Origin of the sequence: Kitasatospora sp. NPDC088346 (genome assembly GCF_044740765.1) — a bacterium.
GTDB lineage: Bacteria > Actinomycetota > Actinomycetes > Streptomycetales > Streptomycetaceae > Kitasatospora.
The window spans coordinates 1-41,647 of sequence record NZ_JBIURH010000057.1; the positions used below are offsets into that span (position 1 = coordinate 1).

At 75.2% G+C, this 41,647-nt stretch carries 31 protein-coding genes and 1 pseudogene; 12 read left to right on the forward strand and 20 right to left on the reverse strand.

Annotated elements, in window-relative coordinates; all coding sequences use genetic code 11:
* Positions 1-263, forward strand: a pseudogene (locus tag ACIOFR_RS36805) (acetyl-coenzyme A synthetase); the annotation flags it as partial.
* A 144-nt stretch (positions 264-407) separates the two neighbouring features.
* Here ACIOFR_RS36805 and ACIOFR_RS36810 read toward each other — a convergent pair.
* Entirely contained in the window at positions 408-3,248 is a 2,841-nt protein-coding gene (locus ACIOFR_RS36810; RefSeq protein WP_401004340.1) for an AAA family ATPase, read from the reverse strand.
* 264 nt (positions 3,249-3,512) lie between these two features.
* Here ACIOFR_RS36810 and ACIOFR_RS36815 point away from each other — a divergent pair, with 264 nt between their 5' ends.
* Entirely contained in the window at positions 3,513-6,398 is a 2,886-nt protein-coding gene (locus ACIOFR_RS36815) for a BTAD domain-containing putative transcriptional regulator (RefSeq protein ID WP_401004342.1), read from the forward strand.
* Positions 6,399-6,430: 32 nt separating this feature from the next.
* On the opposite strand, the gene ACIOFR_RS36820 is transcribed toward ACIOFR_RS36815, so the two are convergent.
* A complete protein-coding gene (locus ACIOFR_RS36820; RefSeq protein ID WP_401004344.1) occupies positions 6,431-8,080 on the reverse strand; it encodes a PucR family transcriptional regulator in 1,650 nt (549 codons plus the stop codon).
* A 35-nt stretch (positions 8,081-8,115) separates the two neighbouring features.
* Between ACIOFR_RS36820 and ACIOFR_RS36825 the strand changes: the two genes are divergently transcribed.
* A complete protein-coding gene (locus ACIOFR_RS36825; protein ID WP_401004346.1) occupies positions 8,116-9,300 on the forward strand; it encodes an 8-amino-7-oxononanoate synthase in 1,185 nt (394 codons plus the stop codon).
* 36 nt (positions 9,301-9,336) lie between these two features.
* On the opposite strand, the gene ACIOFR_RS36830 is transcribed toward ACIOFR_RS36825, so the two are convergent.
* Positions 9,337-9,717 (reverse strand): HGxxPAAW family protein, encoded by a 381-nt coding sequence (locus ACIOFR_RS36830; RefSeq protein ID WP_401004397.1) that lies wholly within the window; start codon positions 9,715-9,717, stop codon positions 9,337-9,339.
* 93 nt (positions 9,718-9,810) lie between these two features.
* Between ACIOFR_RS36830 and ACIOFR_RS36835 the strand changes: the two genes are divergently transcribed.
* The 7 genes from ACIOFR_RS36835 (at position 9,811) to ACIOFR_RS36865 (ending at position 17,031) form a co-directional block, all read left to right on the forward strand.
* Positions 9,811-10,290 (forward strand): MarR family transcriptional regulator, encoded by a 480-nt coding sequence (locus tag ACIOFR_RS36835; protein ID WP_401004348.1) that lies wholly within the window; start codon positions 9,811-9,813, stop codon positions 10,288-10,290.
* Between the two features lie 507 nt (positions 10,291-10,797).
* Entirely contained in the window at positions 10,798-13,089 is a 2,292-nt protein-coding gene (locus ACIOFR_RS36840) for a peptidase domain-containing ABC transporter (protein WP_401004350.1), read from the forward strand.
* Complete coding sequence (locus ACIOFR_RS36845; RefSeq protein ID WP_401004352.1) at positions 13,077-13,244, forward strand: hypothetical protein; 168 nt, start codon at positions 13,077-13,079, stop codon at positions 13,242-13,244. Before ACIOFR_RS36840 ends, ACIOFR_RS36845 begins: the two co-directional genes overlap by 13 nt.
* A complete protein-coding gene (locus ACIOFR_RS36850; protein ID WP_401004354.1) occupies positions 13,241-13,501 on the forward strand; it encodes an acyl carrier protein in 261 nt (86 codons plus the stop codon). The genes ACIOFR_RS36845 and ACIOFR_RS36850 overlap by 4 nt, the downstream gene beginning before the upstream one ends.
* Positions 13,498-14,868 carry a class I adenylate-forming enzyme family protein gene (locus ACIOFR_RS36855; protein WP_401004356.1) on the forward strand — a complete coding sequence of 457 codons (1,371 nt, stop codon included), beginning with the start codon at positions 13,498-13,500 and terminating at the stop codon, positions 14,866-14,868. The genes ACIOFR_RS36850 and ACIOFR_RS36855 overlap by 4 nt, the downstream gene beginning before the upstream one ends.
* Positions 14,865-16,607, forward strand: a complete 1,743-nt coding sequence (locus tag ACIOFR_RS36860; protein WP_401004358.1) for an AMP-binding protein — start codon at positions 14,865-14,867, stop codon at positions 16,605-16,607. The genes ACIOFR_RS36855 and ACIOFR_RS36860 overlap by 4 nt, the downstream gene beginning before the upstream one ends.
* A complete protein-coding gene (locus ACIOFR_RS36865) occupies positions 16,594-17,031 on the forward strand; it encodes a hypothetical protein (protein ID WP_401004360.1) in 438 nt (145 codons plus the stop codon). Before ACIOFR_RS36860 ends, ACIOFR_RS36865 begins: the two co-directional genes overlap by 14 nt.
* Positions 17,032-17,033: 2 nt before the next feature.
* Here the strand turns inward: ACIOFR_RS36865 and ACIOFR_RS36870 are convergent, their stop codons facing one another.
* On the reverse strand, positions 17,034-18,098 hold the full coding sequence (locus tag ACIOFR_RS36870; RefSeq protein WP_401004362.1) for a LuxR C-terminal-related transcriptional regulator: 1,065 nt from the start codon (positions 18,096-18,098) through the stop codon (positions 17,034-17,036).
* 145 nt (positions 18,099-18,243) lie between these two features.
* Between ACIOFR_RS36870 and ACIOFR_RS36875 the strand changes: the two genes are divergently transcribed.
* Positions 18,244-18,417 (forward strand): hypothetical protein, encoded by a 174-nt coding sequence (locus tag ACIOFR_RS36875; RefSeq protein ID WP_401004364.1) that lies wholly within the window; start codon positions 18,244-18,246, stop codon positions 18,415-18,417.
* Between the two features lie 202 nt (positions 18,418-18,619).
* On the opposite strand, the gene ACIOFR_RS36880 is transcribed toward ACIOFR_RS36875, so the two are convergent.
* The 16 genes from ACIOFR_RS36880 to ACIOFR_RS36955 all read right to left on the reverse strand — a co-directional run bounded on the left by ACIOFR_RS36880 (position 18,620) and on the right by ACIOFR_RS36955 (position 34,588).
* The gene (locus ACIOFR_RS36880; protein ID WP_401004366.1) at positions 18,620-19,111 is read right to left on the reverse strand and encodes a hypothetical protein; all 492 of its coding nucleotides are present in this window, start codon (positions 19,109-19,111) and stop codon (positions 18,620-18,622) included.
* A 28-nt stretch (positions 19,112-19,139) separates the two neighbouring features.
* Positions 19,140-19,826: an LmbU family transcriptional regulator gene (locus ACIOFR_RS36885; protein WP_401004368.1), complete on the reverse strand. Its 687-nt coding sequence runs from the start codon at positions 19,824-19,826 to the stop codon at positions 19,140-19,142.
* Positions 19,827-20,066: 240 nt separating this feature from the next.
* Complete coding sequence (locus ACIOFR_RS36890; protein ID WP_401004370.1) at positions 20,067-20,804, reverse strand: SPASM domain-containing protein; 738 nt, start codon at positions 20,802-20,804, stop codon at positions 20,067-20,069.
* Positions 20,805-20,821: 17 nt separating this feature from the next.
* Positions 20,822-22,372 carry a methionine--tRNA ligase gene (locus ACIOFR_RS36895; RefSeq protein WP_401004372.1) on the reverse strand — a complete coding sequence of 517 codons (1,551 nt, stop codon included), beginning with the start codon at positions 22,370-22,372 and terminating at the stop codon, positions 20,822-20,824.
* 29 nt (positions 22,373-22,401) lie between these two features.
* The gene (locus ACIOFR_RS36900) at positions 22,402-23,385 is read right to left on the reverse strand and encodes an aminoglycoside phosphotransferase family protein (protein WP_401004374.1); all 984 of its coding nucleotides are present in this window, start codon (positions 23,383-23,385) and stop codon (positions 22,402-22,404) included.
* A complete protein-coding gene (locus ACIOFR_RS36905) occupies positions 23,382-24,584 on the reverse strand; it encodes a cytochrome P450 (protein ID WP_401004376.1) in 1,203 nt (400 codons plus the stop codon). The genes ACIOFR_RS36900 and ACIOFR_RS36905 overlap by 4 nt, the downstream gene beginning before the upstream one ends.
* Before the next feature lie 104 nt (positions 24,585-24,688).
* Positions 24,689-25,477, reverse strand: a complete 789-nt coding sequence (locus ACIOFR_RS36910; RefSeq protein ID WP_401004377.1) for a class I SAM-dependent DNA methyltransferase — start codon at positions 25,475-25,477, stop codon at positions 24,689-24,691.
* 7 nt (positions 25,478-25,484) lie between these two features.
* On the reverse strand, positions 25,485-26,324 hold the full coding sequence (locus tag ACIOFR_RS36915) for a class I SAM-dependent methyltransferase (protein ID WP_401004379.1): 840 nt from the start codon (positions 26,322-26,324) through the stop codon (positions 25,485-25,487).
* Positions 26,321-27,340 carry a phytanoyl-CoA dioxygenase family protein gene (locus ACIOFR_RS36920; protein ID WP_401004381.1) on the reverse strand — a complete coding sequence of 340 codons (1,020 nt, stop codon included), beginning with the start codon at positions 27,338-27,340 and terminating at the stop codon, positions 26,321-26,323. Before ACIOFR_RS36920 ends, ACIOFR_RS36915 begins: the two co-directional genes overlap by 4 nt.
* 9 nt (positions 27,341-27,349) lie before the next feature.
* Positions 27,350-28,411 carry an asparagine synthetase A gene (locus ACIOFR_RS36925; RefSeq protein ID WP_401004383.1) on the reverse strand — a complete coding sequence of 354 codons (1,062 nt, stop codon included), beginning with the start codon at positions 28,409-28,411 and terminating at the stop codon, positions 27,350-27,352.
* Positions 28,412-28,426: 15 nt separating this feature from the next.
* Positions 28,427-29,215: a ChbG/HpnK family deacetylase gene (locus tag ACIOFR_RS36930; RefSeq protein ID WP_401004384.1), complete on the reverse strand. Its 789-nt coding sequence runs from the start codon at positions 29,213-29,215 to the stop codon at positions 28,427-28,429.
* Positions 29,212-29,793 carry a class I SAM-dependent methyltransferase gene (locus ACIOFR_RS36935; protein ID WP_401004386.1) on the reverse strand — a complete coding sequence of 194 codons (582 nt, stop codon included), beginning with the start codon at positions 29,791-29,793 and terminating at the stop codon, positions 29,212-29,214. The genes ACIOFR_RS36930 and ACIOFR_RS36935 overlap by 4 nt, the downstream gene beginning before the upstream one ends.
* A complete protein-coding gene (locus tag ACIOFR_RS36940) occupies positions 29,790-31,844 on the reverse strand; it encodes an aminotransferase class III-fold pyridoxal phosphate-dependent enzyme (protein WP_401004388.1) in 2,055 nt (684 codons plus the stop codon). Before ACIOFR_RS36940 ends, ACIOFR_RS36935 begins: the two co-directional genes overlap by 4 nt.
* A gap of 68 nt (positions 31,845-31,912) precedes the next feature.
* Positions 31,913-33,178, reverse strand: coding sequence for a hypothetical protein (locus tag ACIOFR_RS36945; protein WP_401004390.1), 1,266 nt, complete (start codon positions 33,176-33,178; stop codon positions 31,913-31,915).
* Positions 33,175-33,609, reverse strand: a complete 435-nt coding sequence (locus tag ACIOFR_RS36950) for a hypothetical protein (RefSeq protein WP_401004392.1) — start codon at positions 33,607-33,609, stop codon at positions 33,175-33,177. Before ACIOFR_RS36950 ends, ACIOFR_RS36945 begins: the two co-directional genes overlap by 4 nt.
* Positions 33,593-34,588, reverse strand: coding sequence for an LD-carboxypeptidase (locus tag ACIOFR_RS36955; RefSeq protein ID WP_401004393.1), 996 nt, complete (start codon positions 34,586-34,588; stop codon positions 33,593-33,595). The genes ACIOFR_RS36950 and ACIOFR_RS36955 overlap by 17 nt, the downstream gene beginning before the upstream one ends.
* Positions 34,589-35,220: 632 nt before the next feature.
* Between ACIOFR_RS36955 and ACIOFR_RS36960 the strand changes: the two genes are divergently transcribed.
* Positions 35,221-41,647: type I polyketide synthase (locus ACIOFR_RS36960; RefSeq protein ID WP_401004395.1), on the forward strand; the 6,427-nt coding region annotated here is incomplete at its 3' end.

Consider the following 41,647-nt stretch of genomic DNA (forward strand, 5'->3'; position numbering starts at 1 on the left):
TCCTCCGCCACACCGCCACCGCCGACGACGACCTCATCACCGACCTGCGCAACCACGTCGGCCGCACCCTCGGCCCCATCGCCAAACCCAAGCAGGTCCTGGTGGTGGACGAGCTGCCGAAGACGCGTTCCGGCAAGATCATGCGACGCCTGCTGCGGGACGTCGCGGAGAACCGCGAGGTGGGCGACACCACCACGCTCACCGACTCCTCGGTGATGGGCCTCATCCAGGCCGGTCTGGCCGCCTCACCGGCGCAGGACTGACCCCGGCGCCCAGGTCCGGACAAGACCTGGCCGGTCCCCGCAGCCCCGCTGCGGGGACCGGCTTCGCGTTCACCCGTCCGGGCGGCAGACCGGAGGGGGCGGGCCCGTGCGGCCCGCCCCCCTCCCCTCCGTACCGATCCCCTGTCAGCAGTCCCCGGCCGTCCCGCTCAGCGCCTCGGCGAGCTCGGGGCGGCCGGCGATGCCGAGTTTGCCGTAGGTGTTGGTGAGATGGACTTCGACCGTGCGCAGCCCGACGAACAGGTGCTGGGCGATCTCCCGGTTGGTCAGGCCCTGGGCGGCCAGTGCGGAGACCCGCCGCTCGGTGGGCGTCAGCGCGTCCACCCCGCGGAAGGTGCGGGTGCGCGGACGGTCCCCGATGGCCCGCAGTTCGGCCAGGGCGCGGTCGGCCAGGGCGCGGGCGCCGAGGCCGTGGGCCGCGTCCACGGCCTGCTGCAGGTGTTCGCGGGCCTCGTCGAACCGGCCGGCCCGGCGGGCCTGGGTGCCGAGGTCGGAGAGCGCCTGGGCGAAGGAGAACCGCGCGGTCGTCCCGCCGAGGACGTCGACGGCCTGGCGGAGCATGGCGAGCCCCTCCGGGCCGCCGGTGACCGCGCCGGCGGCGCGCAGCGCCACCCCGACGGACTCGGGCACGCCCCAGGCGCGGGCGCGGTCCAGCTCCTCGGCGGCCAGTGCCCGGGCCGCCGGGCCCTCCCCGAGCGCCGCGTGCATCAGGGCCGCCTCGGGGCGCCAGGACAGGAAGCCGGTGCCCGGCATCGAGCGGGCGCACATCCGGGCGCCGCAGGCGAGGAAGTCGGCGAGCGCCTCCTGTGGCCGGCCCTCGGCCGCCCGCAGCCGGCCGCGGACCAGCAGCACGTAGTCGTTGACCCAGTGGCCGTCCAGGTCGCCGGTCAGTCCGGCGCGCTCCAGCTGGGTGGCGGCGGCCTCGACCTCGCCCTGCTTGACCAGGGAGTCGATCAGGATGGCGTTCGGGGCGACGCTGTAGCTGTTGTGCGGGCCGACCCCGATCTCCTCCAGGGACGCCAGCGCGTCCAGGGCGTCCCGCTGGGACTCGACGATCCGGCCGAGCCGGCTGTTCAGCCCGGCCCGGGCGGCGCTCGCCCGGGCGCAGACCAGGGCCGAGCCGCGCTCGCGGGCCTCGGCCACAGCGGCTTCGGCGTAGGGGAGGGCGAGGCCGGCGTGCCCGACGGCGCCGAGCGCCAGGACGGCGCCCAGGTAGACGCCGGACTGGTCGTCGGCCGGGTGCAGGCCGGCGCTGAGCGCCTTCTGCGCGAAGGCGATCACCTGGGCCGGGTCCTCGCCGGTCATGGCGGCGCGCAGGCTCAGCAGGGCGGCCATCGGGCGTTCCGCCACGCCGCCCTCGGCGTCCGCGAGATCCAGTTCCAGCAGGCGGGGCAGGACGGCGGCGGCCGAGCCGGCCTGGCTGAGGCTGGCGAAGGCGAACTCGGCCTCCAGCCGGAGCGCGTTGTCGGCGTCGTCCGGGCGGACGGCGTCGCTGGTGCTGCTCAGCACCGCGAGCCCGTCGGGGTAGCGGTCCAGGGCGAACAGGGCGCCCGCGAGGGTGCGCGCGGCGGCGGTCCGCTCCTCGGGGCAGCGGGAGAGTTCGAGGCCGCGCTGCAGGTGCTGGACGGCGGCGGGCACGCTCGACGCGAGCTCCGCCTCCCCGCGGGTGATCAGCAGGCTGGCCCGGTCGCCCTCGTCGAGCGGCTCGCGCAGGGCCCGGCGGGTGTACTCGGCGGCGCGCTCCGGACGGCCCTCCCGGACGGCCTCGGCGGCGGCCCGGCGCAGCACGTCCGGGGTGCCGGGCTCGCCGACCGGGCACAGCAGCAGGTGCCCGGCGACCTGGCCCACCGGGGCCTGTCGGGCCAGCAGCAGCCGGGCGGAGCGCAGGTGCAGCTCCTGCCGGGTGCTGGGCAGCACCCCGTCCGCGACGGCGGTGGCCAGGGTGGGGCAGACGAACCGGACGCCGTCGCCGCAGCGGACCATCAGTCCGGCGCGGACCAGGGCGTCGGCCGCGTCGGCGGCCTGGCCCTCGGTCAGCTCTGCGGCGCCGGCGATCAGCTCGACGGCGGGCGAGCCGCCGAGCACGGCCACGGCCTGGGCGACGCCTGCCGCGTACCGGCCGGAGTTGGCGAGCAGCGCGTACACCGCCCGGCCGACGTCCGGCGGCACGTGCCGCAGCAGCTCGGCCGCCGTGCCGGGGCCGGGGGACAGCCCGGCCGCGTGCAGCGACCGCAGCAGGGCGTAGAGCAGGAAGGGGTTGCCGCCGGTGACCCGGTGGCACTCCGCCGTGAAGGCCGGGTCGGCGCTCTCGCCGAAGAGTTCGAGGACGACGGCCGCGATGTCGGTCGGGCTCAGCCCGCTCAGCGTCAGCTGGTGGCGGAACAGCGGCAGGGCGGCGCCGAGCGGCTCGTTGTCGGCGGCGGCGCGGCCCGGGCCGAGGGTGGCGATCACCACCACCGGCAGGCTGCCGGCCCGCCGCAGCAGGTAGCGCAGCCAGCGCAGCGAGGCGGCGTCGGCCCACTGGAGGTCGTCGACGACGACGACCAGCCGGCCGAGCGCGGTGAGGTTGACGGCCAGCCAGTAGAGGCCGTTCAGGATCACCGGGTCGGGTTCGTGGCCGGGCTCGGCCGGCGGCAGGTCCGCGCCCGGGACGGTCCACGGGGCGAGGACGGTGGCACAGGCGCCGGCGTGCCCGGAGAGCAGGCCGCGCGGGCCGTCCCGGAGGGCGTCCACGGCCAGCCGTTCGAACAGCTGCCGGACGACGCCGAAGGCGAAGCCACTCTCCAGCGGGTCGCCGGAGGCCACCACGACGGTGTCCCCGTCCTGGCGGGCCCGCTCGACGGCGGCCCGCAGGAACCCGCTCTTGCCACTGCCGGAATCGCCGTGGACCAGCACGGCGGTGCCGGTGACCGGCCCGCCCAGCAGTCCGACGAGTCTCTCCAGCTCGCACTCGCGGCCGATCAGCATGTGCCCCCCCGGGCTCGGCGGTGGTGTGGAGCGGTGTCCCGGCGGAAGGGTGCGGCGGCCGAACGCCTGTACCATCCGGTGGAGGCTTTGTCGATACCGTCTCCGCGGGTGGGGTGCGGGCGGCGGTGGTCGGCCGGGACGGCTCGGGAACGGGACTTCGGTGCGGTTTCGGTAGGCAAGATCGTTCGATGGGCAGGGGAATCCGGACACCCGATGGTCCCGGGACCCTGTCACGGGCCGGTAATTTCCTGATAATTCGGAGCAATGGCGGGCTCCGCGGCGGTCCGGACGCACCCGGACGACACGAACGGAGTGGACGTGGACGGACTGCGCATCGCGGTGCTGGGCCCCCTGCGGGCCTGGCGCGCCGACCGCGAGCTCGACACCGGGACGGCCCAGCAGCGCGCGGTGCTGGCCGCGCTGGCGCTGCGCGGCGGCCAGGTGGCCTCCGTCCCGGAGCTGGTCGACGGACTGTGGGGCTGGGACCCGCCGGCCAGTGCCGTGGTCGCCCTGCGCAACCACGTCTCCCGCCTGCGGTCGGTGCTGGAGAGCGACCCGCGCAGCCCGCGGGCGCTCGTGTCGGTGGCCGGCGGCTACGCGCTGCGGCTGGCCGACGGTGCGCTGGACGCCGACCGCGCGGAGCTGCTGGCCGCCGAGGCCGCGCGCGCCCGGGCCGCCGGCGACCTCGACCTGGCCGCCCGACGGCTCGCCGAGGCGATCGCCCTGTGGGACGGCATCCCGCTCACCGGTGTCCCCGGCGACTACGCGGAGCGGCAGCGGGACCGCCTCGCCGAACGGCGCCTCGCGCTGCTGGAGACCCGCCTGGAACTGGAGCTCGCACTCGGACGGCACGCCCACGCCGTCCCCGAGCTCACCGCGCTCGCCGACGAGCACCCGATGCGGGAGCAGCTGCGGGCCCTGGAGATGACGGCGCTCTACCGCAGCGGCCGGCAGGCCGCCGCCCTCGCCGGCTACGAGCGGACCCGCCGGCTGCTCGCCGAGGAGCTCGGCATCGACCCCGGACCGGAACTGGTCGACCTGCACCGGCGGATCCTGCGCTCCGACCGGGCGCTGGCCGCCCCCGAGCCGGCCGCGGTCGCCCCGATGACCCAGCTGCTGTCCGCCCCGAGCCTGCTCGTCCCGGCCCAACTACCCTCCACGGTGGCCGACTTCACCGGACGGGAGGCTCACGTCGGTGAGCTGGTGACCCTGCTGGAACGTCCCGCCGCCACGGTCTGCGTGGTGCACGGCATGGGCGGGGTCGGCAAGACCGCGCTGGCCGTGCACGCCGCCCACCGCGCCCGCGACCGGTACCCCGACGGCCAGCTCTACACCGACCTGCGCGGCGCCGGCGCCGACCCGGCCGATCCCTACGCCGTCCAGGAGCAGATCCTGCGCGCCCTCGGGGTGCCGCCCGACACCGTCCCGCCCGGACCGGCCGAGCGCAGCGCGCTCTACCGCTCCCGGCTGGCCGGCCGGCGGCTGCTGATCGTGCTGGACAACGCCGTCGACACCGAGCAGGTGGAGCCGCTGCTGCCCGGCGCCTCCGAGTGCGCGGTGCTGATCACCAGCCGCAACCCGCTGCCCTGCCTGCCGGTCACCGGACGCACCGCGCTGGAGCCGTTCAGCGAGCCGGAGGCGCTCGCCCTGCTGTCCCGGATCGCCGGCCCGGAACGGCTGCGGAACGAACCCGACGCCGCCCGCGCCCTGGTCCGCACCTGCGGCCTGCTGCCGCTCGCCGTCCGGATCGCCGCCTCCCGGCTGGCGGCCCGCCCCCGCTGGAGCATCGGCGCGCTGGCCGAACGGCTCACCGACCGCGCCCGCCGGCTCACCGAACTGGAGAGCGGCAGCCTCGCCGTCGACGCCGCCTTCGAACTCTCCTACTCCGCGCTCGACCCGGACCAGGCCCGCGCCTTCCGGCTGCTGGCGATCCCCGAACTCCCCGCCCTGTCGCCGGGCGCCGCCGCCGCCGTCCTGGACCGCCCCGAGCGGGAGGCCGAGGACGCCCTGGAGGCCCTCGCCGACGTCGGCCTGCTGGAGTCCACCGACCCCGGCCGCTACCGCTACCACGACCTGCTGCGGCTGTTCGCCCGGCACCGCACCCTGGAGTGCGACCCGGTGGACGAACGGGCCGCCGCGCTCAGCGCACTGGCGCGGTACTACCTCGGCGGAGTGATCACCGCACTGCGCCTCGAACGGCCCTACAGCCGACTGCCCGACGCCCTGGACCCGGAGCTCAACCACGGGCCGCGGCTCGGCGGCCAGGCCCACGCCCAGCGCTGGGTGATCCGCGAACTCCCGGGCCTGGTCCGGCTGGTCAACCAGATCGTGCTGCACCCCAGCCGGCCGGTGGGCCCCGAGGACACCCGGACGGTCGCGGTGATGCTGGCGGCCCTGCTGCCCTCCACCGACCTCCGGCTGCCCTGGCGCGCCCTGATGCCCGCGGTCCGCGAGCTGGCCCGCGCCGCCGAGCAGGGCGACGACCCGCTGGTGACGTACCACGCCTACACCGTCCTCGCCGTCGCGCACGCCTTCGACGGCGAACCCGCCCAGGCCCGCGACCTGGCCCGGCGGGCCTACGAGGTCGAACTCACCCGCCCCGCGGACGGCGTCCTGCGGCAGCGGGCGCTCTATACCAGGGGCGTGGTCGGCGCGATGGACCAGAGCTCCCTGGACGAGGCGGTGGACCACTTCGAGCAGTGCCGGGCGGTGTCCCTCGCCGTCGGCGAGACCGGCATGGCCGCGCAGGCCGCGCTAGGCCTGGCGCACGCCGAGTGGGCCCGCAAGGAACCCGCCCGGGCGCTCGCCCACAGCCGGGACTCGCTGCGGCTGTGGCGCGACGCCGACTGCGCGCTCGGCGTCGCCTTCGCGCTGCGCAGCGCCGGGCTCGCGCTCAACGCCCTCGGCCGGCACGACGAGGCCACCGCGGAGTTCACCCGGGCCCTCACCGTCTGCGCCGAACACGGCCTGCAGACGCAGCGCGCCCACACCCTGCTCGCCGCCGCCACCGCCGAGTGGGACGCCGGCCGACCCGACCGGGCCGCACCGCTCGCCGCGCAGGCCGCCGCCGAGCTCGACGACCTCGGCGACACCGCGGGCCGCCGCCGGGCCCAGGAGCTGCTGGACCGCACCCAGCTGACCTCGGCCTGACCTCGGCCCGGCCCCGGCCCGCGCCGCCCGGCTCAGGGCCCGCGCTGCGCGTCGTGCGCCAGCAGCGCCACGTACAGCGAGGTCAGCTGTTCCAGGTCGGCCAGGTCGATGCCCAGCAGCTCCTCGATGCACTGCAGCCGCCGGTAGAGCGCGGGACGGCTGATGTGCTGCTCCTGGGCGGTCAGCGACTTGTTGCGGCCGGTGCTCAGGTAGCTGCGCAGCAGCTCCAGCAGCTCCGGGCGGTCGAGCAGCGGGCCGAGCTCGCGCTCGATGAAGGACTGCAGCTGCGGGTCGTCGCGCAGCAGCCGGACCAGGCCCCGCAGCCGGACGTCCCGCAGCCGGGCGAGCGGGCCGGCCGGCGGGGACGCCAGGGCCGCGTCCGCCACGTGCACGGCCTCCAGGAAGGAGCGGTGCAGCTCGTCCAGCACGGCGCAGCCGAAGCCCGCACCGGCCACCGCCGCCACCCCGCGGGCGGCCAGTCGCTCGTGCACCCGCACCGCCAGCCGGTGCAGCTCCGCCTCCGGGTCCCCGTCCGGCGGCAGGCTCAGCAGCACGGCGACCGCGTCCGGCCGGATCCGGGCCGCCAGGGCGGCCGTGCCCTCCTCGGCGAGCACCCGCTCGACCAGCTCCCGCAGGTCCGCGACCTTCCCGCGCGGCCGGAACACCACCGGGACGAACGTCCGCCGCCCGGTCGGCAGGCCGGCCGCGCGCACCCGCGGCAACAGCTCCTCGGGACGGGCGGTGCCCGAGGCCAGGTCGGTCAGCAGGGCCTCCGCGGCCTGCTCCTCCCAGCCCCGGCCCCGCTCGCCGAGCAGGCGGTGCAGGGCCAGTGCCTCCGCCGCCCGGGCGCCGACCACCCGGGCGGTCCCGGCCGCCCCGGGCCGGCCGAACAGCACCAGGTGGCCCCACTGCCGGCCGCGGGCCTCCAACCGGGCCACCACCCAGCCGTCCGGGCCCAGCGTCACCGGGCCGTTCCCCAGCAGCGCGGCGACCTGCCGCGACACCAGGTCCCAGTCGCGCAGCAGGTCGCCGAGCGCCGCCCGCTCGCCCGCCGAGGCCAGCACCCGGTGCGCCAGGTTCACCACCACCGCCGGCCCGCCGCCGTACGCGGAGATCTCCTCCAGCAGCCGTTGCAGCGGGACGCCCGAGAGGTTGAGCGCGGTCAGGGCCGTGGTCATCCGGTCGGAGAGGTCCAGCGCGGCGAACCTGCCGTGCAGCAGCCGGGCGTGCACCTCCTCGGTCAGCCGGGTGAACGGCGCGGGGCGGTGCAGCACGATCAGCGGCACCCCGCAGCGCTCGGCCGCCCGCCGCATCGCCTCCGGCGTGGTGCGGAACGCCCGGCCGAGCCCCAGCACCACGGCCGCCGCCTCGGCCCGCTGCATCGACTCCACGTACTCCACCTGCCGGCGCTCGTCGCCCGCCAGCAGCACCCCGGTGGTCAGCACCATCTCGCCGCCGGACAGCATCACCGCGACATCGGTCGCCTCCGCGACGTGCAGCCAGCGCACCGGCCGGTCCAGCCGGCCGGGGCAGGCCGCGATCTCGGGCTTCCAGGCGGCCACCGGCTCCAGGCCCAGCACGTCCCGCACGGTCAGGTGGGCACCGTCCAACTCCGCCTCCCCCGGGAGTGATCGTCGGAGTCTATGCCGCCGGTCGCGTCCGCGGTGTGCCCCGGCGCACATTGCCCGCCCCGGGCCGCGGATGACAGAGTGCGACCATGGTCCACCCCACCGTGCCGCAGAGTTCCGACGTCCGGGCCCCCGGCCCCGCCGCCGTCTTCGACTGGCTCGACGAGGCCGCCGAGCTGCGCGCCCGCGCCGGGCTCACCCGTACGCTGCGCAGCCGGCCGGCCGAGGACCCGGTGCTGGACCTGGCGAGCAACGACTACCTCGGCCTGGTCCACCACCCGGCGGTCACCGGCGCCGCCGCCGAGGCCGCGCTGCGCTGGGGGGCCGGCGCGACCGGGTCGCGGCTGGTGACCGGGACCACCGCGCTGCACACCGAGCTGGAGGACGAACTCGCCGAGTACTGCGGCTTCGAGGCCGCGCTGGTGTTCTCCTCCGGGTACGCGGCCAACCTCGCCGCGCTCACCGCACTCACCGACCCGGACACCCTGATCGTGTCGGACGCCTACAACCACGCCTCGCTGATCGACGGCTGCCGGCTCTCGCGCAGCGACGTCCACCGCGCCCCGCACGCCGACCCCGCGGCGGTCGCTGCGGCGCTCGGCGCCCGGGCCCACCGGCGGGCCCTGGTGGTCAGCGACTCGGTCTTCTCGGTGGACGGCAACGCAGCCCCGCTGCCCGCCCTGGCCGCCGCCGCCCGGGCCCACGGCGCGGCCCTGCTGGTCGACGACGCGCACGGCCTCGGAGTGCTCGGCGAGGGCGGCCGCGGCGCTCTCGCCGCCGTCGGGCTGGCCGGCCGGCCGGACGTGGTCGCCACCGTCACGCTGTCCAAGTCGCTCGGTTCCCAGGGCGGTGCGGTGCTCGGCCCCCGGCGGGTCGTCAGACACCTCACCGAGACCGCCCGCACCTTCATCTTCGACACCGGTCTCGCCCCCGCCGCGGCCGGCGCGGCCCTCGGCGCCCTGCGCCTGCTGCGCGCCGAGCCGCACCGCGCCGACCGGGCCCGCGAGGTCGCCCGCACCCTCTCCGCCCGCCTCACGGCGGCCGGTCTGCGCGCCAGCACGCCGGACGCGGCCGTGGTCTCGGTCCGGGCACCCGGACCGGAGGCGGCGGTGCGGTGGGCCGCCGACTGCCGTACGGCAGGGCTCGCCGTTGGCTGCTTCCGGCCGCCGTCCGTGCCGGACGGCGTCTCCCGGCTGCGGCTGACGGCCCGGGGGGACCTGACGGACGCCCAGATCGAGCACGCGGTGTCGGTCATCGCGGCGACGGCTCCCTGAGCGGAGCGCCGGCGGCCCGGCCCGTCGGGCGGCGACTCAGGCGGTCTTGACGGGTTCGGCGAGCCCGGCGGCTCCGGCGGCGTCGGTGGCCCCGGCGCGGCCCGGTGCGCCGGCGCGCCGTCCCCGGCCGGCCAGCCGGCAGCCGAGGCAGTCGGCGTGCCCGGCCATGGTGTCCCGGACCCGCCAGTCCCACTGCGCCTCGGGGCGCGGCCCGCTGGGCTTGCCCCAGCCCGCCAGGTGGAGCAGCCAGGTGGTGACGGCGCCGGCGGCGACCAGGACGGTGCCGAGCCCGATGCCGGGCACCGAGCCCGCGCACATCGCCACTCCGGCGATGGTGAACCCGCTCAGCGCGATCGCCGAACCGGTCCACCCGGCGACGGTGTGGCCCATGTCGTGGTGTCCGTGCATGGCGCTCATCGCTTCCTCCAGGGGTGCGGGGGGCATGGCAAGTAGGCTGGAGAGACCGTTTATCTCACAAGCTAAGTATCTTAGAGGCTAAGGGGAATCCTGATGGAGGGCAAGCCGCGCCCGCCGGCGACGGCCGAGCAGGCGCACGCGGCCATGGACCAGATGATCGCGCTGAGTCACATCGGGCAGGAGGACATCGCCCGGCGCCTCGGCCTGAGCACCACCGACCTGACCTGCCTCGGCCACGTCATCGGCGCCGCCGCCGCCGCCGAACCGATCACCGCCGGCGAGCTCGCCGTGCGCGCCGGTCTGACCACCGGCGCCGTCACGGGTGTCGTCAACCGCCTCGAACGGGCCGGGTTCGCGCACCGCCGGGCCGATCCCGCGGACCGGCGGCGGGTGCGGATCGTCCCGGACGCGACGGCCAACGTCCGGGTCTTCGAGATCTACGAGCCGTTCTACCGGCGGCTGGGCGAGCAGTTCGCCGATTACTCGCCCGCGGAGATCGCCGTCCTGGCCGACTGGTTCAACCGCACCACCGGCCTGATGCGCACCTACCTGGACGAGGTCCGCAGGGCCTGATCCGCCCGCGCATCCGATCGCACCCACCGGGCCGCCCGGCCGTACCGTCGTACGGCCGGGTGGCCCGTGCCGTTCGTCCGGCCCTTCCGCGCCCATTTCCGGAATGTCCGACGGAATGGCGGAAGCGGCTTTCCCGGTATGGCCGCCGCGTCTCGCCGGCGGGACGGGCGATCCTGTGAAATGCGGCCATTATGTCCGGTTTTGAAGACCTATGCCCGGCGCTTTCCGTGAGATTTACCGAACGCCCTTGAAACGCCCCGGAATCGCCTCCATATTGATCGTCAACCGCTCCCGAAATACGGGATCGACCGTCGAACGGAGGGGCAATGGACAATCCGGCGGACAACGTCGCCCGAGCCGGCGACGAGCTGGACGACATCGTCGGCGGCGCCCTCTCGGTGAACGCGCCGCGCGTTTCCTGAGCAGTCACTTCGCGGCGGCGTGGGCACGACCACGCCGCCGCCGCCGTCGTTCCGGACCAGAACCGGGGACAAGGAGACAGGAGCAATGACCGAGCGATCGCGGTTCCGCGCCGAGGCGCTCAACCACCACGCCGGGCACGACGCCCACGGGCCGGTCCTCGGCGCCGACGCCGCCGCCCACCGGCCCGGCTCGTGGCCTCAGCGCGTCCGGCTCCTGCGCGAGCGGCTGCGCGACGCCCGGCGGGGCGACCGGATACCGGTCTGCTTCCAGACCCAGGTCAGTGACTGCGGTCCCGCCTGCCTGGTGATGACCCTGCGTCACCACGGCATCGACGCCGACCTCGACACGGTCCGCGCCCGCGCCGACTCCGGACGCAACGGCGCCTCGGCCCGCACCCTGCTCGAACTCGCCCGGGGCTACGGCCTGCGCGGGCGCGGCGTCCGGGCCGAGCTGGACAGCCTGCCGCACCTGGCGCCCGGCACCATCCTGTTCTGGAACTTCGACCACTTCGTGGTGCTGGAGTCGGCGACCAAGGACTACGTCGACGTCGTCGACCCCGCCTTCGGACGGCGCCGGCTCAGCCGCGCCAGCGTCGCCGAGTCCTTCACCGGCGTGGCGCTGGAGTTCGAGCCGCCGCTCGCCGCCACCGGCGCCACCCCGTCGGCCCCGAGCCTCGCGGACCGGCTCGGCCCGTGGGAGCGGCTGCGCCCCTTCCTGCCCCGCGGCCGGGAGCTGCGCGCCCTCGCCGCCGTGTCCACCGCGCTGATGGCCCTCGAACTCGTCCTGCCGCTGACCACCGGATACCTCGTCGGCCACGTCCTGCCCGGCGGCCCGATGGACGCCTACTGGCTGGCCGCCTGCGGACTCGGACTGATCACCGGGCTCTTCCTCACCCTGCAACTGGCCCGCTCGCTGCTGGTCGCCAAACGGCAGGCCCTCATCGAGAAGCGGCTCACCTGGGGAATCGTCGAACACCTGGTCTCGCTGCCGTACGACTGGTTCACCGTCCGCAGCCCGGGGGACCTGGCGATGCGGGTCCGCACCAGCAACGCCCTCAACCAGGTGCTCGGCATCACCGCCGTCTCCGCGACCGTCGACAGCCTGCTGATCGTCGTCTACCTGACCGCGATCGTCTTCGCCAACGCCGCCCTCGCCTGCCTGGTGATCCTCCTCATCGCCCTGCAGGCCGCGATCATGGCGATCAGCTGGCGCCGGCAGGTGGAGATCGGCCAGGAGGTGCTGGAGCGTCAGACCAAGGCGCAGACCGAGCTGGTCGAGCTGCTGGAGAGCATCACCACCCTCAAGGCCACCGGGCTGGAGGCCCGCGCGGCCGAGCGCTGGTCGCACGCCCTGGTGCGCGAGGTCGACCGGCGGCTGACCTCCCGCCGCAGCCTGGCCGTCGCCACCGCGCTCAGCCAGACCGTCCGGTTCGGCGCCCCCCTGCTGGTGGTGCTGGCCGGGATCTGGCGGGTGCTGCACGGACAGGACTCGCTCGGCTCCGCACTCGGCTTCATGACGCTGACCATCGCTCTCTTCGCCCCCCTGGAGGGCATGTTCGCGGCGGCGTCCCAGCTCGCCACCATCAGGCCGACGGTCGCGCGGCTCGACGACGTCCTGCGGTCCGTCCCCGAGCCCCGGGGCGAACTGGCCGGCACGGGCGTGCCCGAGCCGGGCCGGATCACCGCCGAGGACGTCTCCTTCCGCTACCCCGGAGCACCCCGCCCGACCCTGACCGGCGTCTCGCTGAGCATCGCCCCCGGCGAGTTCGTCGCCGTCATCGGCCGCTCCGGCTCCGGCAAGTCCACCCTCGGGACGCTGCTCGCCGGCCTCCAACTGCCCAGCACCGGCACCATCACCGTCGGCGGCGCCGACCTCACCCGGCTGGACCGGCCGACCTACCGGGCACAGATCGGCTACATCAACCAGAACGCCCACCTGTTCGGCGGCTCGATCCGCGAGAACATCACCTTCGGCACCGACGGCCTCGACCAGGCCGACCTGATCGAGGCCGTCCGACTGGCCCGCATCCACGAGGAGATCGAGGCCTTCCCGATGGGGTACAACACCCTGGTCGGCCCCGGCGGCCACGGACTCTCCGGCGGCCAGCGCCAGCGGATCGTGCTGGCCCGCGCACTGGCCCGCAAGCCCCGGCTGCTGGTCCTCGACGAGGCGACCAGCGCCCTGGATCCGGGCCTCGAACAGGAGATCCTCACCGGCCTGCTCGCGTCCGGCGTCACCGTCGTGGCGATCGCCCACCGGCTCACCGTCCTGGACCGCGCCGACCAGGTACTCGTCCTGCGCGACGGCCGGATCGTCGAGACCGGCACCCCCGCCGAACTGGTCGCCCACGGACAGGAGTACGCGTGGCTGTCCTGACCGGCCGCCCCGTCCGGCCCACCGTCGAGCAGCAGCGCCACCCGGCCGGGAGCCTCCCGGACCCCGTCCTCGACGGCCGCGCCCACGACCCGTCCGCCCGTCAGGTCCGGCGCGGCCGCCGCGCCCTGCCGCGCGGCCGGACCGCCGCGCTGTGACCACCCCTCACCGAGACCTGGAGACCAGCGTGCCCCCGACCGTGCTCGACCGCGTCCTCGCCGCCGCGGCGGAGGTGTTCGGCCGCCCGACCGCGCCCGACGACGACTTCTTCGCCCTCGGCGGCGACTCGATCGCGGCCGTCGAACTCGCCCTCCTGCTGGAGGAACGGCTCGGCCGGGAGGTGGACACCACGACGGTCGTGGACGCCCCCGACCTCGCCGCGCTGGCCGCCGCACTCACCGCGGACGCCCGATGAAGCCCTACCTGTGGAGCCCCTGGGCGAGCGCCGCGGCCCACCCCGGCCGGCCCGCCGTCCTGGTCGACGACGAGGTCTGCGACTTCGCCGGACTCGTCGCGCGGGCCGACGCCTTCGCGGCGGGCCTGCTCGCCCGGCTGCCGGACGGCGCGACGGTCTCCACCGACCTCCCGGTGGGGCCCGACTTCTTCGCCCTGACGCTGGCGGCACTGCGCCACGGGTACGGGCTGTTCCCGGTCCACCCCTGGCTCTTCGACTCACCCGTCGCCGCCGCGCTGCTCGGCGACCTCGCCGTGGAGCTGCACGTCTCGGACCGCGCCCCGACCGGCCTGCCCTGCCCGGTGGTGGATCCCGTCCGCCTGGCCGCGGCCGGACCGGGTGCGGCGCCCACGGGCCCGCCGCCGCGCGCCGGACACCTGGCTTTCACCACCTCCGGGACGACGGGCGACCCGCAGGCGGTGCGCCGGGCCCGGCCGCCCCGCCCGTACAAGGGCGTGGCGGTCGACGACCGGTACGGCGCCGGGCCGGAGCGGGGCCCGCACCTGATGGCCAACCCGACCTACCACCTCGGCACCCTCGGGCCGGCCCTGCACGCCCTCCAGGCGGGCAGTGCCGTGGTCGTGCAGCGCACCTGGTCGCCCCGGCGGTTCGCGGAACTCGCCGACCGGCACGGCGCGGACAGCGCCTTCCTCAGCCCCGACCAACTGCTCGACGTGGTGCAGGCCCGGATCGCCCCCCGCCGCCGGCTCGCCGTGGTCTTCCACGGCGGCGACGCGTGCCCGCCGGCGGTCAAACGCGAGGCGATCGACCTGCTGGGCCCCGTCCTGCACGAGTACTACGGCACCTCCGAGGGCGTCGTCACGGAGATCACCACCGAGGAGTGGCTGCGCCGCCCCGGCTCGGTGGGCCGCCCGCTGCCCGGCATCCGGGTCGAGATCCGGCGCGAGGGCCGGCCGGTGCCCGGCGGGCAGCTGGGGGAGATCTGCGTGCGGCTGCGCGCGGCGGACGACGGTGCCCTGGTGCGCACCGGGGACGCGGGCTTCCTCGACGAGGCCGGCTACCTCTCGGTGATCGGCCGGGCGGAGAGCCCGGACCGGTTCGACCGCGCCCGGCTGGAGCACGAGATCCGGCTCGTCCTGGAGGTCGCCGACGTGGCCGTCGTGATGCACGAACGGCCGGTCTGCTTCGTCGAGACCCGGCGCGACGGCGCCACCGACCCGTCCGAGGCGGTGCGGGCGGCCGCCGCCCGGCTCGGCCTGCCCGAACCGACCGTGCTGGTGCACCCGGCCGGGACGCTGCCCCGGACGCCCAGCGGCAAGATCCGCCGGGCCGCGCTGACCGCAGGCCCGCAGGAGGGACCCGGGTGAGGTCCGCGGCGGTGACGCCGGCCGACCAGCCGCTCGGCGCCGGACCGGCCGGGACGGTCCGGGACTGGCTGCGCCACCACGCCGGGCGCCGGCCGGACGCGGTGGCGGTGACGGCGCTGGACGGCGGTACGGCGCGGGGCCGGCTCACCTACCGGGACTGGTCGACGCTGGCCGACCGGGCCGGCGCCGCGATGCGGGCGCACGGCGCGCGCACCGGCGACCGGGTCCTGCTGGCGCTGCCGAACGACGAGTCGTTCCCGGCGGCGCTGGTGGCCGCGGTCGGCGCCGGGCTGGTCGCCGTCCCCGTCCCGACGGTGGAGGGCGGGCGCGTCGAGAGCGCGCGGGAGCGGCTGCTCGGCATCGTCGCCGACTGCCGTCCCGCGCTGCTGGTCGCCCCCGAGCACCGGATCGCCGCGCTCCGGTCGCTGGTCGGTCCCGCGGGCCCGCGCTGCGTCGCCTGGCAGCGGCTCGCCGAGGGCCCGGCGCAGGGCCCGGCCGGGTCGGACCCCCGGGCCGAGCCCACCGAGCGCACCGAGCCCACCGAGTTCGCCGTCCTGCAGTACACCTCCGGTTCGACCGGACACCCCAGGGGCGTCGCGCTCACCCACCGGGCGCTGCGCGCGAGCTGCGCGCAGGCGGCCCGGGCCTACCGGGAGAGCACGGCGGACGTGGCGGTCACCTGGGTGCCGCTCCACCACGACATGGGCCTGGTCACCGGGGTGCTGCGGCCGCTGTTCACCGGGTACCGGTCCGTGCTGCTCTCCCCCCGCGACGTCGTCCGCGCGCCGGGCCGCTGGCTCGCCGCGGTCTCGGAGCACCGGGGCACGCTGTCCAGCGCGCCGGACTTCGGGTACGCGCTCTGCGCCCGCCGGGTGCCGGAGGCCGAGCTGTCCGGCTACGACCTCTCCAGCTGGCGGGTGGCCCGCAACGCGGGCGAGGTGGTCCGGGCGGAGACCGTCGAGCGGTTCACCGCCCGCCTCGCCCCGGCCGGCCTGCGCGCCGGCGCCGTCCTCCCCTCGTACGGGCTGGCGGAGGCCACCCTGACCGTCACCGCGTGCACGGCCCAGGCGCCGCCGCTGGTGCTGGAGGTCGACCGGGAGCGGCTGGCGCACGGCGAGGTCGTCCCGGCCCGGGACGGCGCCGCGGCCGTCCGGCTGCTCTCCAGCGGGGTGCCGCTCGCCGGGACGGAGGTGGAGATCCGTGGCCCCGGCCGTGGTGGCGCCGGCGGCGGCCGGCTCGGTGAGGTCCTGGTGGACGGGCCGCAGCTGTTCGCCGGCTACTGGCCCGGGCGGCGCGCCGAGGGGCCGCACCCGACCGGGGACCTGGGCTTCCTGCACCGCGGGCAGCTGTTCGTGGTCGGCCGGGCGGACGACGTGGTGGTGCACCACGGGCGGAACTTCCACCCGCCCGACATCGCCGCGGCGTGCGCAGGGGTGCCCGGACTGCGCCCCGGGCGCTGCGTGGCCTTCTCCGTCCCCGGCGGGGGCGTCTGCGTGGTGGCGGAGCTCGCCGACCCGGCCGTCGACGCCGTCGCGGCCGTCGAGGCGCGGCTGCGCCGCGCCCTGGCCCGGTCGCTCGGCCTGTACGTGACGGAGGTGGTGCTGGTGCCGGCCGGCGCCCTGCCGATGACGACCAGCGGGAAGCCCAGGACGGGCGAGACCGCGCGTCGCCACCGGCTCGGGACGCTGCCGGCGCCGGCCGGTCCGCCGCCGGGGGAGGAAGGACGTGAACAGCGGTGACGGCGCTGCGCCGCACGTGCGGGAGCTCGCGCTCTTCCTGTCCGTGCACCGGGACCGCGCCCCGGGCCTGCTCTGGCCCGAGCACGACCACCCGGCCTGCCGCCCCTGGGCCACCCGGGCCGTGATCGACCTGATGGCGGGGGAGCTGGCCGGCCTGGTGGGGGCCCGGGTGTCGGCCGTCTCCGGCGACGGCACGGCGCGCCGGGCCCGGGGCGGTCCCGAGCCGGCCCACCTCCTGGTGCGACAGAACGCGGGCGCCGGCAGCTGGACCCTGCGGCCCGGGCCCTGGGGTGCGGTGACCGAGCCCTTCCACTGCCGGCTGCGGGCGGACGAGGTGCTGTACGTGCCGCCGGGGTGCGGCTGGTCGGCCGACCTGTCACCCGGCTCGCGGTACCTGCTGATCCGGATCGAGGGTGCGGGCTGAGGTCAACACCTGCTCTGGGCGATCACGGTCTCCGGGACCTCGGCCAGTGGCTCGTCACCGTCCAGCAGGCCGCCGCGGGCCGCGGCGACCCCGGCCTGGAAACGGCTCTCCACACTCAGCTGCTCCATGACGTCCGCGATGTGGCGCCGGACGGTGCGCAGCGACATGCCCAGCCGGCGGGCGATCGACTCGTCCTTCAGCCCGGAGGCGAGCAGCCGCAGGATGGTGCGGTCGACCTCCCGGGCGACCTGGCCCAGGCCCTGGCTGGCCGCGTCGACGAAGGGGGTGGCGTGCGCCCAGGCCTGCTCGAAGATCTCGGCGAGGTAGGCGACGACGGAGGGCTCGTTGATCGCGACCGCGCCTCGGGTGCCGTCGTCGGGCGGTATGAAGGCGAGCTTCCGGTCGAAGACGACGAGCCGGCCGAACAGCTCGTGCGCGGTGCGGTACTCGGCGCCGATCGCGGAGGCGGCCGCGACGTAGGCCTGGCTCGGGCCGTTGAACCGGGCGGTGTGGTGGTAGAGCGTCCGCATGCGCACGCCGCGCTCCAGGATCGTCCGGTCGCGCTCCATGGCCTCGTCCATCGCCTCGACCACGCGGCTGCCGCCGCCGGGCTGGCTGGACAGCACCTCGACGGTGCACTGCTGGGCCGCCTCGGTGAGTGCGAGGCGGACCTCCAGCATGCTGGTGATGACCCGGAAGTGGGAACTGCCGCGCCTCAGGTGGCGGGCGTGCCCCGCGGTGAACCGTGCCAGCTCCGCGTGGGCGCGGGCGAGTTGCTCCTCGGCCTCGCGGATCCTGGACCGCACGGGCGTGGCCAGCTGCGCGCCGGCGATCTCGGGCGACACGGCGAAGCCCTCCGTCGGGTCGTGCGGGTCGGGTTGGACGAGCCGGGCGGCGATCAGCCGGGCGAGTGCCTCGCGGACCGTGTCCTCGTCCAGTCGCAGGTCGGCGGCGATCACCGTGGGGTCGAGATGTCCGTGCGACAGCACCCATTCGTAGACGGTGACATCGGCCTCCTGCCAGTCGGCCTCGACGACCGCCCGGGTGGAATTGTAGCTAATGTCCATTTCTGCTCCCTCTTCGCCTTCCTGTCACAGCACCTTGGTGAAGGGACCGGCCAATTGCGTCAGGATAAGCGCTGGGAAAGGCTGATTCCGGAAGCCCGTTCGGCGCGCCGCCGGACGTCATTTGCTCAACCTCTGGAGGACTTTCATGAAGCGGATCGCTCTCGCACTCGTGGCGGGTGCCGTCGCGGGGCTGGCACTGGTCGCGACGCAGAACTCGTGGGAGCCCGCGCGGCAGTCCGCCCCGGTGGTGGTGGCGGACGGTGACACTCCGCAGGACACCTCCTGGGGCTGGCGCTGGAACCCCCGCATCGTCAGCTGAGGCACCCCGAATAGCCACTCGGCATTTCCGGTCCGCGAGCCGCGATATCCTATCCGGCATCCCGATCGGTAAATACGGCGCGAGTATGAGATGTGCCCCCCGTCGATCGACGGGGGGCACATCGGCTCGTGGTGGGTGTCGCGGAGGCCGCACTCCGGACTCACGCCACGGTGCCCCGGGACCGGACCGCGGTGCCCCGGGCTCAGGCCGTGCCGAAGAGCGCCGCACCCGGCCCCGGGGCCCAGTCGGCCCGCGTGACCGGCCAGCCGGCCGCCCGCAGCGTCGCCACCACGGCGGTGTCGTCGTCGAAGACCACGGCCACCGGCCGGATCGCGGCCAGCTCGGCCAACCGGGCCGCCTTGAGGGTGCCGGCCGCCATCTCGAAGTCGTCCGGCCGCATGACCAGGTGGTCGGTGGGCAGTCCCTGCCGGGCCAGCCAGGCGGTGGTGGCCGCCCGGGTCTTCTCCGGGCGGCCGGTGAGCCAGAGCACCGCGTGGTCCCGGGCGTGCCGCAGCGCGAGGGCGACCCCCTGCCGCAGCGGGAAGTCCCCGCCGGCGGCGGCGAAGAAGGCGTCCCAGTCGGGTCGGGCCGTGTTCAGGTGGTGGACCCGGTGCCGGGGGTCGGCCACCACCCCGTCGATGTCGAAGACCGCCCACGGTCGACGGTCCACCCCCAGGGGCCCGCTCGTCGTCAACTCGCCTTCCTCCTCGCATGATCGATGGCTACTCGGGTGCGCCTGGGTCCGGTGCCGCGCAGGCCCGGTCGGCGAGCTTCACCAGCCAGGCGACGACGTCCTCGCCGTCCCGGTCGGCCGCCTCCCGCCAGCTGGACCACTGGTCCTCGACGAGCTCGAACTGCAGCCTGGTCCGCACGACGCTGGTGGGCTCCGGCGCGGCCGCCGCGCCCCGCACCCGGCGGCGCAGCTCGGTCTTGGACCAGCCGGACTCCGCCGCCCGGTCCAGCCACTGGTCCTGCTCGTCCACCGGCAGCGCGGCCACCTCCTGGTGGTGCTGGAAGCTGAGCTCGTCGCGGCGCCGGGACACCTCGAACTTCCGTGCCACCCACGCGTAGTTGCGCAGGGTCTGGTAGTCCAGCGAGGTCCGCTCGACGGCCTGCCGGTAGCGGTCGGGGTAGGAACGGGCGCCGTAGATCAGCCAGTCGCCGGCCCACCAGGCGGACGAGCTGGCGATCGTGTGCAGCTGACTCCCGACCCGCATCCAGGCCGCGAGCGGAAGGCTCGGCGGCAGGTGGAGGGAGGTCTTGCGGGCCTGCGTGTCGGCGTCCAGACCCAGCCGCCGCTGGTGCTGCGCGTGCGGCTGCGCGGCGCCGCCGCCGTCGACCGCGGCCCTCCTCGGACGCCCGGGGTGGGTGGGGTGGTCACGTCGGATCGAGCCGACCGTCTCGGGCATGAGGAGCCTCCGCAGGCGCTGTCGGGCCGGCGGCCGCCGGCGGGACGGGGATCTGCGCCGGGTCCGGTGGGACGCCGACGGCCGGCCCGGGCGAAGCGGTCGGTGCCGCGGCGTCGCCGGAAGCCGTGATCCCCAGTCTTGGTGGCGCCCGCCGGCCCGACCAGCGGTCCGCTGCCTCATGAAGTGGCCTGTCCGCAAGGGGAAGCGGGGACGGACCGGGACATACTCAGGCGGGGCGGCTCAAAAGAGGCGGCCGAACCCGCAGGAGCGGCACTGGTCGAGGCTGAACTCGCCGCGGACGTTCTCGCGGTGCACCCGCATCCGCTCCGGAAGGGTCCAGGCCTCCTCGATGGACATGTCGCGGATGTTCCCGAAGACCTTCTTGGCGAGGTAGTCCTCGCAGCACAGGATGAGCTTGCCGTGGGCGTTGATGTGCAGCTCGTTCATCACGACGCCGCACGACTTGCGCCGCTTGACCTGCAGCGGGATCAGCCCGGCCCGGTTGGAGGCGTTGGACTTGATCTGCTGGGCGGTCTTGTGGCGGAAGTTGGGCGGGCTGCCGTCGTACATGTCCAGGATGGCCCGGACGCCGGGCGGCGTCTTCTCGCCGTGCTGGGTGACGATGAACGCGTCCACCGAGGCCTGGAGCTCGTGGAACAGGTCGGGGGTGAGGAAGTCGCCGTTGGTGTACAGGGCGATCCGGGCCAGCGGCATCTCCGCGCGGGCCAGCTTCAGCAGGGCGGGCATCCGCGGGTCGGCCAGCGGCTCGCCGTAGTTGTGCGGGCTGAACTGGTTGCAGAAGTTGTTGCGGCCGAGGTCGGAGACGATCTTGGCGAAGAGCTCCTCCGGCATCCGGACCTCGTTGGCCCGCAGGCCGCGGTCGAAGATGCTGTTGGGGCAGTACTCGCAGCGGCGGTTGCAGTAGGTGGTGGTCTCCACCTCGACGAACATCGGCTGATGATCGGCGAAAACTCCCATGGACGTGCTCCTTTCGGTCAGGCGAGTTCGAGTCGGGGGAACAGCGGTGCGGCCTTGCCGAGCGTGCGGCCGGCCAGGTCCGCCGCCGGGTCGGCGACGGTCGATCCCGGGTCCTCGGCCAGGTGGCCCAGCATCCGGTCCGAGGTCGTGGGGACGAACGGGCGCAGCAGCAGGGCGAGCTGACGGATCGCCCGGTAGGCCAGGTTGATGACGGTGTCCAGCGCGGTCGCGGCGTGCGGGTCACCGGAGTCGGCGGCCCGGGCCAGGTGCCAGGGGGCGCGCTCGTCGACGTAGGCGTTGGTCCGGCGGACCAGGTCCCAGATCCGGGACAGTGCCTCGCGGTGATCGTACTGGTCCATCGCGGCCGCCGACTCCAGGGCGCTGCGCTCCATCTGTGCGAGCAGGTCCCGCTCGGGCTGCTCCAGCGGGCCGGCCGCCGGGACGGTGCCGCCGCGGTAGCGGACGGTCATCGCGCTCACCCGGCTGACCAGGTTGCCGAGGCCGTTGGCCAGGTCGGTGTTGTAGCGGTTGACCAGCCGCTGCTCGTCGAAGTTCGCGTCACCGAACGGGGGGAACTCGGCGAGCAGGAAGTAGCGGACGGCGTCCGTGCCGTACCGCTCGATCAGTTCGGTGGGATCGACGGTGTTGCCGAGCGACTTGCTGATCTTGCGGCCGCCGGCGGTGAGGTAGCCGTGGACCACCAGGTCGGTGGGCAGCGGCAGGCCGGCGGAGAGCAGCATCGCGGGCCAGTGCACGGCGTGGAAGCGCAGGACCCCCTTCCCCATCACGTGCACCCGCCGCTGGGCGCCGGCCCAGAACCGCCGGTACGGCTCGGCGCCCTCCGTCCACCCCAGCGCGTTCACGTAGTTGGTGAGCGCCTCCACCCAGACGTACATCACCTGGTCGTCGGAGTCGGGGACCGGGATGCCCCAGCCGCGGGCGCGCTCGACCGAACGGGAGACGCTGATGTCCTCCAGCCCGGCGCGCACGAAGCTGGTCACCTCGTTGCGGCGGGACGCCGGATGGATCGTCAGCTCGCCCGAGGAGATGGCCTCCAGCAGCCGGTCGCCGTACCGCGACAGTCGGAAGAACCAGTTGCGTTCGGTCACCTCCTCGGGCGCGGCCAGGTGCTCGGGGCACAGGCCGTCGGTGAGCTCCGCCGGTGGGTAGAACTGCTCGCAGCCGACGCAGTACAGGCCGGTGTAGTCCTTGCTGTACAGGTCGCCCGCGCGCTCCAGCCGGCGCCACAGCTCGGTGGCGCCCCGGAGGTGGTCGCGGTCCGCGCTGGTGCGGATGAACCGGTCGACGTCGATGGCCAGTTCACCGAGCAGCTGCTCGAAGCGGCGGGCGTTGCCGGCGACCAGCTCGCCGGTGGACACGCCCGCGCGCTCGGCCGCCAGGACGTTCTTCAGGCTGTTCTCGTCCGAGCCGCTGAGCAGGAACACCTCGTGCCGGCGGGCCAGGTGCCGGGCGAAGGCGTCGGCCTGGACGTACTCGAAGGCGTGCCCGAGGTGTGGTCGGGCGTTGACGTACGGGATCGTCGTCGAGACGAAGGCGGTACCGGGCATGACTCCTCGATCGGTTCTCAGGTGGGTGTTCATCGCGCCCCCGGGTACCAGGTCCGGCGCCGCCCGAGCCAGTGCAGCGCGGTGGCGGCCTCCGCCCGCTGGAAGGCCCGGATCGGGGCGGTGCCCCAGTCCGTGGGCTGGCGGGCCGCGGTGGTGAACCGGCCGGCCAGCGCGGCGAGGAGGGCGTCCACCGCCTCCGGGTCGGCCCGCCGCGCGGCGGGATGACGCAGGAACAGCGCGTCCGGGTCGGCCACCCCCTGCACCGCGGCACAGAGCGCGAAGATCATCGGGTCGATCCAGTCCTGGCCGCGCGCGGCCCACGCCCAGTCGACGAAGGTGACCGAGCCGCGCCGCACCAGGATGTTGTCCGACCGCAGGTCCGAGTGGAGCACCGCGTCGCCGTACGCGGCCTCGGGGAAGCCGGCCTCCAGCGCGGCGAGGCGCTCGGCGTGCGGCCGGGCCCAGGACGGCACGTCGGCCAGGGCGTCGCCCCGGGCCAGCAGGTGGTTCCAGCCGACCCAGTCCGCGAGTGCGCCGCCCCAGCGGGACAGCCCCGGCGCCGGGCGGTCGGCCGCCACCGCGGTGAGCCGGGTGAGCGCGGGCAGCACCGCGTCCAGGTCCGCGGCGCGCCAGGGCACCGACGGGGTCCGCCCGGGGACGTCGTCGAAGAGCAGCGCGGTCCAGCCGCCCTCGGTGATCAGGCCCCGGAAGGCCGGCACCGGCAGGCCCCCGGGCAGCGCGGCGGCGACCGCCGCCTCCTGCTCGTAGAGCCGTGCGCTGACCGGATCCCCGTCGAGCGAGACGGCCTTGACGAAGGCCCGGCCACCGTCGGCGCAGCGCAGTCGGGACGCCGCCCCGCGGGAGAAGCCGCCGCTCTGCGAACGCGCCGCGGCGACCGGCGAGCCCAGCCGCGCCTCGACGGCGGACCGCAGCGCGGCGGGCAGCGCCGTCCACGGGCGACGGGTGCTGCGCACCACGGGCACGGACCCGGGCGCGGTGGCGGTGGCGGTCACGGGCGGGCCTCGGCGGTCACCCGGGACGGTTCCCGCATCCCGATGCCGACGTTCCACTCCACCCGCACCCGCGGCAGCTCGCCGTCACCGGCCGGCACGGTGTCCAGCACCGCGCGCACCACCTGGTGGACCACCGACTGGCCCAGGCAGGCGTGCCGCCCCCGACCGAAGGCCACCGAGGGCTGCGCCCGGTCCCAGCGGAACTCCAGCGGTTCGGGGAAACGCCGGGGATCCCGGTCGGCGGCGGCCAGGACGAGCACCACGCGCGCCCCGGCCGGGATCCGCCGGCCGTGCAGGACCAGCTCGCGCACCGCGCGCCGGGCCGCGAAGTGGAACGGGGTGGCCAGCCGCACGGCCTCCGAGACGAAGCCCGCCGGGTCGCTGCGGTACCCCTCCCGGGCCCGTGGACCACCGGTGACCGCCTCCAGCGCGACGGCGAGCGCGGCCACGGTGGGCTCCAGCGCGCCGGTCACCAGCTGGGCGTAGATCGCCACCGCGTCGGCCGGGCTCAGCGTGCCTTCCCGGACGGCCGTCCCGACGGCCGCGGCGAGGGGGCTTGCACCCCGCTCGCAGGCCCGCCCGACGTACTCGCCGAGCCGGTCCAGCGCCTCGCGGGCCTCCCGGATCACGTCCAGGTCGAGGTCGCGCCGCCCCACGAAGCCGATCAGCTGCTCCGAACAGTCCACCAGGAGCGCGAGGTCGTCCGGGTCGACGCCGAGCAGCGTGCTCAGGGCCGCCCCGCAGGCCGGACGCAGCAGCCGGTCCAGCAGGTCGCCGCTGCCCTCGGCGGGCAGGCCGGCGGCGGGCAGCACGGCACCGACGGCGGCCTTCAGCCCCGCCGTGGTGTCCGGGGCGAACGCCGCCCGCAGGACCCGGCGGACGACGCCGTGGTCCGGCGGGTCGAGGAAGATCGGCCAACGGCCCAGGAAGGCGACCAGCGGTTCGGCCGCGGAGCGCTGCTCGGCGGTGAGCTCCCGCAGGAACGGTTCGGCGCTCCGGGCAGCCAGCCGGTCGTCGGTCAGCAGGGCCCAGACGTCGTCGAACCGGGTCACGTACCAGGAGCCGGTCTCCGGGTGCCAGAGCACCGGGGTCAGTTCCCTGACCCGGTCGAACCAGCCGAGCGGGTCGGTCGGGTCGAACGGCGGGGATGCCTGTCGGTCCGCCGGCTCGGCGGCGGGCTCGGGCGCGGTGACGGCCACGGCGTTCCTTCACGGTGCGAGGGGTGTACGGGGGACGGAGGACGGAGGAGGGGGCCGGCGGGGACGGACCGGGGACGGGATGCCCGCCCCCGGTCCGTGGCGCACTACCGGGCGTCCGGCGCGCCGGAGCGCACCAGCAGCCAGGTCTCCCGCAGGGACTGCGGCGTGACCGGGCGGTCGCCGTAGTCCTCGGTCACCGCGACCACGGTGAAGCCGGCGGCCCGGGCCGCGGCCCGGATCTCGTCGTGGTCGAACCACCACTGCCGGTGCCGCTCGGTCTGCCGCCGGAACTCCGTCCCGGCGGCGGTGAACAGCGAGATCGCGAACTCGCAGCAGCGCCGCTGCGGGTCGTACCGGTTGCGCCAGACGTACGCGAAGTCGTCCAGGTCGTCCCCGTAGTGGCTGTCGCCGAAGACGTGCTCCAGCTTGTGCCGGGTGTTGAGGTCGAAGACGAACCGGCCGGCGGGCCGCAGCACCGCCGCCACCTCCCGGAAGAGGTCGGCGAGCTGCTCCGGCGCGAAGTAGTTGACGCTGTCGAAGCAGCAGACGGCCGCGTCGAACGACGCCTCCGGCACCGGCAGCGGCGCCGGCAGCCGGACCTCGTGCAGGGCCGTACCGGCCGTCACCCGCTCCCGGGCGCGGTCCAGCATGGCGGACGAGCCGTCCACCCCGGTCACCTCGAAGCCCCGGTCCTGCAGCAGCCGGGTGATCGTCCCGGTACCGCAGCAGACGTCGAGCACCGTGCGGACCGGGCCGTCCGCGGTGAGCAGCCGGCCCAGCCGGTCGGCCCAGCCCGGGTAGTCGTTGTCCGTCGTCCAGCGGTCGTAGACGGCGGCGAGCGCGTCGTACGGCGCGAGGCCCCCGGTGGGGGCGGTCGGCGGTGAGCTGGTCATCGGCGGGCTACTTCCGGACCTTGACGGCCAGGTTGGTGCCGCGCTCGGCCCACGAGTCGTGCTCGCAGGCCTCCAGCTCCAGCGCCAGCGCGGTGCGGAAGTACTCCTCGTCCTCCAGCGCCTTGGAGATCGGGCTGATCTCGGCGTACGGGTAGCCGAAGTCCTCCGGCCCGGGCAGGGCCAGCGAGGTCACGCCGAAGACCCGCTCGCCGGCCAGGCCGGCGCCCACGGAGAGCGACACCAGCTCGTCGGCGGTGTAGACGCGCAGGGCGGGCACGTGGGGCGACCACTTGACGATCCGGGTGCGCTGCAGCTCGGCGAGCTCCTGCGGGCCGGCGCCGTCGCGGCAGATCTTCGACGAGAGGGCGTTGGAGAGCGAGTGGCTCATCAGGAAGCCGGCGCCGCCGGGCTTCAGGACCCGGTGCACGGTGTCGAAGACCGCGGCCGGGTCGTCCAGGAAGCTGAGCACGCCGTAGGTGCTGATCACCGCGTCGTAGGAGTCCGAGGCCAGCTCGGGGGCGTTCTCGGCGTTGCAGTGGACCAGCTCGACCAGCGAGGCCACCTCGGAGGCGGCGACGTTCTGCGCGGCCTGCCGGAGCATGTCCTTCGACTTGTCGGCGACGGTGACGCGGACGCCGAACTCCGAGGCCAGCCAGATGCCCCAGCGGCCGGTGCCGCCGCCCACGTCCAGGACCCGCTGGCCGGGGCGCAGGTCGAGGTGGCGGCGGACCAGCTCCTTGATCACCTCGTCGGCGAGCCGCCAGTAGGTGGCCTCGTAGAACCCCTCGACGTTGCCGGCGTAGGGCTCGAAGAAGGTGTCGAACTCGGTGTCGGTCATCAGGCTCATGGCGTTGCTTCCTTCGTGGTGGGGTGGTTGACGGTGGGGTGGTCGACGGTGGGTCGACCGGTGGTGCGGTGGCCGGTGGTGTCGTGGCCGGTGGTGCGGCGCCGCTCCAGCAGGCGGGAGGGCGGCGCGGTGAGCCCGGCCAGGTAGGCGCCGTAGTCGACGTCCCCGGGCAGCTCCCGCAGCTCGACGGCCGGGTCCAGCCGGATCCACTCCCGGCTCTCCCACCCGGCGGCGAGCTCGTCCCAGTCCGGGGTGACCGGCCAGCCGTGCGGATGGGCGAACTCGGCCCGCAGCGGTTCGGTGGTCAGCTGGTAGCGGACGTCCGCCGAGAGCCGGATCTCCCGGCTGCTGTTCGGGCCGCCGCCGTGGACGGTGAGGCTGTGGAAGACCACCACGTCGCCGAGCCGGAAGTCGGCGGTGGCCCAGCGCTCGTCGTCCGCGGCGACCGGCAGGTAGAGCGGGCGCCGCCCGCCCTGCTCCGGGTCGGTCGGCAGGAAGCCGGCGGCCTGCGAGCCGGGGATCAGTCGAAGACCCTGGCGGGTCCGGTCGCAGTCTGTCAACGGCAGCCAGACCGTCAGGGCGTCCGTGGTGACGTGCTGGACCACGTAGTCCTGGTGGGCCCGGGTGGCGTACCGGCCCGGGTCGGCCGAGGGCAGCGCGAGGCGCACCACCCGGGCCGGGTGGCAGAACGCCGGTCCGCCCAGGAAGGTCTCCATGAACGTCCACAGCCGCGGCGTGAACGCCAGCCGGTGGAAGGCCTCCAGTCGCTGCACGGCCGGGTAGACCTCGCCGAACGACCGGCGCTCGAAGCGCAGGCCGTCTCCGGACACGGTGAGCCGATCCGGGTCGGTGAGCCAGCCGATGCCGTGCAGCGCGGCCCGCAGCTCGGCCTGGACGGCCGCCGGGCCGGCCGGGTCGAGCAGACCGGGCAGATAGAGGTAGCCGTCGTCGGCGAGCCGGTCCCGCAGGGCCTCGACGTCGTCGAGCAGGTCGCTGCTGTCGCGCAGGGTGTGCATGGCCGGCCCCTACGGCAGGACGGTGCGGCCGTTGACCCTCGGGAGGAGGGCGAAGTCACGGATGTCGGACTGCCGCAGCAGCCACATGAAGAACCGCTCCACGCCCAGACCGAAACCGGAGGTGAGCAGCGGGATGCGGGACTTCATGTCGACGTACCAGGCGTACTCCGCCGGGTCCACCTCGTGGGTGCGCAGCGCCGCCAGCACCTCGGGGCCGTCGATGTGCCGCTCCCCGGCACCGACCACCTCGCCCGGCCCGAACAGCAGGTCGCCGTTGAACGCCCGGCCGTGCTCGTCGCGGCGCTGGTAGAACGGGACGGCCAGCTGGTCCCAGTGGGTGACCCAGACGAACTCGCCCAGACGGCGCATCAGTTCGCGTTCGCCGGCCCGGGTCAGGGTGCGCCAGCCGTCCGCGGTCGAGACGTACGCCGGGTCGTCGCCCAGCTCGGCCACGGCCTCCTCGAAGGTGATCCGGCGGAACGGCGCCGGGTCCGCCAGCAGCGCCTCGACGTGGTCGAGGCCGCCGGCCGCCTCCCGGATCGTCTCGGCGTGCCCGGCCACCAACTCGGCGACCACGTGCCGCAGGTAGGCCTCGGTGACCTCGATGACGTCGTCGAGGGTCCCGGGGATCTCCGCCTCGCTGTGGAAGAACTGGCAGAGGTGGGTCGCGTCCGGGGCCTCGCCCCGGAACGACGGCATGAGGTAGTACGCGCCCTCCGGGTTGAGGCGGCAGAGGAATTCCAGCCCGAACTGCATCGAGTCCGCCAGGTACGTCGGCGCCCCGAACAGGTCCACCTGGACGGGAAGGGAGTCGCTGCCCAGGCCCATCGGCGAGGAGACCGAGCCGGTGGTCACCGGCAGGTGCCCGAACCGCAGGCCGCGCGCGGTCCAGAACGACACCGTCGCCGCCGTCAGCGTGCTCTGCAGGCCGAGGAGCGCGGCGTACCAGGGGCTGGTCAGCGCGGTGAGGTAGTGGCTGTCGGGATCCTGCCACGACCCGGGCGGGGTCAGGCCGAGGGGGCCGGGCCGGGCCGTGTCCTGCGACGGGACGGGTACGACGTCGATAGACATGGTGCTGTCTTCCTCTCAGTGCTGGTGGCCGCGGTGGGCGGCCGGGGAAAGCCCCAGGGTGATGTCGAGGGCTTCGCAGGCCTCCCGCAGACGCGGGTCGAGCAGGGCGGCCAGGTCACCCACCCGGATGTCCCGGGCCCATTTCCAGCGCCGCGAAGCGGGGTGGGTGAGGGTGGTGAGCTCCGGACGGTCGAGCGCCGGGTGGGCCACCACCATGTGGATGCCGGGCGGCAGTGCCGCCAGGTGGGCGAGCAGGTCGTCCAGTTTGGTCTCGGGCGGGCGGACGGACAGGTGCCACAGGGAGTCCACCTCCATCGCGATGCCGGGTGCGGGCACCGGGTCGCGGCAGGGCAGGCCCCACTCCGCACTGACCGTGGCCAACACCTCCGCGTCGAAGACGCCGACGTGCGACTCCAGGTGCCGCAGGGTCACCCCGGCGTCGCGGGCCGCCCGCAGCTGGGCGCGCAGCTCCCCGAGCGCCTCCCCGGGGTCGGCCGCCGCGCGGAGCTCGGCGACCCCGGGCAGGAAGGCACCGTCCGGCGCCCGCAGGCTCGGTGCGTCGGTGAGCGGGAAGTAGCGCAGCCCCTCCCACTCGCAGGCCAGCACCAGGTGGGCGCCGAGCGGGAGGTCCTCGGCCAGCGCCAGGCGCATGGCGCGCGCGGCGTCCGGCGCCGGCACCATCACCGAGGCCTGGGTCACCACGCCGGCCCGGAAGCCGGCGAGGATACCGTCGGTGACCGCGCCGCACATCCCGTAGTCGTCGGCCTGGACCACCAGGACGCGTTCCCCGCGCCGGGCGGTCACGATCCGCTCCTCGGGGTGAGCACGTGCAGGGCCCAGCTGCGCCCGCCCTCGGTGGTCACCAGCCGCTGCGCGTCACCGAGTTCGGCGCCGATCTCGCCGATCAGCGCGTGCCAGCCGGGGTGGCGCCGCCGGGACGGCTGGAAGAGCGAGATCAGCAGCTCCCCGCCGGGCGCCACCAGGTCCAGCGTCCGGGCGACCGCGCGGCCCGGCTCGTCGAGGTAGTAGAGCACCTCGCTCAGCACCACGGCGTCGAACCGGTGGGACAGCGGCAGCCGGGACGCGTCGCCGCAGATCAGCGACTCGCCGGGCCACGGCGTACGGGCGGCCAGGGCGGCGTGCGACCAGTCGATCCCGACGAAGCGGCCGGTGAAGCGGTCGCCGAGGCGGTCGCGCAGCACGCCCGACCCGCACCCGATGTCCAGCACGTCGCGGGCACCGTTCGCCAGGATCCGGTCGACGATGGCGCCGTAGCGGGCGTCCTCCTCCGACGCGGAGAGGTAGTCCCACCGGCCCGACCGGTACTGCCGCTCCCACTCGGTGCGGCTGGTCGCGGGCACGGCGTGCGCCGCGGCGCTCACCGGGTCACCTCCCAGGCGGGGCCGGCGAATCCGGGCTCGGCCAGCACCTCTTCGGCGGCGGCGACGGCGAAGTCCACGTGGGCCTCACCGTGCGCCGCGGAGAGGAAGTTGACGTCACGCCGCAGCAGCACGCCGCGGCGGGCCATCGCACCGAGGAACGCACCCGCCGTCCGGGCGTGGTCGGCCGGGTCGGCGGCGAACCGCAGGCACGGCATGGGGTCGTACCCGACCACGAACGGCGGGCGGCCGTGGCGCTCGGCGGCCCCGTTGAGGCCCTCGCGCAGCCGGCGGCCGAGCCGGGCGGTCCGCGCGTAGTGGTCGGTGGTCGTGTAGTACCGCAGGACGGCCTTCATGACCTCCAGCGACAGCGTCTCGCCGGCGAAGGTGCTGGAGACCCGCAGCCGCTCGAAGTGCGCCATGGTCCGCCGTGGTCCGGCGACGGCGGCCAGCGGGGCGCCGGCCGCGATGCCCTTGGAGAAGCAGATCAGGTCGGCCTCGACACCGAGCAGCTCGCCGAGACCGCCGGAGGCCAGCCGGAAGCCGGTCACCACCTCGTCCAGCACCAGCAGCGTGCCGTACCGGTCGCACAGCCGGCGCACCTCGGCGAGGAAACCGGCCGTCAGCTGCCGGTCGTAGGGCGTGGAGAGGACCACGGCGGCGAGCTGCTCGCCCTCGGCGGCCAGCTGCTCGCAGAACGCGGAGTCGTCCTCGGCGGAGCGCAGCTCGACCCGCCGGGAGAGCCCCTCGACGGCGGCCGGCACGCCCGGGCTCGGGCCGATCAGCTGGTCGTGCCAGCCGTGGTAGCCGGCCAGCAGCACCCGGTCGCGCCCGGTCAGCGAGCGGGCCAGCCGGATTGCCGCGGCCACCGCCTCGGCGCCGGTCTTGAGGAACCGCGCCATCTCGACCCCGGGCACCGCGGCGACCAGGCTCTCGGCCGCGGTCACCTCGGCGGGGGTGGGCAGCGACAGCAGCAGGCCGCGCCCGGCCCGCTCGCGGACCGTGTTGGCCACCACCGGGTGGTTGTGCCCCATCGTGGCGGCGCCCAGCGCGCAGACGAAGTCCACGTAGGACTGCCCGTCGACGTCGTGGACCAGGGCGCCCTCGCCGCGTTCCAGGTAGACCGGGTAGGAGCCCTCCGCGAAGTTCTCCGGCCGCTTGTGGAAGGTGTGGGTCATCCCCGGCGTCACCCGTTCGGCCCGCTCCCGCAGCGCGGTGGACCGGTCCAGGGCGAGCGGGCCGACCCGGGGCGCCGGCAGGGCGGCGCCGTCGGCCGCGGCACCCAGGTGCTCCGGGGTGAGCGCCCGGAACCGGCCGCGCCCGGCCAGCCAGGGACGTCCGATGTCGCGCGCCACCACGTCCCGCGTCCACAGCACCCGGTGCGCGTCGTAGCCGTCCTCCGCGATCACCAGGTCACGGATCCGCTCGTCCACGCAGCGATCGGCGTCGGTGGTGGCGAGCGCCCGGGCCACCACGGGGGCCCAGCGGTCGGTCCGGTGCAGGTGCGGGCTCAACGGCAGGAACTGCGCCGCCCAGCTGCCGCGGGTCAGACGGACCAGCGGCACCCGGGTACCGGGCACCGGCTCGGCCTCGGACGGGCGGGTGAAGGTCCCGCCGCGCGCGGTGTGGGAGTTGCCCAGCACGAGCTGGGTGCCGCCGCCCTCCAGCAGGTCCGCGATCAGGTCGTCGAGCTCGATCGGGGCGGTGAACTCCCAGTCGTCCTCCAGGTGCAGACCGACCGGGGTGCGGGCGTGGGCCAGCAGGACGGACAGCGCTCCGGGCAGGCCGACCGGGCGGCGGAACCGGTCGACGACGACCTCGCGCACGCTCGGCCACCGGTTCGGCAGGTCGTCCAGGAAGGCCAGGGTGCGGGAGAGCTCCTCCTCGGGGACGCCGTAGGCCGGGTCCACCGTGACGATCACCCGGAAGGACCCCGAGAAGCGGACCTGGGTGAAGAACGTGGAGTACGTCGACAGCAGGGTGTCCCGGCCCACCGAGGTGGTGGTGATGTCGACCGTGCCGGTGTCGACGTCCGGTGGCGCTGACTTCCTCAACTCATCCTTCTCTCGTGGCAGTCGGTGGCGGGGTTGCGGGCTGTGGCGGGGGTTGCGGGCGGCGGGGGTCAGTAGAAGCGGCCGCGTTCGCTCAGCAGCACCGCCCGGCCGGGGTCGCCGCAGTGGGCGCAGGGCAGCGGGCGCCGCGGGACGATCAGCCCGTACACGGCGATCGTCCGCCCGGCGACGCACCGGTCGCAGGCGCCGCGGACCAGCTCGGCGAGGCCGCGGTCGAACCGGCCGCGGGCCGCGGCCAGCAGCCGCCGGTCGTACCCGTCGAGTTCGGCCCGCACGTCCCCCGGGGTCGGCGGGCCCGGCAGCCGGTCGCGGTGCGCCGGAGCGCGGCGGGTGATCCGCCAGTCCTCGGTCCGTCGGTCGTCGGTCCGTCGGTCGTCGTCGAGGCGCAGTCCGACCGCGACCGGCGCACCGCCGCGCAGCTCGGTCCGCTCGGCGCGGTGCCGCCGGAACTCGGCCTCGTGCGGCGGCGCCAGGGCCGTCCGGACGCCGGGCAGTCCGTCGGCCCAGTGCCGCAGCGCGGCGTCGCTGCGCCCGCCGTGGGGGAGCAGTGCGAGCTGCACCGGTGCGAGGGCGGACGGCAGCCCGAGCCCGAACCGGTCGTGGTGGTGCATGGCGGCGAGGGCGAGCACCTTGCCGGTGAAGCCGACGTCGACCAGCTCCCCGTCGATGCCGAGGGCCTCCCGGTAGCGACGGGCCATCAGGTACGTGGTGGCCAGGACGGTCGGCCGCCCGTCGCGCAGGCAGCAGACCGTCAGGTGGCAGCGGTCGCCGTACCCGGCGGGGGCGTCGACCTCGACGGTGAGGGCGGGCAGCCCGAACGCGGCGAGGGTCCGTTCCAGTACCGACCGGTAGGCGGACAGCGCCTCCTCGCCGGAGCCGGCCGGCAGGAGGTGCGAGAGCTGGACCGCGGGCCAGATGTACCGCTCCCGGAACAGCGGGGTGCCGCTGCCGTGCATCCTGCGGAGCAGCCCGCCGGTGGTGACCACCGGGCCGCGGTGGCCGGTGCGGCGCAGGAAGGCGACGTTGAGGTGCAGGTTGTCGGCCCGCAGCACCCAGCCCGCCCGGTCGCCCTCCGGCAGCCGGTACACGTTGGCGTAGTCGGGGAAGACCCGGTGGTAGGAGTCGTGCGGGTCCAGGAAGGGGTGGTCGGTCTCGACGGGCGGCGCGACGGCGGCGACCCGGTCGAGGAAGGTGCCGACCATGCGGCGGACGACCTGCAGACCCGGGCCGCGCCATGTGGTGACGCCGCTGCCCGCCCCGGTGGGGGCCAGCAGTCCGGCGGTCAGCAGGGCCCGGTGGTGGACGAGTTCGGTCATGCCGGTACCCCGATGACGTGGGCCGACAGCCAGAGGCAGGCCTGGTCGTGCTCGCGGCCGGTCCTGACGCGCAGCCCGGTGACGGCGCCGGCGAGGTCCTGGCGCAGGACGGCGGCGAGCCGCCGGATCTCGGCGGGCTCGGCCTCGACGGCCTGGGCGAGCAGCAGCCCGTCGCGCTCGCCGCCCTCGTCCAGGTCGCGGCCCAGCGACCAGCAGCGGCGCAGGCCCCGGCGCAGCCACGGCCGCGGCAGGATGGTGAAGTCGGTGCCCGACGAGCGCAGGTACCACGGCTCGGCGCCGGGTTCGAGGGTGACGGCGCGGCGGTAGCGCAGCGCGCCGGCGGCCGGTACGGCCGGCACCTCGCCGATCTCCTCGAAACCGTGCCGCCGCAGCACGCGCTCGACGGCGGTGGACTCAGCAGACCGCGGCATCGAGCACCTCGATCGTGCCGGCGTCCCCGTCGAGCCGGGTCCGCACGCCCAGCGGCAGGGTGAGCATGGGGTCGGTGTGCCCGAGGTCGACACCGGCCAGGACCGGGACGCCGTGGTGCGCGAAGCGCGCGGCGACCAGCGCGGTGAACGCCTCCTCGAAGCCGTCGGCGCCGCGGAACGACCGGCCGACCAGCAGACCGGCCATCCGGTCGAACACCCCGATCATCTCCAGCTGGGTCAGGCTCCGTTCGACCTGCTGGAGATCGGTCGCGGTGCTCTCCAGCAGCACGATGGCGCCGGTGAAGTCGGGCAGGTGGCCGGTACCGCCGAGCAGTCCGACGGTCTCCAGGTTGCCGCCGATCAGCGGCCCCTCCGCGACGCCACCGTGCAGCGGGCGCCAGCCGTCCGAGGGCCGCGTCACCCGGGCGCGGTCGTCGGCCTCGTCCCACCACAGGAGCTCCTCGGTCCACCGCGGTGCGGGGGCGAGCCGGCCCAGCGGCTCGGGACGGCCCACCGCCCGGCTGAAGTGGTCCCAGGTGTAGGGCAGCACCTCGGGGTGCTCGGCCAGCTCCGGGAGCAGGGTGGGTCCGTGGAAGGTCACCGTCGAGGTGTGGCGGAGCACCGCCAGCAGGATCGCGGTGATGTCGCTGTAGCCGACGATGATCTTGGGGTCGGCGCGCAGCGCGTCGTAGTCGAGGTGGTCGAGGACGGCGTTGCTGGTCAGGCCGCCCATCGTCATGACGACACAGCGCACCCGGGGGTCGCGCAGGAAGCCGTTCAGCTCGGCCACCCGCTCCGCCCGGCCGGACCGGCCGCCGGGCAGTCCGGCCAGCGGGCCCACCTCGACCCGGTAGCCCCGCGCCCGCAGGGCCTCGACACCGCGCCGCAGCCGACGCTCCACCGCGACCGACCCGGACGGTGTGGCCACGGCGACGAGGTCCCCGGGACACAGTCGGGGCGGCTGGACGAGAGCGGACATGTTCGGACTCCAGGGTTTCGGGAATTGCCGGGACGGCGGTGACCGGAGTCTGTCGCACTCCCGTCGAGAATTCCAAGTTCCGGTTGGCGGATTTCCGAAAATACCTGTCCGGATGCTGCGATCTGGACGTTTTCGCAGGTGAGGGCAGGTGTGGTGGCTGCTCCGGCCGTCTCGCCGGCGAGACGTGGCGAGATGATTCGGTGGCAATGCAGGGTTGCCGTCGGCGGATTGGCGGAGGGAATTGTCGAGGGGTGCGGAATTCGCGATCCGGAGGGTGCGGGCGGGGTGCGCCCGCGCGGTGGGTCGGTGACCGAATTGCCCCGGTGCAGGGGTTAATGTCCATGCCTGGTCGCCGCCGGGTGGGCGGGAGTTCGACGGCGGAACCTAGGGGAGCGGTAGGGGTTGTTCGCCCGGGAGGCCGCTTTTAGCGTGGCGCCGGAAACGAATTCCGATGAGCTGGGGGAGTGTCGCGAGCGGCCTGGGGGCTGTGGCGTCCGCCCGGGGGTTTCCGGCTGCCCGGGCCCGCGTTCGGTGTGGCGCCGACCTGCGACGACGCCACCCGGTCGGAACAGCTCCCGCGTTGGGCGAACATCCGCTGGCAGCCGCAAGGCCGTAAAGAGGTCACAGGAAAAATGGCGAACGAAGAGACACTCCGCGGCTACCTCAAGCGGGTGACGGCGGATCTGCACCAGACCCGGCTGCGCCTGCGGGAGGTCGAGGCCAAGGACCAGGAACCGATCGCCATTGTCGGAATGGGCTGCCGGTACCCCGGCGGGGTGCGTTCGCCCGAGGACCTGTGGCAGCTGGTGGCGTCCGGCGGCGACGCGATGTCCGGGTTCCCGGCCGACCGGGGCTGGGACCTGGAGAACCTCTACCACCCGGATCCGGACCACCCTGGCACCAGCTACGCGCGCGAAGGCGGGTTCATCCACGACCTCGCACAGTTCGACCCGGCGGTCTTCGGCATCTCACCGCGCGAGGCGCTGGCGATGGACCCGCAGCAGCGGCTGCTGCTGGAGACGTCCTGGGAGGCCTTCGAACGGGCCGGCATCGACCCGCTGTCCCTGCACGGCACCCGGACCGGCGTGTTCGCCGGCACCAGCGGCCAGGACTACCTGATGGCGCTGCTCGAATCCGCGGACGACGTCGAGGGCTACCTCGGCACGGGCATCGCGGCCAGCGTCGTCTCCGGCCGGATCGCCTACAGCCTGGGCCTGGAGGGCCCCGCCGTCACGGTGGACACCGCCTGCTCCTCCTCGCTGGTCGCCCTGCACCTCGCCGTGCAGGCACTGCGGGGCGGCGAGTGCTCGCTGGCCCTGGCCGGCGGTGTGACGGTGATGAACAGCCCCGGCACGTTCGTCGACTTCAGCCGGCAGCGCGGCCTGGCCGCGGACGGCCGCTGCAAGTCCTTCGCCGACGCGGCCGACGGCACCGGCTGGGCCGAGGGCGCCGGCATGGTGCTGGTGGAGCGACTGTCGGACGCGCGCCGCAACGGGCACCCGGTGCTGGCGATCGTCCGCGGCTCGGCGGTCAACCAGGACGGCGCCTCCAACGGCCTCACCGCGCCCAACGGCCCGTCCCAGCAGCGCGTCATCCTCCAGGCCCTGGCCGGCGCACGGCTGACACCGGACCAGGTGGACGCCGTCGAGGCACACGGGACCGGGACGATGCTCGGCGACCCGATCGAGGCGCAGGCCATCATCGCCGCCTACGGCCAGGACCGTCCCGCGGACAGCCCGCTGTGGCTCGGCTCGCTCAAGTCCAACATCGGGCACAGCCAGGCCGCCGCCGGCATCGGCGGCGTCATCAAGTCGGTGATGGCGATCCGGCACGGGCTGCTGCCGAAGACCCTGCACGTGGACCGGCCGACCGCCAACGTGGACTGGTCGGCCGGTTCGGTGGAACTGCTGACCGAGGCCCGGCCCTTCCCGGACGCCGGCCGCCCGCGCCGCGTCGGCGTCTCCTCCTTCGGCTTCAGCGGCACCAACGCCCACACCATCATCGAGCAGGCCCCGGAACCGGCCCAGGACCCGGCGGACGCCCCGGCCACCGACGGCACGCCGCCGCCCACCGTCCTGCCGTGGCTGCTCGCGGGCAAGGGCGAGCCCGCCCTGCGGGCCCAGGCCGCCCGGCTGCGCGAGCGACTGACCGCGCACCCGGAACTGCGGCCGCTGGACGTCGCGTACACGCTGGCGACCGGCCGGGCGGCACTGGAGCACCGGGCCGTGCTGGTGGCGAGCGACCGTGCGGACTTCCTGCGGGCCCTGGACGCGCTGGCCGCGGGCGAGCGCAGCGCAGACCTGGTGCTCGGCTCGCCGGTCGACGGCCGGACGGCGTTCCTGTTCACGGGGCAGGGGAGCCAGCGGGCTGGTATGGGTGCGGAGTTGTACGGCGCGTATCCGGTGTTCGCGGCGGCGTTCGACGAGGTGTGTGCGGAGCTGGATCCGCTGCTCGGGTGCTCGCTGCGCGAGGCGATCGCCGATGCGGAGCTGGTGAACGAGACGGCCTACACGCAGCCGGCGTTGTTCGCGGTGGAGGTGGCGCTGTTCCGGTTGGTGGAGTCGTGGGGTGTGCGGCCGGACTTCCTGGCCGGTCATTCGATCGGTGAGCTGGCCGCCGCGCACGTGGCGGGTGTGCTCTCGCTCGCGGATGCCGCGCGGTTGGTGGCGGCGCGTGGTCGGCTGATGCAGGCGCTGCCGCGTGGCGGTGCGATGGTCGCCGTCGAGGCGACCGAGGCGGAGGTGGTGCCGCTGCTGACCGACGGTGTCGGGATCGCCGCTGTCAACGGGCCTTCGTCCGTGGTGGTTTCGGGTACCGAGGACGCCGTGCTGGCGGTCGTGGAGCAGCTGGGGGAGCGCAAGTCGAAGCGGCTCACGGTCAGTCACGCGTTCCACTCGCCGCTGATGGACGGCATGCTCGACGAGTTCCGTTCGGTGGCCCGGGAGTTGGTCTTCGAGGCGCCCCGGATCCCGATCGTCTCCACCCTCACCGGCACGCTCGTGTCGGAGGAGCTGACGGACCCCGAGTACTGGGTGCGGCACGTCCGTGAGGCCGTCCGCTTCGCCGACGCCGTCGCGGCGCTGGAGGCCGAAGGCGTCCGGACGTTCCTGGAGCTGGGCCCGGGCGGGGTGCTCACCGCCCTCGGGGCGGACTGCACCGAGGCGCGCGACAGCGCCTTCGCGGCCACCCTGCGCGGGGACCGCTCCGAGGTCCTGACCCTCACCCAGGCGGTGGCCCGGCTCCAGGTGCGCGGGGCCCGTCCCGACTGGCGGACCGCCTTCGCCGGGACCGGCGCCCACCACGTCGACCTGCCCACCTACGCCTTCCAGCGGCGCCGCTTCTGGCCGAGCGCGGGAGGCGCGGACGAGGACGCCGGCCCCGGCACCGAGGCGGCCTCCGGCTCGCCGGCCGACGAGCAGTTCTGGGCCGCCGTCGAGCGCGGCGACCTGGAGGCGCTCACCACCACCCTGGCCGTCGCCGGTGACCAGCCGCTCAGCACCGTCCTGCCCGCCCTGACCGCCTGGCGGCGCCACCGCCGGCTGCGGTCCACCATCGACGACTGGCGCTACCGGACCACCTGGCGGTCGGTCCCCGAGACGCCCGCCGCCCCGCCGTCCGGGGACTGGCTGCTGATCACCCCGGCCGGCCTCGACGAGGACGCCTGGGTGACCGGCGCCACCGCCGCACTCACCCGGTGCGGTGTCCGGACGCACCGCCTCGCCGTCGACCCGGCGACCATCGACCGGGCCGCCCTCGCCGACCTGCTGCACACCGAACTCCCGCAGGACGGCGACCGGTTCAACGGCGTGCTGTCGCTGCTGCCGCTCGCCCCGGGCACCCACCCCGAGCACCCGTCCGCACCGCTCGCACTCACCGGCACGCTCGCCCTGGTGCAGGCGCTCGGTGACGCGGGCATCGACGCCCCGCTCTGGTGCGCCACCCGCGGCGCCGTCACCACCGGCGGCCCGGACCGGCTGGAGAACGCTGTCCAGGCCCAGGTCTGGGGCCTCGGCCGGGTCGTCGTCCAGGAGCACCCGGACCGCTGGGGCGGTCTGGTCGACCTGCCGCCGACCGCGGACGAGCGGGCGCAGGCCCGCCTCGCCGCCGTCCTGGGCGGCCTCGGCGGGGCCGGCGAGGAGGACCAGCTGGCGATCCGACCGTCCGGCGTCCTCGCCCGGCGGCTCGTCCGCGGCCCGCGTGCCGAGCCCCCCGCCGCGGGCTTCTCGCCGCGCGGCACCGCGCTGGTGACCGGCGGCACCGGAGCCCTCGGCGCCCACGTGGCCCGCTGGCTGGCCGGCGCCGGCGCCGAGCACCTGCTGCTGACCAGCCGCCGCGGCCGAAACGCCACGGGCGTCGCCGAGCTGGAGGCCGAGCTCACCGCGCTGGGCGCCCGGGTGACCGTCGCCGCCTGCGACGTCTCCGACCGGACCGCGCTCGCCGACCTGCTCGCCACGATCCCCGCCGAGTACCCGCTCGGCACCGTGGTCCACGCCGCCGGTGTGCTGGACGACGGCGTGCTGGACGCGCTCACCCCGCAGCGTCTCGCCGGAGTCCTGCGGCCCAAGGTCGACGCCGCCGTCAACCTGCACGAACTCACCCGGCACCTCGACCTGACCGCGTTCGTGCTGTTCTCCTCCTTCGCCGGCACCTTCGGTGGCCCCGGCCAGGCCAACTACGCAGCCGCCAACGCCCACCTGGACGCGCTCGCCGAGCAGCGCCGCGCCGAGGGCCTGCCCGCGACCGCGATGGCGTGGGGCGCCTGGGCCGAGGGCGGCATGGCCGTGGACGACGTCGTCAAGGAGCGGCTGCGACGCGGTGGCGTCCCGGCCCTCGACCCGGCCACCGCGATCGCCGCGATGCAGCACGCCCTCGACCTCGACGAGACCTTCTCCCTCGTGGTCGACGTGCTGTGGGACCGCTTCGCCCCCCAGTTCACCGCGCTGCGCCCGAGTGCCCTGTTCGAGGAACTCCCGGAGGCGCGGCGGGCCATGGCGGCCGCCGACGCCGAGCACGGCCAGCAGGGCGACGGCTCGTCCTTCCCCGAGCGGCTGGCCGCCGCCGCCGAGAGCGAACGCCCGCGTCTGGCCCTGGACTTCGTACGTACCCAGGTCGCCGCCGTACTCGGCCACAGCGGGCCACAGGACGTCGAACCCGCCCGTGCCTTCCGCGAGCTGGGCTTCGACTCGCTGACCGCCGTCGAGCTGCGCAACGTCCTCGCCGCGCTGACCGGCCTGCGCCTGCCCGCCACCCTGATCTTCGACCACCCCAACGCCACCGCGCTCGCCGAACTCCTCGGCACGGAACTGCTCGGCGCCGCCGTCGAGTCCGCCTCCGGATCCGCCGCAGTGGTGTCCGCCGCGCACCGTGCCGCCGCGGACGACGAGCCGATCGCGATCGTCGGCATGAGCTGCCGGTTCGCCGGCGGGGTGGACTCCCCCGAGGCGCTGTGGCGGCTGCTCGCCGACGGCACCGACGCCCTCGTCCCGTTCCCGTCCGACCGCGGCTGGGACCTCGACGCGGTCTACCACCCCGACCCCGACCACCCCGACACCAGCTACGTCCGCGAGGGCGGCTTCCTGCCCGACGCGGGCGCCTTCGACCCCGGCTTCTTCGGCATCAGCCCGCGCGAGGCACTGGCGATGGACCCGCAGCAGCGCCTGCTGCTGGAGACCGCCTGGGAGGCCTTCGAGCGCGCGGGCATCGACCCGGCCACCCTGCGCGGCAGCCGGACCGGCGTCTTCGCGGGCACCAACGGCCAGGACTACCTGCCGCTCATCCTCAGCGCGCCGGACGGCTCCGAGGGCTTCCTCGGCACCGGCAACGCGGCCAGCGTGCTCTCCGGCCGGATCGCCTACACGCTAGGCCTTGAGGGCCCGGCCGTGACCGTCGACACCGCCTGCTCCTCCTCCCTGGTCGCCCTGCACTGGGCGATCCAGGCGCTGCGCGCGGGCGAGTGCGAACTCGCCCTGGCCGGTGGCGTCACCGTGATGTCCACCCCCGGCAACTTCATCGACTTCAGCCGCCAGCGCGGCCTGGCCGCCGACGGCCGCTGCAAGGCCTTCGCGGCCGGCGCCGACGGCACCGGCTGGGGCGAGGGCGTCGGTCTGCTGCTCGTGGAGCGGCTCGCGGACGCGCGCCGCAACGGGCACCCGGTGCTGGCGGTCGTCCGCGGCTCGGCGGTCAACCAGGACGGTGCGTCCAACGGTCTCACCGCGCCCAACGGACCGTCCCAGCAGCGGGTGATCAGGCAGGCGCTGGCGAGTGCGGGCCTGGCAGCCGGGGAGGTCGACGCGGTGGAGGCGCACGGCACCGGCACCGCGCTGGGCGACCCGATCGAGGCACAGGCGCTGCTCGCCACCTACGGCCGGGACCGTACCGGTGACGAGCCGCTGTGGCTCGGCTCGGTCAAGTCCAACCTCGGCCACACCCAGGCCGCCGCCGGCGTCGCCGGCGTCATCAAGATGGTGCTCGCCATGCAGCACGGCGTGCTCCCGCAGACCCTGCACGTCGACGAGCCCTCGCCGAACGTGGACTGGTCGGCGGGCGCCGTCGAACTGCTCACCGAGGCCCGCCCGTGGCCGGAGACCGGACGCCCGCGCCGCGCCGCCGTCTCCTCGTTCGGTGTGAGCGGCACCAACGCCCACACCATCATCGAGCAGGCCCCGGCGGAGGACCCCGCCCCGGCGCCCACCACCGCACAGGCCGCGCCCCCCGCCGTGCTCTGGCCGCTCTCCGCGCGCGGCACCGAGGCCCTGCGCGGCCAGGCGGGGCGGCTCGCCGCCCTGCTCGGCGAGCAGCCCGGACCCGACCCGCTCGACCTCGGCCACGCGCTGGCCACCACCCGCACCGCGCACGAGCACCGGGCCGTGATCACCGGCGACGACCCGCAGGAGCGCCTGGCCGCCCTGCGCTCCCTCGCCGAGGAGAGGGACGCCCCCGGCCTGCTGCGCGGCACCGCCACCCTCGGCCGGACGGCGTTCCTGTTCACGGGGCAGGGGAGCCAGCGGGCGGGTATGGGTGCGGAGTTGTATGCCGGGTATCCGGTGTTCGCGGCGGCGT

Excerpts from the sequence above, each read along its gene's own strand:
- ACIOFR_RS36875 (WP_401004364.1), top strand. The coding sequence starts at position 18,244 with ATGAAGCGGATCGCTCTCGCACTCGTGGCGGGTGCCGTCGCGGGGCTG.
- ACIOFR_RS36870 (WP_401004362.1), bottom strand. The coding sequence starts at position 18,098 with ATGGACATTAGCTACAATTCCACCCGGGCGGTCGTCGAGGCCGACTGG.
- ACIOFR_RS36855 (WP_401004356.1), top strand. The coding sequence starts at position 13,498 with ATGAAGCCCTACCTGTGGAGCCCCTGGGCGAGCGCCGCGGCCCACCCC.
- ACIOFR_RS36920 (WP_401004381.1), bottom strand. The coding sequence starts at position 27,340 with ATGCACACCCTGCGCGACAGCAGCGACCTGCTCGACGACGTCGAGGCC.
- ACIOFR_RS36950 (WP_401004392.1), bottom strand. The coding sequence starts at position 33,609 with ATGCCGCGGTCTGCTGAGTCCACCGCCGTCGAGCGCGTGCTGCGGCGG.
- ACIOFR_RS36890 (WP_401004370.1), bottom strand. The coding sequence starts at position 20,804 with ATGGGAGTTTTCGCCGATCATCAGCCGATGTTCGTCGAGGTGGAGACC.
- ACIOFR_RS36810 (WP_401004340.1), bottom strand. The coding sequence starts at position 3,248 with ATGCTGATCGGCCGCGAGTGCGAGCTGGAGAGACTCGTCGGACTGCTG.
- ACIOFR_RS36825 (WP_401004346.1), top strand. The coding sequence starts at position 8,116 with ATGGTCCACCCCACCGTGCCGCAGAGTTCCGACGTCCGGGCCCCCGGC.
- ACIOFR_RS36925 (WP_401004383.1), bottom strand. The coding sequence starts at position 28,411 with ATGTCTATCGACGTCGTACCCGTCCCGTCGCAGGACACGGCCCGGCCC.
- ACIOFR_RS36885 (WP_401004368.1), bottom strand. The coding sequence starts at position 19,826 with ATGCCCGAGACGGTCGGCTCGATCCGACGTGACCACCCCACCCACCCC.
- ACIOFR_RS36915 (WP_401004379.1), bottom strand. The coding sequence starts at position 26,324 with ATGAGCCTGATGACCGACACCGAGTTCGACACCTTCTTCGAGCCCTAC.
- ACIOFR_RS36815 (WP_401004342.1), top strand. The coding sequence starts at position 3,513 with ATGGCGGGCTCCGCGGCGGTCCGGACGCACCCGGACGACACGAACGGA.
- ACIOFR_RS36840 (WP_401004350.1), top strand. The coding sequence starts at position 10,798 with ATGACCGAGCGATCGCGGTTCCGCGCCGAGGCGCTCAACCACCACGCC.
- ACIOFR_RS36910 (WP_401004377.1), bottom strand. The coding sequence starts at position 25,477 with ATGACCAGCTCACCGCCGACCGCCCCCACCGGGGGCCTCGCGCCGTAC.
- ACIOFR_RS36830 (WP_401004397.1), bottom strand. The coding sequence starts at position 9,717 with ATGAGCGCCATGCACGGACACCACGACATGGGCCACACCGTCGCCGGG.
- ACIOFR_RS36835 (WP_401004348.1), top strand. The coding sequence starts at position 9,811 with ATGGAGGGCAAGCCGCGCCCGCCGGCGACGGCCGAGCAGGCGCACGCG.
- ACIOFR_RS36955 (WP_401004393.1), bottom strand. The coding sequence starts at position 34,588 with ATGTCCGCTCTCGTCCAGCCGCCCCGACTGTGTCCCGGGGACCTCGTC.
- ACIOFR_RS36820 (WP_401004344.1), bottom strand. The coding sequence starts at position 8,080 with ATGTGCGCCGGGGCACACCGCGGACGCGACCGGCGGCATAGACTCCGA.
- ACIOFR_RS36895 (WP_401004372.1), bottom strand. The coding sequence starts at position 22,372 with ATGCCCGGTACCGCCTTCGTCTCGACGACGATCCCGTACGTCAACGCC.
- ACIOFR_RS36945 (WP_401004390.1), bottom strand. The coding sequence starts at position 33,178 with ATGACCGAACTCGTCCACCACCGGGCCCTGCTGACCGCCGGACTGCTG.